General features: G+C 61.3%; 56 protein-coding genes (1 of these 56 cut by a window edge). 29 read left to right on the forward strand and 27 right to left on the reverse strand.

Annotated elements, in window-relative coordinates:
- From CTR53_RS09510 to CTR53_RS09520, 3 genes are all read right to left on the reverse strand, one after another.
- Window positions 1–221, reverse strand: a 221-nt coding sequence (locus CTR53_RS09510; protein ID WP_290811989.1) for a LysR family transcriptional regulator, incomplete at its 3' end; no start/stop codon positions are given.
- A 200-nt stretch (window positions 222–421) separates the two neighbouring features.
- A complete protein-coding gene (locus CTR53_RS09515; protein WP_290811992.1) occupies window positions 422–1,366 on the reverse strand; it encodes a glyoxylate/hydroxypyruvate reductase A in 945 nt (314 codons plus the stop codon).
- A 20-nt stretch (window positions 1,367–1,386) separates the two neighbouring features.
- On the reverse strand, window positions 1,387–1,806 hold the full coding sequence (locus CTR53_RS09520; protein WP_290811994.1) for a VOC family protein: 420 nt from the start codon (window positions 1,804–1,806) through the stop codon (window positions 1,387–1,389).
- 272 nt (window positions 1,807–2,078) lie between these two features.
- On the opposite strand from CTR53_RS09520, the gene CTR53_RS09525 reads away from it, so the two are divergent.
- The 14 genes from CTR53_RS09525 (at window position 2,079) to CTR53_RS09590 (ending at window position 16,494) form a co-directional block, all read left to right on the forward strand.
- Window positions 2,079–2,945 carry an aspartate dehydrogenase gene (locus tag CTR53_RS09525; protein WP_290811996.1) on the forward strand — a complete coding sequence of 289 codons (867 nt, stop codon included), beginning with the start codon at window positions 2,079–2,081 and terminating at the stop codon, window positions 2,943–2,945.
- Window positions 2,946–3,082: 137 nt separating this feature from the next.
- On the forward strand, window positions 3,083–3,883 hold the full coding sequence (locus CTR53_RS09530; RefSeq protein ID WP_290811998.1) for an ABC transporter ATP-binding protein: 801 nt from the start codon (window positions 3,083–3,085) through the stop codon (window positions 3,881–3,883).
- Window positions 3,883–4,713, forward strand: coding sequence for an ABC transporter permease (locus CTR53_RS09535; protein WP_290812000.1), 831 nt, complete (start codon window positions 3,883–3,885; stop codon window positions 4,711–4,713). The genes CTR53_RS09530 and CTR53_RS09535 overlap by 1 nt, the downstream gene beginning before the upstream one ends.
- Window positions 4,714–4,784: 71 nt before the next feature.
- Window positions 4,785–5,954, forward strand: a complete 1,170-nt coding sequence (locus CTR53_RS09540; RefSeq protein WP_290812003.1) for an ABC transporter substrate-binding protein — start codon at window positions 4,785–4,787, stop codon at window positions 5,952–5,954.
- Between the two features lie 184 nt (window positions 5,955–6,138).
- Window positions 6,139–7,347 carry a pyridoxal phosphate-dependent aminotransferase gene (locus CTR53_RS09545; RefSeq protein WP_290812005.1) on the forward strand — a complete coding sequence of 403 codons (1,209 nt, stop codon included), beginning with the start codon at window positions 6,139–6,141 and terminating at the stop codon, window positions 7,345–7,347.
- Between the two features lie 802 nt (window positions 7,348–8,149).
- Window positions 8,150–8,977: an IclR family transcriptional regulator gene (locus CTR53_RS09550; protein ID WP_290812007.1), complete on the forward strand. Its 828-nt coding sequence runs from the start codon at window positions 8,150–8,152 to the stop codon at window positions 8,975–8,977.
- A complete protein-coding gene (locus tag CTR53_RS09555; protein WP_290812009.1) occupies window positions 8,977–10,230 on the forward strand; it encodes a Xaa-Pro peptidase family protein in 1,254 nt (417 codons plus the stop codon). Before CTR53_RS09550 ends, CTR53_RS09555 begins: the two co-directional genes overlap by 1 nt.
- A gap of 6 nt (window positions 10,231–10,236) precedes the next feature.
- Window positions 10,237–11,082, forward strand: a complete 846-nt coding sequence (locus tag CTR53_RS09560; protein WP_290812011.1) for an ABC transporter permease — start codon at window positions 10,237–10,239, stop codon at window positions 11,080–11,082.
- Window positions 11,082–11,870 (forward strand): ABC transporter permease, encoded by a 789-nt coding sequence (locus CTR53_RS09565; protein WP_290812014.1) that lies wholly within the window; start codon window positions 11,082–11,084, stop codon window positions 11,868–11,870. The genes CTR53_RS09560 and CTR53_RS09565 overlap by 1 nt, the downstream gene beginning before the upstream one ends.
- A gap of 24 nt (window positions 11,871–11,894) precedes the next feature.
- Window positions 11,895–12,989: an extracellular solute-binding protein gene (locus CTR53_RS09570; RefSeq protein WP_290812016.1), complete on the forward strand. Its 1,095-nt coding sequence runs from the start codon at window positions 11,895–11,897 to the stop codon at window positions 12,987–12,989.
- Between the two features lie 29 nt (window positions 12,990–13,018).
- Complete coding sequence (locus tag CTR53_RS09575) at window positions 13,019–14,116, forward strand: ABC transporter ATP-binding protein (RefSeq protein WP_290812018.1); 1,098 nt, start codon at window positions 13,019–13,021, stop codon at window positions 14,114–14,116.
- Window positions 14,117–14,127: 11 nt separating this feature from the next.
- Window positions 14,128–15,030 carry an amidohydrolase family protein gene (locus CTR53_RS09580; protein WP_290812019.1) on the forward strand — a complete coding sequence of 301 codons (903 nt, stop codon included), beginning with the start codon at window positions 14,128–14,130 and terminating at the stop codon, window positions 15,028–15,030.
- Window positions 15,030–15,740, forward strand: coding sequence for a DUF1028 domain-containing protein (locus tag CTR53_RS09585; protein ID WP_290812021.1), 711 nt, complete (start codon window positions 15,030–15,032; stop codon window positions 15,738–15,740). The genes CTR53_RS09580 and CTR53_RS09585 overlap by 1 nt, the downstream gene beginning before the upstream one ends.
- A gap of 4 nt (window positions 15,741–15,744) precedes the next feature.
- Entirely contained in the window at window positions 15,745–16,494 is a 750-nt protein-coding gene (locus CTR53_RS09590) for a DUF1028 domain-containing protein (RefSeq protein WP_290812024.1), read from the forward strand.
- A 296-nt stretch (window positions 16,495–16,790) separates the two neighbouring features.
- On the opposite strand, the gene CTR53_RS09595 is transcribed toward CTR53_RS09590, so the two are convergent.
- A complete protein-coding gene (locus CTR53_RS09595) occupies window positions 16,791–18,287 on the reverse strand; it encodes a CoA-acylating methylmalonate-semialdehyde dehydrogenase (RefSeq protein ID WP_290812027.1) in 1,497 nt (498 codons plus the stop codon).
- 116 nt (window positions 18,288–18,403) lie between these two features.
- On the opposite strand from CTR53_RS09595, the gene CTR53_RS09600 reads away from it, so the two are divergent.
- Window positions 18,404–19,294 carry a LysR family transcriptional regulator gene (locus CTR53_RS09600; RefSeq protein ID WP_290812029.1) on the forward strand — a complete coding sequence of 297 codons (891 nt, stop codon included), beginning with the start codon at window positions 18,404–18,406 and terminating at the stop codon, window positions 19,292–19,294.
- Here CTR53_RS09600 and CTR53_RS09605 read toward each other — a convergent pair.
- The 11 genes from CTR53_RS09605 to CTR53_RS09655 form a co-directional block, all read right to left on the reverse strand.
- Complete coding sequence (locus CTR53_RS09605; RefSeq protein WP_290812031.1) at window positions 19,291–19,857, reverse strand: carbon monoxide dehydrogenase subunit G; 567 nt, start codon at window positions 19,855–19,857, stop codon at window positions 19,291–19,293. The two genes, CTR53_RS09600 and CTR53_RS09605, sit on opposite strands and share 4 nt — an antisense overlap.
- An 18-nt stretch (window positions 19,858–19,875) precedes the next feature.
- A complete protein-coding gene (locus CTR53_RS09610) occupies window positions 19,876–21,087 on the reverse strand; it encodes an FAD binding domain-containing protein (RefSeq protein WP_290812032.1) in 1,212 nt (403 codons plus the stop codon).
- Between the two features lie 4 nt (window positions 21,088–21,091).
- On the reverse strand, window positions 21,092–21,532 hold the full coding sequence (locus CTR53_RS09615; protein WP_290812035.1) for a VOC family protein: 441 nt from the start codon (window positions 21,530–21,532) through the stop codon (window positions 21,092–21,094).
- Window positions 21,533–21,550: 18 nt separating this feature from the next.
- Entirely contained in the window at window positions 21,551–22,255 is a 705-nt protein-coding gene (locus tag CTR53_RS09620) for an ABC transporter ATP-binding protein (protein WP_290812038.1), read from the reverse strand.
- Window positions 22,255–23,004 (reverse strand): ABC transporter ATP-binding protein, encoded by a 750-nt coding sequence (locus tag CTR53_RS09625; RefSeq protein WP_290812041.1) that lies wholly within the window; start codon window positions 23,002–23,004, stop codon window positions 22,255–22,257. Before CTR53_RS09625 ends, CTR53_RS09620 begins: the two co-directional genes overlap by 1 nt.
- Window positions 23,001–23,963, reverse strand: a complete 963-nt coding sequence (locus CTR53_RS09630; protein ID WP_290812044.1) for a branched-chain amino acid ABC transporter permease — start codon at window positions 23,961–23,963, stop codon at window positions 23,001–23,003. The genes CTR53_RS09625 and CTR53_RS09630 overlap by 4 nt, the downstream gene beginning before the upstream one ends.
- A gap of 3 nt (window positions 23,964–23,966) precedes the next feature.
- Window positions 23,967–24,851 carry a branched-chain amino acid ABC transporter permease gene (locus tag CTR53_RS09635; protein ID WP_290812046.1) on the reverse strand — a complete coding sequence of 295 codons (885 nt, stop codon included), beginning with the start codon at window positions 24,849–24,851 and terminating at the stop codon, window positions 23,967–23,969.
- A gap of 38 nt (window positions 24,852–24,889) precedes the next feature.
- The gene (locus CTR53_RS09640; RefSeq protein WP_290812049.1) at window positions 24,890–26,152 is read right to left on the reverse strand and encodes an ABC transporter substrate-binding protein; all 1,263 of its coding nucleotides are present in this window, start codon (window positions 26,150–26,152) and stop codon (window positions 24,890–24,892) included.
- A 64-nt stretch (window positions 26,153–26,216) separates the two neighbouring features.
- Window positions 26,217–28,613: a xanthine dehydrogenase family protein molybdopterin-binding subunit gene (locus CTR53_RS09645; RefSeq protein WP_290812052.1), complete on the reverse strand. Its 2,397-nt coding sequence runs from the start codon at window positions 28,611–28,613 to the stop codon at window positions 26,217–26,219.
- Window positions 28,610–29,098 carry a (2Fe-2S)-binding protein gene (locus tag CTR53_RS09650; RefSeq protein ID WP_290812055.1) on the reverse strand — a complete coding sequence of 163 codons (489 nt, stop codon included), beginning with the start codon at window positions 29,096–29,098 and terminating at the stop codon, window positions 28,610–28,612. The genes CTR53_RS09645 and CTR53_RS09650 overlap by 4 nt, the downstream gene beginning before the upstream one ends.
- An 8-nt stretch (window positions 29,099–29,106) precedes the next feature.
- Entirely contained in the window at window positions 29,107–29,949 is an 843-nt protein-coding gene (locus CTR53_RS09655; protein ID WP_290812057.1) for an FAD binding domain-containing protein, read from the reverse strand.
- Between the two features lie 146 nt (window positions 29,950–30,095).
- Between CTR53_RS09655 and CTR53_RS09660 the strand changes: the two genes are divergently transcribed.
- Complete coding sequence (locus tag CTR53_RS09660; RefSeq protein ID WP_290812059.1) at window positions 30,096–30,782, forward strand: TetR/AcrR family transcriptional regulator; 687 nt, start codon at window positions 30,096–30,098, stop codon at window positions 30,780–30,782.
- Between the two features lie 311 nt (window positions 30,783–31,093).
- On the opposite strand, the gene CTR53_RS09665 is transcribed toward CTR53_RS09660, so the two are convergent.
- The 3 genes from CTR53_RS09665 to CTR53_RS09675 all read right to left on the reverse strand — a co-directional run bounded on the left by CTR53_RS09665 (window position 31,094) and on the right by CTR53_RS09675 (window position 33,626).
- Window positions 31,094–31,558, reverse strand: coding sequence for a MaoC/PaaZ C-terminal domain-containing protein (locus tag CTR53_RS09665; RefSeq protein WP_290812062.1), 465 nt, complete (start codon window positions 31,556–31,558; stop codon window positions 31,094–31,096).
- A 150-nt stretch (window positions 31,559–31,708) separates the two neighbouring features.
- A complete protein-coding gene (locus CTR53_RS09670; protein ID WP_290812065.1) occupies window positions 31,709–32,827 on the reverse strand; it encodes a CaiB/BaiF CoA-transferase family protein in 1,119 nt (372 codons plus the stop codon).
- A 19-nt stretch (window positions 32,828–32,846) separates the two neighbouring features.
- The gene (locus CTR53_RS09675; RefSeq protein ID WP_290812068.1) at window positions 32,847–33,626 is read right to left on the reverse strand and encodes an SDR family NAD(P)-dependent oxidoreductase; all 780 of its coding nucleotides are present in this window, start codon (window positions 33,624–33,626) and stop codon (window positions 32,847–32,849) included.
- Window positions 33,627–33,771: 145 nt separating this feature from the next.
- Here CTR53_RS09675 and CTR53_RS09680 point away from each other — a divergent pair, with 145 nt between their 5' ends.
- The 13 genes from CTR53_RS09680 to CTR53_RS09740 are packed head-to-tail and all read left to right on the forward strand — an operon-like array spanning window position 33,772 to window position 48,607.
- Complete coding sequence (locus tag CTR53_RS09680; protein WP_290812071.1) at window positions 33,772–34,452, forward strand: TetR/AcrR family transcriptional regulator; 681 nt, start codon at window positions 33,772–33,774, stop codon at window positions 34,450–34,452.
- Entirely contained in the window at window positions 34,453–35,616 is a 1,164-nt protein-coding gene (locus CTR53_RS09685) for an acyl-CoA dehydrogenase family protein (RefSeq protein WP_290812074.1), read from the forward strand. It begins immediately after the preceding gene.
- On the forward strand, window positions 35,616–36,401 hold the full coding sequence (locus CTR53_RS09690; protein ID WP_290812077.1) for an ABC transporter ATP-binding protein: 786 nt from the start codon (window positions 35,616–35,618) through the stop codon (window positions 36,399–36,401). Before CTR53_RS09685 ends, CTR53_RS09690 begins: the two co-directional genes overlap by 1 nt.
- Before the next feature lie 2 nt (window positions 36,402–36,403).
- Entirely contained in the window at window positions 36,404–38,353 is a 1,950-nt protein-coding gene (locus CTR53_RS09695; RefSeq protein WP_290812080.1) for a long-chain fatty acid--CoA ligase, read from the forward strand.
- Window positions 38,350–39,249, forward strand: a complete 900-nt coding sequence (locus CTR53_RS09700; RefSeq protein ID WP_290812083.1) for a branched-chain amino acid ABC transporter permease — start codon at window positions 38,350–38,352, stop codon at window positions 39,247–39,249. The genes CTR53_RS09695 and CTR53_RS09700 overlap by 4 nt, the downstream gene beginning before the upstream one ends.
- Before the next feature lie 2 nt (window positions 39,250–39,251).
- Window positions 39,252–40,304, forward strand: coding sequence for a branched-chain amino acid ABC transporter permease (locus tag CTR53_RS09705; RefSeq protein ID WP_290812086.1), 1,053 nt, complete (start codon window positions 39,252–39,254; stop codon window positions 40,302–40,304).
- A gap of 55 nt (window positions 40,305–40,359) precedes the next feature.
- Window positions 40,360–41,556, forward strand: a complete 1,197-nt coding sequence (locus CTR53_RS09710; protein ID WP_290812089.1) for an ABC transporter substrate-binding protein — start codon at window positions 40,360–40,362, stop codon at window positions 41,554–41,556.
- 42 nt (window positions 41,557–41,598) lie between these two features.
- The gene (locus CTR53_RS09715) at window positions 41,599–42,396 is read left to right on the forward strand and encodes an ABC transporter ATP-binding protein (protein WP_290812093.1); all 798 of its coding nucleotides are present in this window, start codon (window positions 41,599–41,601) and stop codon (window positions 42,394–42,396) included.
- A 4-nt stretch (window positions 42,397–42,400) separates the two neighbouring features.
- Window positions 42,401–43,621 carry a hypothetical protein gene (locus CTR53_RS09720; protein WP_290812096.1) on the forward strand — a complete coding sequence of 407 codons (1,221 nt, stop codon included), beginning with the start codon at window positions 42,401–42,403 and terminating at the stop codon, window positions 43,619–43,621.
- A 24-nt stretch (window positions 43,622–43,645) separates the two neighbouring features.
- The gene (locus CTR53_RS09725) at window positions 43,646–45,247 is read left to right on the forward strand and encodes a carboxyl transferase domain-containing protein (protein ID WP_290812099.1); all 1,602 of its coding nucleotides are present in this window, start codon (window positions 43,646–43,648) and stop codon (window positions 45,245–45,247) included.
- Window positions 45,248–45,258: 11 nt separating this feature from the next.
- On the forward strand, window positions 45,259–47,292 hold the full coding sequence (locus CTR53_RS09730) for a biotin carboxylase N-terminal domain-containing protein (protein WP_290812102.1): 2,034 nt from the start codon (window positions 45,259–45,261) through the stop codon (window positions 47,290–47,292).
- Window positions 47,292–47,756 (forward strand): MaoC family dehydratase, encoded by a 465-nt coding sequence (locus CTR53_RS09735; RefSeq protein ID WP_290812105.1) that lies wholly within the window; start codon window positions 47,292–47,294, stop codon window positions 47,754–47,756. The genes CTR53_RS09730 and CTR53_RS09735 overlap by 1 nt, the downstream gene beginning before the upstream one ends.
- A complete protein-coding gene (locus tag CTR53_RS09740) occupies window positions 47,756–48,607 on the forward strand; it encodes a CoA ester lyase (RefSeq protein WP_290812108.1) in 852 nt (283 codons plus the stop codon). The genes CTR53_RS09735 and CTR53_RS09740 overlap by 1 nt, the downstream gene beginning before the upstream one ends.
- 387 nt (window positions 48,608–48,994) lie before the next feature.
- On the opposite strand, the gene CTR53_RS09745 is transcribed toward CTR53_RS09740, so the two are convergent.
- The 9 genes from CTR53_RS09745 to CTR53_RS09785 all read right to left on the reverse strand — a co-directional run.
- On the reverse strand, window positions 48,995–50,584 hold the full coding sequence (locus tag CTR53_RS09745; protein ID WP_290812111.1) for a gamma-glutamyltransferase family protein: 1,590 nt from the start codon (window positions 50,582–50,584) through the stop codon (window positions 48,995–48,997).
- Between the two features lie 44 nt (window positions 50,585–50,628).
- Window positions 50,629–51,954: a TRAP transporter large permease subunit gene (locus CTR53_RS09750; protein ID WP_290812114.1), complete on the reverse strand. Its 1,326-nt coding sequence runs from the start codon at window positions 51,952–51,954 to the stop codon at window positions 50,629–50,631.
- Window positions 51,941–52,501 (reverse strand): TRAP transporter small permease subunit, encoded by a 561-nt coding sequence (locus CTR53_RS09755; RefSeq protein ID WP_290812117.1) that lies wholly within the window; start codon window positions 52,499–52,501, stop codon window positions 51,941–51,943. The genes CTR53_RS09750 and CTR53_RS09755 overlap by 14 nt, the downstream gene beginning before the upstream one ends.
- Window positions 52,502–52,510: 9 nt before the next feature.
- On the reverse strand, window positions 52,511–53,617 hold the full coding sequence (locus tag CTR53_RS09760; RefSeq protein ID WP_290812120.1) for a TRAP transporter substrate-binding protein: 1,107 nt from the start codon (window positions 53,615–53,617) through the stop codon (window positions 52,511–52,513).
- A 328-nt stretch (window positions 53,618–53,945) separates the two neighbouring features.
- A complete protein-coding gene (locus CTR53_RS09765) occupies window positions 53,946–54,191 on the reverse strand; it encodes an AtzH-like domain-containing protein (protein WP_290812123.1) in 246 nt (81 codons plus the stop codon).
- 7 nt (window positions 54,192–54,198) lie between these two features.
- Window positions 54,199–55,587: an AtzE family amidohydrolase gene (locus CTR53_RS09770; RefSeq protein WP_290812126.1), complete on the reverse strand. Its 1,389-nt coding sequence runs from the start codon at window positions 55,585–55,587 to the stop codon at window positions 54,199–54,201.
- Between the two features lie 4 nt (window positions 55,588–55,591).
- Window positions 55,592–55,780 carry a DUF4089 domain-containing protein gene (locus CTR53_RS09775; protein ID WP_290812129.1) on the reverse strand — a complete coding sequence of 63 codons (189 nt, stop codon included), beginning with the start codon at window positions 55,778–55,780 and terminating at the stop codon, window positions 55,592–55,594.
- A complete protein-coding gene (locus CTR53_RS09780; protein ID WP_290812132.1) occupies window positions 55,777–56,847 on the reverse strand; it encodes an ABC transporter ATP-binding protein in 1,071 nt (356 codons plus the stop codon). Before CTR53_RS09780 ends, CTR53_RS09775 begins: the two co-directional genes overlap by 4 nt.
- Window positions 56,844–56,992, reverse strand: partial view of an ABC transporter ATP-binding protein gene (locus CTR53_RS09785; protein ID WP_290812135.1) — the final stretch only. 415 nt of this gene lie beyond the right edge of the window; the window shows 149 of its 564 coding nt (coding positions 416–564); its start codon lies beyond the right edge, outside the window; it ends in the stop codon at window positions 56,844–56,846. The genes CTR53_RS09780 and CTR53_RS09785 overlap by 4 nt, the downstream gene beginning before the upstream one ends.

Below are 56,992 nucleotides of genomic sequence, written 5' to 3' on the forward strand. Positions count from 1 at the left end.
CGAGCGACTGGGAGATATTCCTTGCCCTGCGGCGTCAATTCGATGGCACGGATCAGCCGATTGAAAAGCGGCACTCCCAGATAGACTTCGAGCGCCTTCACCTGCCGGCTTATGGCGCTCTGGGTCACGCATAACTCTTCCGCCGCCTTGCTGAAACTCAGGAGGCGTGCGGCGGATTCGAAAGCGCGCAATGCGTTTAAATTAGGCAAGCGACGAGACATTACGCTCCCGGACTCCTGCGAGTCCCTCATTGTGACCGCCCGATTTCGGCCCAACGAAATTGGAGCAAAATCTATGCCTAACTTTATGCTCAATATCGATGCCCGCAAAGGCAAATTACGGTTTAATGAAATGCGCCATGCCCGTGTAACCTAGAGGTAGTCGGAACGATTGCATGGGCAACCCTTGTGGAAGGGATGCACTAATAGCCTGTACTTTTATCGACGACATTCAGCATGAGTTGCCCTGAAAGATGGCGACGGATGTTGTCGGCGACCACCAAGGCAGCCGTTTTTGGCTGAGTCAGGGCCGAGGCATGCGGAACGACAGTTATCTTTTCATGCTTCCAGATCGGATTGGCGGCAGGCAGCGGCTCTTCCTTGAACACATCGAGCGTTGCGCCCGCCAGATGTCCGCTGTCGATGGCAGCAATGAGGTCGTCCTCAACCAGATGTCCTCCGCGCGCAACATTGATCACACTGCTGCCGGGCCGCATCATTCTGAAAGCTCTTGCGTTCAGGATGTCGCGTGTGTCGTCTGTGAGTGGAAGCAAGCAGACGACAATATCGCTGCTTTTGAGAAAATCATCGAACGCGGCAGTGCCGGAAAAGCAGCGAATTCCGGGTATATCCTTACTCGACCGGGCCCAGCCGTTGACGGGGAATTTCAGCGCCTGCAGGGCGCGCGCGCAGCTGCCGCCCAGCTGGCCAAGGCCCATGATGCCGACCGGGCGATCCTGGGCAAGCGGTGGAATGAGCGGCAGCCAGTCGCTGCGCTGTTGCTGCCGGCGATATTCGGGCATGCGCCGGTGGTGGCAGAGAACTTCCATGACCACGAACTCGACCATTCCGTCAACCAGGGACGGGTCGACCATGCGCACGAGCGGAATGTCGGGCGGCAGCGCTGAATCTTCCAGGAACCGATCGATGCCGGCGCCCATCGAGAAAATGGCGCGCAGCGCCGGAAACTGCGGGAAAAATCCGTGCGGGCAGCGCCAGGAAAGCACGTAGTCGATCTCTGAAAGATCGCCGGCGTCGGGCCACAGCCGGATTTCAAGTTCGGGAACCTGGCTCTGGATGCCCTGCTGCCAGGGTGTCGGATCGACGCCGAAGCAGGCAAATAGCAGGACGGGACGTCCGGATTTCATTGAATGGCCTCTAGATGGACTTAGGACAGGAAAATCGTTGATTCGTCCGAAAAGGCCTTCAATTCGAGTGCATTGCCAGAGGGATCGAGGAACAGGCAACTGGCCTGCTCGCCGATCTGACCTTTGAATCGAACCTGCGGCTCGATCACGAATTCAACATTGGCCGCTTTCAGCCTGACGGTCAGGGCTTCCCAGTCTTCCGGCGTCAGGATCACCCCGAAATGACGAAGCGGAATGCCTTCACCGTCGACTTCACTTTGCGTTTGGTCGGCCGGTGTCTCGCTCACATGGGCAACGATCTGGTGGCCGAAAAAGTCGAAGTCCACCCAGTGTTCACCGGAGCGGCCTTCGTTGCAGCCCATGATGTCGGCGTAGAACCGGCGCGCCTCGTCGATATCCCGGACGGGAAAAGCCAGATGAAACCGCGGGATATTCGGCATGCTCAGTCCTTGCGGGCGTGTTTCCGCCAGTCACTCGATGGGCCGGACTATCTCCCAGGCACCCGTTTGTAGACAAAGGACATTTTGGCCAGATGCATGCCATTAGGTCATGCTGATGAGTCCGCTGAATGCCAGGCATGAGCCACGCGCATGTACAGCAGACAAAAACTGTCTTGTTGGGCAGCTGCCCCTCAGCATAGCAATTCATGATCCGGCACTGGCGAATATCGCCACGCGGGATGGGGCAGAGATTTCCGCAAAGTGAGATTCGCGTGAACAAAATTGCGCTGGACATGACGACTTCCACGGCCCTCGAGGCGAATGCGACCCCACCTCTCCGGGTCGGGATCGCGGGCCTGGGCGCCATCGGTGCCACATTGGCCGAGAAACTCGCCGGCGGCGCAGTGCGCGGCGCGGTGCTGAGCGGCGTCGCGGTCCGGAATACGGAGAAGGCAGCCGAGATCCTCAAACAGATCAATAGCAAGGCTCAAATCTGCTTGTCCTTCTCGCAGTTGGCCGACTGCGCAGACATCGTCGTCGAATGCGCGCCGTCGGCGCTGCTCGCCGACATCACGCGGCCGGCATTAAAAGCCGGCAAGAAAGTACTCGTCTACAGCGTGGGCGCCCTGATCTCGAACTGGGATCTGGTCGAATTCGCCCGGCAGCATAAAGGCCAGATCATCGTTCCCTCGGGCGCGCTGCTCGGTCTCGATGCGGTTGCCGCCGCTGCCGAAGGCACAATCCACGAGGTGCGCATGATCACCAGAAAGCCGGTACGCGGCCTGCTTGGCGCCCCGTATCTGACGCAGAATAACATCGACATCAGTAATCTCAAGGAAGCGACCAAGATCTTCGACGGTACCGCCCGCGAGGCGGCCGTCGGCTTCCCCGCAAACCTAAATGTCGCTGTGGCGCTCTCCCTTGCAGGCGTCGGCCCCGACCTGACCAAGTTGGAAATCTGGGCGGACCCGAACCTGACCCGCAATACGCACCGGATTGTCGTCAACTCGGACTCAGCACTTCTCCAGATGGAGATCCAGAATATTCCGAGCGAAAACCCGAAGACCGGCAGGATTACGGCACTCAGTGGACTTTCGATGCTGCGCAAGCTCAGCGAGCCCCTGAGTGTCGGCGGCTGAACGGTTGGGAAACGCGACCAGAAAATATCCAGCAGCGGGAACAGGGACGACCGGTTATGGGACTAACGACAGCAAGACCCTTGCCCGACATGCAGTTCGGCGACAGTCGACGGGATGCACCGATGCAGCCTGATGCCATGCGCGCGCTTAGCATCCAGGGCCTGCAGAAATCCTTCGTGACTCAGCGACGCCAGGTCGTGCGGGCGATCTCGGACTTCAGTCTCGAAGTCAACGTGAGCGAAGTGATCGCCGTGCTGGGGCCCAGCGGCTGCGGTAAGAGCAGCCTGCTCCGTATTCTGGCCGGACTGGACAGTGTCTATTCCGGCACCATCGACTGGCCCCTGCGCAAAAGCAGCGATGCCAAGGCATCTGGCCTGCAGAGCGCGACGGTCTTCCAGTCCGACTCCACCTTCCCGTGGATGAATGTCCGCCAGAACGTCATCTTCGGCATGACAAGCCTGAAGATCGACCGCGACGCAGCGGCCCAGCGGGCGGACTATTACCTCAAGCTCGTCGGCCTGGAAAAATTCCACCTTTCCTATCCGCATGAGCTGTCCGGCGGCATGCGGCAGCGGGTATGCATCGCGCGCGCGCTGGCGACCGAGCCCAAGCTGCTCCTGATGGACGAGCCGCTGGCCGCGCTCGATGCCCAGACCCGCGTGGTGATCCAGCAGGAACTGCTGCGGATTTGGCTGCAGACGAAATCCACCGTGATCTACATCACCCACGACCTGGGCGAGGCGCTCACCCTGGCCGACCGCGTGGTGTTGATGACGGCCCGGCCCGGCCGGATCAAGACCATCCGGAATATTCCGTTCGGCCGTAACCGGGATGCCTATGAGCTGCGCGGCACGCCCGAATTCGGCGAACTCGAAGTCGACCTCTGGCGCCTGCTGGCCGAGGAAGTCGGGCAGTCCCTGGTGATGGAGTCACGCTGATGAGAGATGCAACGCAGGTCGAAAGCAGCGTCATCCTCGAATACGACGCGCGTGTGCGGCGCCGGCGCTTGTCCCAGATCACTCTTGGCCTGGGCTTTCCGCTGCTGTTGCTGCTGATGTGGGAGTTCGCGGCGCGGTTCGCCCTCATCGACTACCGCTTCTTCCCCGCACCCTCCACCGTCGTCACGACGATGGCGCACCTGCTGTCGACCGCTTCGGAGCGCAACCAGCTCCTGGTCGATACCTGGGCCACCTTCCGGCGCCTCGCGCTGGGTTATGTTATCGGCTCGACGCTCGGTATCGGCATCGGCATGGCCATGGGATTGTCGGCGCGCGTTCGCTATGCGCTGGGTCCGCTGATCAACATCACCTATCCGACGCCGAAGCTGGCGCTGTTCCCGCTTCTGATTGTGCTGCTGGGTCTCGACGATGCCAGCAAGGTGGCGCTCGTTCTACTGGGTGTCTTCTACACCACCTGCATCAGCACCCTGAACGGCATCGTCTACAGCCATCCGCTGCATCGCGACGTCGCCAAGGCTTATCAGATCCCCGAGGTGGCGTTCTGGTTCCGCGTCGCCATTCCGGCGGCGCTGCCCTCGGTGGTCAACGGCCTGAAGCTCGGTCTTGGCCAGGCGCTGATCCTTGTCGTGGCCGTCGAGATGGTTGGTGCCGAACAGGGCATCGGTTTCTTCATCTGGCATTCCTGGGAAATCTTCGACGTTTCGAGGATGTTCCTCGGCATCCTGGTTGCACTGATGCTTGGCGGCGGCGCGATGATGTTCGGCCAATTCCTGGAGCGCAAGCTGACACCATGGGTGCGATACGAGTAATGCGCCCAACCTGGGCACCCGGCCTGTGATGAGTTTTCGGTCGATGGGTTCCAGAAACCAGATTTGTTCGGTTGGAGCCGCCGAAGAATAGTAGTTCTCGAACATCCCAGACTTTGAGTCGGTTCGGAAATCTGATCCGGTTGCATCAAGGTTCGACGTTCTTATCCATACGAAAAACCAGCATGGAGGGGTTTATGATTGATCGGCGACAGTTTCTTGGCAGAAGTCTGACGGCAGCGAGTGCTCTGGCACTGGCCAATATTGGTAGCGTGACACTGCCGTCCATGGCGTCGGCGGCAGCCGCGCGGCCAGTTCGGTTTGGAACCGTGGGCGGCACATCGGATGCCGGCCTTTATCTCGCGAATGCGCTCGGCTTCTTCGAGGAAGTCGGCATCAAGCTCGAACTGTCGCGCCTCGGCACCTCGCCGGCGCTTGCCTCAGCAACGGCCACCGGCAATCTCGACGGCGCCGGCATTTCCGTCAATCCGGCGCTGTATGCCTCGATCGAGCAGGGCCTGCAGCTGAAAGCTGTCGGCGACAAGCAGAGCTTCTCGCCCGGCCTCTCGTCGGCCCATATCATCGTTAATAAGCGTCTGATCAAGGGCTCCAAGGCCGAAACCATTGCCGGTCTGAAGGGCAAGAAATTTGCCATCGCGTCAAAAAAGACCGGTTTCTATATGATCGTGCTTGACGTTCTCGCCAAGCACGGGCTGAAGGAAGGCGATGTCAGCTTCGTCGAGCTGGCCTACCCCAACATCACGCCGGCGCTCACCAGCGGTGCCGTCGATGCCGCGGCCCATCTCGAGCCGTACCTGTCGCAGGCCATAAAAATGGGTGTCGTCGATTCTGTGTCGGATCTCACAGAAGCGTTTCCTCCGGGCGCAACGCTGGTACCGATCGTCTTCGGCGAACGCATGGCCTCCGATACCGATCTGGGCAACGACTTCATGCTTGCCTATACCCGGGGCGTGCGCGTGTACAACGACGCCTACACCAAAGGCATCAACAAAGAAAAGACGATCACCATCATTGCGGAAGGCAGCAAGATCGACCGCGATGTCATTGAAAACAGCTTCCCGACAGCCCTGAATCCCAACCAGAACCTGGATGTCGCTTTCTTCGAGCGCATGCAGAAGTTCTTCATCGCGCAGGGCACTCTTCGCCAGCCCATCGATATGAAGCGGCTGATCGACACCAGCTTCGCGGCCAATGCGGTGAAAAAGCTCGGGCGTTACACCTGAGCGGCAGATCCTGGTTTCTGGATGGATGTAGCTAGACGCTGGCAGGTCAAGAAGCCTGATCGAATTGCTCCCAGGAACGGGTGTGCCAGCATGCCAGTCAAAAGCACGACCAGACATGTCATTGGCCGTACATGTGCCGTTTTATCTACCAGCATCCGAATGATGCCAACCCAGCGAGCAGGCTATGCTGACGATTGAGAAAAAGTTCGAGGCTCTGGCAACGGAGAACGCGCCGGGGCAGGAGGTGCGGCAGGCGGCCGGAAACATCGACAATCTCGTCAGGGGCAAGCCCCTTACCGGCACGCCGGTCGACTTTTCCCATGGCGATGTCGATGCCTTCACGCCGACCCCGGGTTCGTTCGAAGCTTTCTCCGATGCCGTCGATACTGGCGGTCGCCAGGCCTATACCGAATATCGCGGCGCGGCCGACATCCGCGCCGACCTGGCGCAGAAGCTGGCTGGCTTTACCGGTGCACCGGTCGCAGGCGACGGCATGATCCTGACCGCCGGCACGCAGGGTGCGCTGTTCCTGTCAGTGGCGGCGACTGTGACGACCGGCGACCGGGTGGCCATCGTTCAGCCGGATTATTTCGCCAACCGCAAGCTGGTGCAGTTCTTCGGCGGCGAGGTCGTTCCCGTCCAGATCGACTATATGAAGTCGGAAGATAATGCCGGGCTGAACCTCGATCAGCTTCGCGACGCCTTCGCGTCTGGCGTAAAAGTCTTTCTGTTCTCCAATCCGAATAACCCGACCGGTGCGGTCTACTCGGCGGCTGAAATTGCGGCCATTGCCAAACTGGCGGCCGAGTTCGATGTCATGGTGATTGCCGACCAGCTCTATTCCAGGCTGCGTTACAGCGGAGTGACTTATACCCATATTCGCGCCGCGGGCCTGCCGGACAATCGCGTCATCACCATTATGGGGCCTTCAAAGACCGAGTCGCTTTCGGGTTATCGCCTCGGCGTCGCCTTTGGCGCAAGTAGTGCCATCGATCGGATGGAGAAGTTGCAGGCGATCGTGACGCTACGCGCCGCCGGTTATAATCAGGCGGTCTTTAAAACGTGGTTCTCCGAACCGGTAGGCTGGATGGATCATCGCATACAGCAGCACCAAGACATTCGCGACGATCTCATCAAAGTCTTTCGTGGCGCGGGACTGCGGGTGCGCACGCCGCAAGCCGGCAGCTACCTGTTCCCCGAGCTGCGGCCGCTTGATGTCAGCTTGAACGACTTCGTCCGCCTGCTGCGGTTGCAGGCAGGCGTCACCGTGACGCCTGGTTCCGAGTTCGGGCCGCACTGGTCCAGCTTGCGGCTGAATTTTTCGCAGGATCATGCCGCCGCCGTGGCCGCCAGCAAGCGAATTGTGGAGATGGCGGGGAGATACCAGCGTTAAGGTCAACAAATTCCCATAATCAGGCTCGGGAATTGGCTTACAAAGGGATGGCAGAGAAAGATTAGAGATTGTTGGGATTATTCACTTTGGTTGATGCTTTGAGTTGAGGAGCATACTTTCCGCAGCTCTGCCGGGATTGAGCCAGTAAATTTTTTCGGATTGGCCTCCGGTGGAGGCAAAAATACCCAGCCAGTAGATTTTACGCTATCTACCGGCCAATAGAACCTCAATTCAGAGGATGACCTGTTTAGTAGGGCTGACTCAGTAGGGATTCTCAAGATGCTCCCGACCAGTAGATCTAGGTCCCTAGCCAGAAAACCTTCATGGCGATTGCCGTCTTTAACAAGATGGCTTGCTCCTAGCGGGCTAACCGGAGGCGGGAAGGACTGATAGCTGTTCTGGGCACGTAGATATGTACTGCTTTACGAACTCCGCGAGAGAGCGTCAGCGCCCACACGAACTTCCCCGCTTGTTCGGCCACTAGCTTGCCGCCATGGTTACCCACTGCCGCAAGTAAAAATGCCAGCACAAGATGTCATCGTGGGGCACTGATATTCCTACCTTAGTTCCCTGAGGCCAAGAGCGTGTAAAGGGCGTCCAATAATACAAGAGCGTCCATTTAGGCGTGCGTTACTCGCCGCAGGCGACATTGCGCCACCACTCTTAGGTTGTTCCGCATCCCCTGAGCGCACTGCACAATTTCTGAACATGAAAAAGATATTGCAGAGCGCGCTTTCTATGTTACCGTTTTTATAATCGAGACGGTGTCTCGTATATCGAGACAGCATAAATGGGGATTTGCGTGGCAAAAGGCAGTGCCAGCAATAAGAACTATGCGAAGATTCAGTCAGTCGCACGTGCGACCGAAATCCTGAAGGCGTTCATCAGTGCTGACAGCTGGGGCCCGACCGAGCTGGCGCAGCAGGTCGGTCTGCATAAAAGTGTCGTGCATCGCCTGTTGGTGACGCTGGCTGGCAGCGGCGTGCTGACGCGTAATGCCGAAAGCGGGCAATACAGTTTGGGGCCGGTGATCGCGCAGTTGCAGCCTCGCGGCGGCTTCAATGGTGCGCTTAAGCAGATGGCTCGGCCCTATCTGCAGCGCCTGGCCGCAGCCAGCGGCGAAACCGTCAGTCTTTGCGTACGGGAAGAGAGCCAAGGGCTTTGCATCGATTATGTCGATAGCCCGCAATCCATGCGCTTTACGGTCTCCACCGGGCAGACCTTCCCGCTGAATGCAGGCTGCGTCGGCAAGGTAATTCTAGCCTATCAGTCCGAAGACTTCATCGAAGAACTGATCGCGCGGAAAGCGCTCAAGCGCTACACGCCGAATACCATTACCGATCCAAAGAAGCTCCGCGCTGAATTGCTACGCATCCGAAAGCTTGGATATGCCTTCAGCGATTCGGAAATCACACCTGGTTCGCGCTCCGTCGGCGCGCCCATCCATGGCCCGGATGGTGCGGTCTTCGCAAGTCTTGCCATTTCGGCCCCGTCATTCCGCATGCCGGACAATGAACTGGACCGTTTTACCGACATGGTGCGCGGCGAGGCCGCCGGTTTGTCGCGTGAGCTGGGATATGTCCGCGAACGCGGAAAGAAAGTCAAAAAGATTGCCAAGGAGAAGGTCTGATGCTGTTCAATGAGAAGCGGGCAAACGAAATCATGGCCAAGGCCGGCATCGACGCCATCGTGGCGACGTCACCGGACAACGTGATGTATGCCACCGATTACGAATGCGTCACACACTGGATCAACAAGGGCTTCCAAGTCTATTCGATCTATACGCCAAACCATAAGCCGAAGGCCTCTCTGGTGGCGCCGAGCCTAGAACTTGAGGCGTTGGTCGACGGCACGGTTTGGGTCGAAGACATCTACATCTTCAGTCCGTTCAAGCGCGGCCCGGCGCAGGACAACGAGATGGATCGCGTCGGCAGAGAAGGCAAGGCGCTGCTGGAGCGTGCGCATACCGTCAAGCGCGCGCTGGACGGCCTCATTGCCGCCATCGAGTCGCGTGGCCTGCAGAATGGCCGTATCGCCGTCGATGAAACTGGTATGTCACCTTTTATCTTCTGGGAACTTAAGCAGCGTTTCCCCAATGCCGACATCATCGCCGGTAACGCGACCTGGTGGGAAGTCCGCATGATCAAGACGCAGGAGGAAATCCGCCGCCTGCGTGCGGCGTCGCGCATCACCGAAGAGGCGATGAACCATGCTTTCAAGTTGATCCGGCCGGGCGTCAAGGAAAGCGACGTTGTACATGCCTATCACTGCCGGCTAGCCGAACTGAAAGGCAAGCCGACCTTCATGATCTTGGGCAGCGGCAGCCGCACGTCCTATCCGCATATGCTGACATCGGACAAGGTAATCGAGAACGGCGATATCGTCCGCTACGACATCGGCTGTACCTACGACTACTACCATTCCGACACGGCGCGCGCCGTAATTCTGGGCAAGGCCACCAAGCAGCAGCAGGATCTTTGGGATGCGCTGGCCGGCGGTGTCGAGGATGCGATCGCCCTAGTCAAACCCGGAGCCGATGTGCGCGACATCTACCGCGCGGCGATGAAGCCGGGGCAGGGGTTGGGCCTGGAGAATTTCGACCGCTTCCACTGCGGCCATGGCATCGGCATCAGCGTCTACGACCCGCCGGTCGTGACCATCGCCGATCCCACCACCTCGGCCTTCTTGATGCCGTCGGTGGAAGGCGGCCTCAAACCTGGCATGTCGCTCAATATCGAGGTCGGCTACTACATGCAGGGCGTACAGGGCTTCCTGTGCGAAGACACCCTGATCGTGACCGAAACCGGCTGCGAACGGCTGACCAACAACAGTAAGTCTCTGGTCTATGACGAGTTCATGGCCAAAGCGGCGGCGATGGCCTGACCGACAATGCGCGCCAGGGTCTCCACATATCTGGCTTTCTTCGCCGCGCCAAAGCTGTGGCTGCTCGTCTTTTTCATCCTCCCGATGATGGCGATGCTGCTCTACAGCTTCTGGCGGGTGATCGACTATCAGATCGTGGCCGACTTCACGCTGCGCAACTATCAGAAGATCGGAGGTTCGCTTTATGTCGGAGTCTTCCTCTCCACCATCAAGCTATCGATCTATGTGACTGTGCTGTCGCTGCTGATCGGCTACCCGGTCGCCTACTTCCTGGCCCGCAAGGTGCGTCGCTTCAAGATGACGCTGCTGCTGCTGGTCATCCTGCCGCTTTGGACCAGCTATCTGGTCCGTACCTATGCCTGGATGCTGATCCTGGGCACGCAGGGCGTCGTCAACCAGGCGCTGATGGGGCTTGGATTGATCACTCAGCCGCAGACCTGGCTGCTGTATTCGGATTTCGCTGTCACCATCGCACTGGTCCACATCTACATGCCTTACCTAATCCTGCCGCTTTATGCCGTGCTGGAAAAGATCGATCCCAGCCTCCTCGAAGCGGCCTGGGATCTGGGCGGCGGCCGCATCCGCACCTTCCTGTCGGTGATCCTGCCGCTCAGCCTGCCAGGTATCGCGAGCGGTTGCCTGTTCGTGTTCATCCCGTCGATGGGTGCATTTGTCACGCCGGAACTGCTCGGCGGTACGCGCAGCATCATGATCGGCAGCATCATTGCCCAGCAGTTCGGCGTGGCATTTGAATATCCCTTCGGGTCTGCGCTGGCACTTGTCCTGATGGGTATCATCTTTGCTACGGCAGCGATCTGCCTGCGCTACGGGAAGCCGCGGGGGGCTGTCTGATGCGGCGGGACAACGTCAAGATCGTGCTCGGCATCTGGACTGGTCTGGTCTTGCTGTTCCTATTCGCGCCGCTGATCATCGTGGCGATCTTTTCGTTTAATACCTCGACGATCAGCCGTTTCCCGCTGAGCGGTTATACGCTGTCCTGGTACGCTAAACTGTTCGGCGATGGGATGTTGCGCGAGGCGCTGTGGAACAGCCTGATCATCGCTTTCGCCACTGTCGTGGTTTCCTGCAGTCTGGGAATCCTGGCCGCGGTGGGCATCCATCGTCATGGCGGCCGTTTTACCAGCGGCTTGCGCGCCTTCAGTCTGACGCCAATGATGGTGCCGCGCTTGGTGATCGGCATTGCTCTACTGACTTTCTACAATCTGATCCAGATTGACTTATCGCTGTTCACAGTAATTGCCGGGCATATCGTGATGACGATGCCCTATGTGATTCTGATCGCGTTGGCGCGGCTGGTGGGTTTCGAGAAAACCCTGGAAGAGGCGGCCTGGGACCTTGGCGCTAGCACCTTCACCATCTTCCGGGAGATTATGGTGCCGTTTCTGAAACCGGCAATCATCGCCGCCGGTCTTATGTCCTTCACGTTGTCTTTCGATGAGGTGGTGGTGACTTTCTTCACCACCGGCCGCGAGAACACGCTGCCGATGATGATCTGGTCGAAGCTGCGTTTCGGCATCACACCAGAAGTGAACGCCATTGCCACAATTACCGTACTCATTAGCGGCCTGTTTGCCGTGATAGCCGAACTGACCCTGCGTAGGGCCCAGGAGAAACCGTAACGATATTCAACAAGGAGGGGTGATATGGAACGCGAGTCAATCAATCTGCTTCTGCCGCGCGGTATTTCGCGGCGTAAAGTGATGCAACTCATGGGTGTTAGCGGTCTGGCGGCGGCAATGCCGGCCAGCCTGCGATCCGCCATGGCACAGGACAAGTCGTTGTCCTACTTCACCTGGTCATCTTGGGGTGAAGAACCCTTCGTGGTTAAGGCGAAGCAGAAGCTGAGCGTCGAACTTAAGCCTACCTTCTATAGCAGCTCCGACGAAATGATGGCTAAGCTGCGCGGTGGTGGCACCAAGATCTATGACATGATCGTACCGGTGCAGAATTATATCGGGCCGGCTGCCAAAGCCGGTCTGATCGAGCCCCTGAACCCGGCCTCACTGCCCAATACCAAAGATATATTCGAGCAGTTTGCGACCTCACCGCAGTGGCGCGTTGATGGCAAGCTCTATGGCATTCCCTTTGTCTGGGGCGCCAATGCCATGGCTTTCAACCGCAAGGAAACTGGCGAGCTAGACTCGCTCGGCGCACTGTTCGACCCGAAATACAAAGGCCGCATCGCCATGCGTGATGAGCCGGAAGACACTCTGGCAGTAGCCGCCCTGCAACTAGGCATCAAGAAACCCTACTCCATGGAGGAAAAGGAGCTTCAGGAAGTCAAGAAGCTGCTGATTTCGCAAAAGCCGCTAGTGCGTGCCTACTGGAAAAATGTCGCCGACGTCCAGAACATGCTGGCGTCGGGCGAAGTGGTCGTGGCCTGGGCCTTCCTGGCTATCATCGCGCCGTTGCTGAAGGCCGGTGTTGATGCCGGCTGGGTCTGGCCGAAGGAAGGCGCCGTCGGTTGGAGCGAAGCGATCACGCCGGTGAAGGGTACCGGCAAAATCAAGCTAGTCGAGGAATATGCCAATTTCACGTTGAGCCCAGAATACGGTGAGTTTATGGCGCGCACCACGCGCTATGCGCCGGCTTCGAAGGTGGCGATTTCCCGTCTTGAGTCGCAGCTTGTGAAGGATCTTGGCATCGACATCAATAATGTCGGACGCCTCGTGTTCAAGGACATTCCGAAGGACAAGTCCCGCTGGAATGAAATCTGGAACGAGGTCAAGGCAGCTTGATGCTGCACTACCGGGGATCGAGCAGAGTGATGAACCAGATCGACGTTGAACTTCAGTCCGTGGTCAAGCGATTTGGCTCGTTTACTGCAGTGGACGGGATTGACCTCGCTGTCCAGTGCGGCCAGTTCGTCACATTGCTCGGCCCTAGTGGGTGCGGCAAGACAACCACGCTCCGCATGATTGGCGGATTGGAGTTGCCAGATTCCGGACGCATCCTCGTCGGTGGCGAGCCGCTCGCCACCGATGGGGGCGCGAGCCGGCCGACCCGCATGGTGTTTCAGAATTACGCCCTGTTTCCGCATATGACCGTGGCGGAGAATGTCGCCTTCGGTCTACGCATGCAGAAGGTGCCGAAAGCCGAGATCGAGACGCGCGTGAAGGATATCGTCGCGTTGCTGGGCTTGACCGCGCATATCGAGAAATTCCCGCGCCAGATGTCGGGCGGCCAGCAGCAGCGTGTCGCTCTGGCGCGCGCCCTGGTGACCCGGCCTCGCGTGCTGCTTTTGGACGAGCCGTTGGGTGCGCTCGACCTCAAGATGCGCAAACATATGCAGCACGAGCTGAAGAAGTTGCAGCGCGAAGTCGGTATTACATTTGTCTATGTGACGCATGACCAGGAAGAGGCGATGAACCTCTCCGACACCATCGTGGTGATGGATCATGGCCTGATCGTGCAGCAGGGTTCGGCGGCCGAGATTTATCAAAATCCGGTCAATGCCTATGTGGCCGATTTCATCGGCGAAGCGAACCTACTGAGCGGCGTGTTCCGCGATGGCGCCGGTGACCGTGCGACAGCGATCTCGCCACTAGGCGTGCTGGGCGGCCGGCTGCCGGAAAGCTATCGGCCCTCTGCGGGCGACCATGTATTATTCTCGATCCGCCCCGAGCATGTCTTGATCGGCCAGAATACGGCATCGCTGGATTTCAACAAGCAGGGCACGCTCACCGAGGTCGCTTATCTCGGCGGCAGTTCGCGCCTGACCCTTGCTGTTGGCGACACCACGCTGCGCGCCGACGTGCCGGGGTTGTTCACCGCACCGGCGGGCGAGGTGGTGATGTTCGGCTGGCAGGCGGAGAATGTCCGCATCCTGCGGCACGATGCCCGTTTCACCACTCCGGTTGCCTGAGGAGGCCCATTGTGATTGTCGATATCGAAACCCATCCACTGCGGCTGGCGCGCCCTGTAGCGACCAATCCGCAGATGTCGATGACCAAGCATTATACCTGGTGCGAACAATCAGCCGATCTGTTGGTCGCCGAGATGAATTACGCCGGCGTCGACAAGGCCTTCCTGATCAGTTACGACGCCGAGGACATCCTGTTCGAATGCCGCGAGAAAGGCTTCGATCTTGAGGATTACAGCGGCGGACGGAAATACTCGCTGCAGGGATTCCGGAAGTATCCGGATCGCTTCTGGTGGTTCAATACGCTCAAGCATCCCAAACGGTACGATGCCGCTGCGCTGGCACAGAGGGATTTCGACGAGGGCGCCTCCGGCCTGAAGATCTTTCCGGCCTATATCGAAGCCAATCTGATCGACGACGACATGAAGCGGATTTTCCGCCTGACGCTCGATCAAGGCAAGCGGATCCTGCTGTCCTTTCAGACCCTGGTGCCGCCGAAAAGTTTCTCCTTAGAAGAATATCTCGAACAGCTGGATCAGCTGCTGACCGAATTACCCGGCCTGCCGATGGTGCTGATGCAGGCCGGCTGCGCCGACCCGATCGCGCCGCGCTGGGATCTAGTGCGGCGGATCGCCGACAAGCACAAGAGCCTGATCATGGGTTGCGGCTATGTCGGCGAAGTCTGGGATGACGACACCGAATATCCCTACCCGAATTATCTGCGCCGCATCGAGGTGTTGACCAAAGCGGTTGGTGCCGACCGCATGATGTGGGGCACTGACTGGCCGTGGTTCGAGGACAAGTTCAAATACAAGCAGGGTGTGGATTCGATCCGCAAGCATGCTCACTTTATGTCAGCGGATCAAAAAGCAGATTTCCTTGGCCGCACGGCGGGCCGTTTCATGGGGGTACTGTAATGACGTTCACGATCGTTGCGCGCGACAAGGACACAGGCCTGCTGGGCATCGCGCAGTCGACAAATCCGCTGTCTGTCGGCGCCCGCTGTCCCTTCATCCGCGCCAACGTTGGCGCCGTCAGCACTCAGGCTTATACCGATCCGGGCCTTGGCCCGTTGGCCATCGAGCTGTTGTCGCTGGGTCATTCGCCGGAGAAGGTGATTGCTGAACTCGGTGAAAGCGATCCCGGCTATGCCTGGCGCCAGATCGGCATCGTCGACCGGCATGGACGCGTGGCGGCACATACCGGTTCGGAAGCCAAGAATTACAAAGGTGCAGTGATCGGCGATGGCTATGTCGTAATGGGCAATCTTTTGCTGACCGATCAAGTGCTACCCGACATGGAAAAAGCCTGGCGTGACAGCGCCGGCGAGCTGTTCGAGGAGCGTCTGATGCGGGTGATTACCGCCGGCCGCGATGCCGGTGGCGATGCGGGTGGCCATCGTTCGGCTTGCCTCATGGTTTATGACACCGAGCCCTACGGCAGGACCGATTTGCGGGTAGATTTCGCGCCGAAGAAGAAAGGCGAGCCCGATGCAGTCGATCTGCTGCGTCGTGCCTTCGACACCTACCGGCCGATGATTCCCTATTACAAGGTGCGGCCGCATAACCCGTCGATGATCGGCTGGATCGACTGGCTGAAGTCGCAAGGCATCGAATACAAGGATTAGGATCATGACATTCACCGTCGTGGCACGCTGCCGCGAGAGCGGACAGGCCGGAATTGCCCTGGCGACGGTATCCATCGCCGCCGGTGGCCTGTGCCCGTTCTTCACCCAGCGTGGTGACATCGCAGTCTGCCAGGCTTATGCCTCGCCACGGATCGGCTATCGCATGGCCAGCGGCATGGAACGCGGCGAAACCGTAGACGCAGTATTCGCCGCCGCTCGGGCCATGGATGCGCACCCTAATTACCGGCAGCTGATCTTGCTCAGCCGTGGCGGTGAGACGCTGGCCTATTCGGGTCCGGACTGTCGGCCCTGGGCTGGGCATATTATCGATGGCGATGTCGTCGTGGCCGGCAATGTGCTGGCCGGACGACAGGTGATCGAAGCGATGCTGGTGACTTTCAAAGTTTCCGCCGGGCAGTCCCTGTCGGAGCGCTTGCTGCTGGCGTTGGAAGCCGGTCGCGATGCCGGTGGGCAGGTGACGGCGGATGGTCTGGGCCTGAGCGAACGTTCAGCCATGGTGCGCGTGCTGGGCAGCGGGGAGGTGGCCGGCTGGCCCGTGCTCGATCTGCGCGTCGACCTGCACAACTCAGCCATTCATGAGTTACGGCGCCTGTGTCAGGTCCATTGTGTTTATGCTGGCTATTCCGACCGTCGCGAGAACGATCCCCCAAACGCAGGCTCTATCGTCGGCTATGAGGCCGACGCCATCAAGTGCGGTGGTATTTTTAGCGGGCGACCATCTGTCTATCGATAAGCACGTTAGGGACAAGTGGTAATACCTAGCCGACAAAAATACGGCTTGGCCTACGAAGGGCGAAGGCTGACATGAGGCGGCTCGGATGACCTATTGCCTATCGGCGGTAACCCAGCGTAGGACATATTTTTTGCGGTAACCTTACGCCAGATTGGTCGTTGGGCGTCGCATGAAACTCAACTCAACTCAACTCAGGCAGTAGATTTTGCGCCTAGCTACCGGCGGGGAGTAAATGGCCTCGGCAGTAGATTTCCGACCCTGCTTTTGGCCAGTGAAGGTTTTTTGTAAGCTGACGATCATTTCATCGTCGGCATGACGAATTCGGCGCCAGCTCGAATCCCGGTTGGCCAACGGCTGGTGATTGTCTTGAGGCGTGAATAGAATCGAACGCCTTCCGGGCCATGCATGTGCAGGTCGCCGAATAAGGACGACTTCCAGCCGCCGAAGGAATGGAAGGCCATCGGCACCGGGATCGGCACGTTGATGCCCACCATGCCGACCTTGATCTGATGCGCGAATTCGCGCGCCGCATCGCCATCGCGCGTGAAGATCGCGGTGCCGTTGCCGTATTCATGCTCGTTGATCCACTTTGCCGCTGTGGCGTAGCTGTCGGCGCGGGCGACAGCGAGAACCGGGCCGAAGATCTCTTCCTTGTAGATCGTCATGTCGGGGGTGACGTGATCGAACAGCGAGCCGCCGATGAAGTTACCATTCTCGTAGCCCTGCAGCTTCAGGCCGCGGCCGTCGACGACGAGCCTGGCGCCTTCGGCCACGCCGGCATCGATATAGCCGCGCACCTTGTCGAGATGTTGGCGTGTGACGAGAGGGCCCATTTCAGCTTCCGGATCGATGCCGGGACCGACGCGGAGCGCACGCACCTTCGGTTCCAACTTGGCCATTAGCGCATCGGCGGTGGCTTCACCCACCGGCACGGCCACCGAGATCGCCATGCAGCGTTCGCCGGCCGAGCCATAGGCTGCGCCCATCAGCGCATCCACTGCCTGATCGAGATCGGCATCTGGCATGACGATCATGTGGTTCTTTGCGCCGCCGAGCGCTTGGCAGCGCTTGCCGGTGCGGGCTGCGGTTTCATAGATGTAGCGCGCGATCGGCGTCGAACCGACGAAGCTGACGGCCTGGATATCCGGGTCATGCAGCAGAGCGTCGACGGCTTCCTTGTCGCCCTGGATCACGCTGAACACGCCGTCGGGCAGGCCGGCTTCCTTCAGCCATTGTGCCAGCAACAGTGCGGCCGAGGGATCACGCTCGGACGGCTTGAGAATAAAACAATTGCCGCAGGCCAGCGCGACCGGGAACATCCACATCGGCACCATGGCGGGGAAGTTGAACGGTGTGATGCCGGCGACGACGCCGAGCGGCTGGCGCAGCGACATGCTGTCGACCTGGGTGCCGACATTCTCGGTGACTTCGCCTTTCAGCAACTGCGGCGCGGCAGTTGCGAATTCCACCACTTCCATGCCGCGCTGGATTTCGCCCTTAGCGTCTGACAGTACCTTGCCGTGTTCGGCGGTAATGACGGCGGCGAGTTCGTCGATCCGCTCGTCCAGGATACGCAGGAAGTTGTTCAGGATGCGGGCGCGCTTCAGCGGCGTGGTCGCAGCCCAGGCCGGGGCGACCGCTTCGGCAGCCTGAACGGCGGCGCGGACCTCGACAGCGGTGGCGAGACAGACTTCACCCGACTGTGCACCGGTGGCAGGGTTGAAAACGGGTGCCGTACGCCCCTGACCCTGTACCAGGCGGCCGTTGATGAAATGGGCAATGACCTTGGACATCTGATGGTTCCTGAGGGTTTGATCGAATGCCCGAGTGTTTCAGCTTTAAGAAATGCACATCAATACGAAATTATGCTAAATCATTGTGCATAAATTAAAGTAATGGCTCGGCGTCAATGGACTGGGATCATCTGAGGGTTTTTCTGGCAGTCGCCCGTGAGGGCCAGCTGCTGTCAGCAGGCAAAAAACTCGGGCTGAACCACGCCACGGTGTCGCGGCGGCTGGATGCCCTGGAGGAATCACTCGGCGCGCAGCTCTTCGTGCGCCGGCCGGCCGGTTCGCTGCCCACGGCGGCAGGCGAACGCCTGCTGGAGGTGGCAGAGCGGCTCGAGACAGCCGTGCTCGGCATTTCCGAAGAGCTGCGCGACGTGACGGCCGAAGTTGCGGGCACCGTGCGGATCGGCGCGCCGGACGGTCTGGGCAACTGCTTCCTCGCCGCCGAGCTTGGCGCGCTGGTGGCGCTGCATCCCGGACTAGTGGTCGAGCTGGTGCCGCTGCCGCGGATCTTCTCGCTGTCGCGCCGCGAGGCCGATCTGGCCATCGTGCTCGAACCGCCGGCCGATGGCCGCCTGGTGGTGTCACGCCTCGCCGAATACTCACTCGGGCTTTATGCCGCGCGCGATTATCTTGAGCGCGAAGGCGCTCCTGCAGATGAAGCCGGGCTGGCACAGCATGTGCTGGTCGCCGGCGTCGAGGATATGGCCTATTCCGCGGCACTGGATTACGGCGCGCTGCTGGAGAAAATGCCGGGCCGCAAATTTCGTTGCGCCAGCGTGGTCGGCCAGCTCGAAGCGGTGCGGGCTGGCACCGGTATCGGCATTCTGCATGACTTTGCGGTCAATGGTGAGGCCGGCCTGGTGCGTGTGCTGCCCGAGGTGTCGTTCCGCCGCAGTTACTATCTGCTGAGCCATCCGGAATCGGCCGGCGTGCGCCGGATTGTCACCTGCCGCGAATTCCTCACCCGTCGTTTTCGCGAGGAACGTGCACGTTTCTTGCCGGCGGACTAGAGCGAAAGGTAGAATGCTGCCGCAATGGCCAGCACCACTACAGCGGCGATAACGAGGAGGCGGCTGTTCTGTGCCGGTTTCGTGGGAGGTACAGCCACAGGCGTTTCGACTGTCGGCTTTGTCGGCGATGTGCTTTCGGCGATCTCGACAAATTTCCGGAAAAAGTCCTCGGCCATTTTTTTCGCCGTCGTATCGATCAGCCGCGCGCCGATCTGCGCCAGCTTGCCGCCGACGGCCGCCTCGACCTGATAGTTCAACTGGGTAGCATCGCCGACCGTGGTCAGTTTCACCGCCGCGCTTCCCTTGGCAAAGCCGGCCGCGCCGCCGCTGCCTTCGCCGGAGATGACGTAGGAATTCGGCGGGTCGAGATCCGACAGCGTCACCTTGCCGGAAAAGCCAGCCTTGATCGGGCCGATCTTGGCGGTGACTTTCGCGAGCAGCACATTGCCGGGCTCGCGCGTCACGCTCTCGCAGCCAGGAATGCATTGCCGCAGCACATCCGCGTCGTTGAGCGCATTCCATACATGCTGCCGGTCCGCGGCAATGCTGACGTCGCCTGCCATTTGCATCTGGTCGTGTCCTTAATGAAGGGCCGGGGAGACGGCGGTTTCGCGCATCACGGCTTCGACAGAGCGGTAGCGTTCCGCCATCTGGCGTTCCTCGGGTGTGAGGATCTGCGCCTGCATATAGGCGCCCAGGCTGCGGGCATGGCCGACGATAAACTGTCCGATCGGTTGCCGTTTGCTGTCGTAGGCTTTCAGTGCCTGCACCGGATCATCCGGCGACGCGGTGAGCGCCTCGGTCAGGGCACGCGCATCGGCCGCTGCCTTGGTCACGCCCATGCCGCAATGCGGCCGCGCCACAAAGGCGGCATCGCCGAGCAACGCGACGCGGCCAAAGGCCAGCTGCGGCGACTCAAGATCGTAGATCGGCTGCACCATCGGCTGTGTCGCCTTGTGCACGATCTCGGCAAACTGCGGCGCCAGCACCGCATCGGCCGCGCGCAGCATGGCCTGCTGCACATCGGCGCGGATCAGCTGCGGCGGGATACCGTCCTCATGCCGGCGGCCCTGTGCGTCGGTTAGCAGATCGGGCAGCTGAGTCTGTTCATCAGCTGGGCGATACCAGACGAAATTGAAACGGCGATGGCCCGGCGAAAGATTGTCGCCGATGCCGGCCACGGGATAGCCCAGCATCTGCTCGCCGGGCGGCAGGCAGAAGGCGAAGCGTTCGAAGAGCGCGCCATGCGTCGCCGGCGACAGCACGGCTTCATCGGTCAGCCCGCGCCAGGCGACATAGCCGGCATAGCTCGGTCGCACCTGCGGCAGAAGAGATTGTCGTACGGTCGAGCGGATGCCATCGGCGCCGATCAGGATGTCGCCACGCTGCTGCGACCCGTCGGCCAGTGTGATCGCCACACCGGCATTGTCCTGCTCGAAACTGCGCAAGCCCGCACCGAAGCGGTAGAGATCGGCCGGCAGCGCCGCCTTGAGCAAATGATACAGCCGGCCCCAGGCGGTGAGGATTTGCGGCAGCGTGCTTTCCTGCAGCACCGCGCCGTTGCGGCCCAGGGTGACGCGGCCGGGCACCGGCACGCCGATCTTGTCATCAATCGTCAGGCCTGCGACTTCAAGGCAGTCGAAGAGTTCGGGATGCGTGACGATACCGGCGCCACGGCCGGACAGAGAGGTATTCGCCCGTTCCAGCACCACCACGTCCCAACCGGCACGATGCAGCATGTTGGCCGCCAGCAGGCCACCCAGCGAGCCGCCGGCAATCAGCGCGCGGCGCACCGGATCACGCTCCGGCTTCGGCGGCCGGATAATTCAGTTCGATGGTTACGCCGGAGGGATCGGTCAGGAACAGTTGATGCAGGCCGAGCGAGGGCACCGTGCGTTCGAAGAAATCCAGCCCGCGGGCATTCAGGTTCTTGCGCATCGCCGCCAGACCGGTCGCGGTGAAGGCGATGTGGTCGACCGTGCCGGTACCCTGCAGGCTGTCGAGCGGCTTGTCGCCGAGATAGTCGATCAGGCCCTGGGGATCATTCGGGTCGATGCCGATGATATGGACGGTGCCGTACTCCTTGTCGTCATCGTCGCCCATATAGAGCCAGATGCCGGGGAATTTGAATTCCGGCCGGAAGCCGACGCGAAGACCCAGGATGTCGGTATAGAAAGCCCGCGAGGCTTCGAGGTCGGTCGTACGGATCGAATAATGCGCCAGCCGGTTGATGCCCATTGTCGTATCCTCCCGTGCTTAGACAGCGCAGTAACGTTCCTGCATGGCCTTGTCGGCCAGCAGGGCGGCGGCGGTGTCGTGATACACAATCTCGCCCTGGTCCATGATATAGGCACGGTCGGAAATCCCGAGCGCCAGTTCGACATTCTGTTCCACCAGCATGATCGTGGTGCCGGCCGCCTTCATGGTCCGGAACAGCTCGAACATCTCATCCACCAGGATCGGCATGATGCCTTCCGAAGGCTCGTCCAGCAGGATCATCTGTGGCTCGGCCATCATGGCGCGGGCAATCGCCAGCATCTGCTGCTCGCCGCCCGACATGGTGATGGCTTCCTGCGTCAGACGCTGCTTCAGGCGCGGAAAGGTCTCGGCGATCACGTCGATGCGTTCATTTTCCTTCGACCGGCTGGCGCTGCCAATGATGCCAAGGCGCAGGTTCTCCAGCACGCTCAGGCCGGGAACGATGCGGCGCTCCTCGGGCACATAGGCCAGACCGCGGTGAAAGCGTTTGTGCGCGGGTTCGGACAGGATTTCTGCGCCGTCGAAGACCACGCTGCCCTGCCGCTTAGGCACCAGGCCCATGATGCTGCGCAAGGTAGTGGTCTTGCCGGCACCGTTGCGGCCGATCAGGGTGACGATCTCGCCGCGTTTCACCTCCAGCGAGATGCCCTGAAGGATGTGGCTGTGGCCGTACCAGGCCGACAGGTTGGCGATCTTCAGCATCAGTGGCGCCCCTGTCCGAGATAGACCCGCTTGACCTCGGCATTGGTTCGCACCTCATCCGGCGTGCCATCGGCCAGCAGCTCGCCATGATGCAGCACGATGATACGTTCGCAGATACCCATCACCAATTTCATCTTGTGTTCGACCAGGATGATGGTGCGGTCGCGGCTCAGGCGCTGGATCAGGTCCATCATCACCCGGGTTTCCTCGGGCGACATGCCGGCGGTCGGTTCATCGAGCAGCAGCAGCACCGGTTCGGCGGCCAGCGCCATGGCGATTTCCAGCGCGCGCTGCTCGCCATGCGCCATGTCTTGCGCCGTGCGATCGGCGCGCGCTTCCAGGCCGACAAGGGCCAGCAGTTCATGCGCCCGGCGGTTCACCTCGGCATAGCCGTCACGATTGCGCCACGGATTGAGACCGACTTTGCGAGCCTGCACGGCGACGCGCACATTCTCGAAGGCTGACAGCTTCGGGAAGACGTTGGTGATCTGGAATGACTTGGCTATGCCGTAGTTGGCGAATTTATGCTGCGGCAGGGCCGAGATGTCGCGACCCTGGAACAGCAGCTGGCCGGTGGTGGGTGGGAAGGCGCCGGACAGAATGTTGAAATAGGTGCTCTTGCCTGCGCCATTGGGCCCGATGATCGCGGTCAGTTTGCCGCGTTCGAATTCGATGGAAATGTCCTTGAGCGCAACGAAGCCGCCAAAGGTTTTGCCGACATTGCGGGTCGCCAGAATGATCTCGCTCATTTCCGCACCATCCAGGCCAGTGCCGAGCCCCAGATGCCTTTAGGGAAGAACAGCACGAAGATCACGAAGACCGCACCGAGCACGAGCTGCCAATGACTGGTCATCGTGGTCAGCACGTCTTCCAGCAGTAGGAAGGCGGCGGCGCCGACGAAGGGCCCGAAGAAGGTGTTCATACCACCGAGCAGCGCCATCATCACCACCTGGCCCGAGGTCAGGTAATGCAGGGTCTCGATCGGCACAATGGAGAGATGCAGCGCTTTCAGCGCGCCGGCCAGGCCGCAGAAGGCACCCGAGATGACGAAGGCAATGAACTTGACCCGTGCCACGTCATAGCCGCAGGCGCGTGCACGGCTTTCATTCTCGCGGATCGCCTCCAGCACTGCACCGAACGGCGAAGCTAGGAGTCGGGAGAACAGCCAGAGCGCAAAGGCGACGAAGGCCAGGATGACGTAATACTTCGTGGTCGGGTTCAGGAAGTTGACGCTGAAGCCGAGGATGCCGATTTCCGAGAGGTTGATGCCGCGCAGGCCGTTCTCGCCGCCGGTCAGGTTCACCGCCTGATAGAAGAGGTAGTAGACGCATTGCGACAGCGCCAGTGTCACCATGGCGAAGTAGATGCCGCGCGTGCGGATCGCTAGGAAGCCCATGATCGCCGCGAAGAACACCGACACCAGCACGCCGATCAGGATCGAGGCGAACCATGGCACACCGAAATGCACCAGCGCGATACCGCAGCCATAGGCGCCCGAACCAAGGAAGGCGGCATGGCCGAAGGAGAGCAGCCCAGTATAGCCGAACAGCAGGTTGAACCCGACCGCGTATAGGCCGAGCACGAGGATGTTCACCGCCAGCGCTTCATAAGGCATCAGCCAAGGGAAGATCAGCAGGAAGCCGATGGCTAATGCGGCGCGATGGCGTTTGCCGAAGGCAATGAGAGAGGCGGCCGTATTCGTGGTCATGGTTCAGCCCATCAGCCCGGCGCGGCCGAACAGGCCTTGCGGACGAACCAGCAGCACCAGTGCCATCAGCAGGAAGATCGAGACCTTGGCCATTTCCGGCATGAACAGGGACGTCATGGCGACGACGATGCCGACCATCAGCCCGGCGGTGACGGCGCCAATCAGCGAGCCCATGCCGCCGACCACGGTAACGACGAAGGCCTCGGCCAGCACCGGGATGCCCATTTCAGGGGTCACGGCCTGCAGCGGTGCGGCCAGGATGCCGGACAGGCCGGCGATGCCGGTGCCGATGCCGAAGACTAGCAGCCAGATTTTCGACACATCGATGCCGAGCACTTTCAGGATTTCGGGGTCGCGCGCACCGGCGCGGATGATCAGGCCGAACTTGGTCTTCTCGATGAACAGCCAAAGGCCCAGCACCAGCATGCCCGTCGCGCCGATCAGGAACAGGCGGTAAAGCGGAAAATAGCCGATACCGATATCGACTGCGCCACGCAGACCGGCCGGTGTGCTGAAGGGAATGCCGTTCAGACCGAAGAGAATACGGATGCTTTCAATAAAGACGTAGCCTAGGCCGAAGGTCAGCAGCAGGGGATCGTCGATATTGCGGCCATAGAGCGGCCGGACCAGGAAGCGTTCAACCACTAGGCCGATGGTGCCCACGGCCAGCGGGACGAGGACGAGGCAGATCCAGAAGTTTTTGGTCAGGCCATAGAGGAAGACGCCCATATAGGCGCCGACCATGTAAAAGGCGCCATGGGCAAAGTTGACGATAGTCAGCATGCCAAAGATCAGCGACAGGCCGATGGCCAGAAGAACAAAGACTGAGCCGAGCGCCACGCCAGTGACGATTTGTAACAATAGTAATTCAAGAGTGAGACCAGACATTACCAGTCCTTCGTTATGGCGTGACGCTCGGCAATCACTCAGGCTTTGTGGCCAAGATCGGCACAGGAGCGCAGATTCTTCTCATCGGGATTCTCGACCCCAACGATACTGAACACGTCGTTCTTGTCCTTCATGTCCTTGCTCTTCGATTCGATTACGAGAACCGACTGGACCGACTGATGGTCGCAGCCACGGTAATACTGCGGGCCCTTGTAGAAGTCGTATTTCAGGCTCCGCATGGCATCCACGACCTTGGCGGTATCGGTGGTGCCAGCATTCTTGACGGCGGTGAGTACGCTGCGAACGCCGGCATAGCCCAGCGCACCGTAATCGGACGGAACTGCCCCGCCATTGGCGGCGCGGAACTTGTCGTTGAACGCCTTGGCAGTCGGAACAGTGTCTTCCAGGCGCCAGTAATACGAAGTACCGCCGACCACGCCTTCGAAAATCTCCGGACCGCCGGCTACGCGGGCAGTATAGAGCAGGACGGGTGCGACGATCTTGATCTTTTCCTTCAGGCCGAATTCGGTGGCCTGCTTCACGGCATTCACCTGGTCGCGGCCGAAGTTGCAGATGCAGAGCACATCGGGGCGCAGCGACTGGATGCGCGGCAGGAAGGCGGAATAGTCGTTGGCGCCGATTGGGTGGCGGATATCTGCCAGCGTCTGCGCACCGAGCAGCTTACCTGCCGATTCAAAGCCACGCACCATCTCATGGCCATAGGCATAATCGGCGGTCAGATAAACCACCTTTTTGCCAAACTTGCTGAAGGCATAGCGGCCGACAGCCCCGGCAGTCATGTGCGGATTGAGCGCCTCGTGGAAGGTGAACTTGCTCCAGTCCTTCACCTCGTTGATCGCATCCGACTGGCTGATCGAATTGAAGATCACGCCGCGCTCTTTGGTCACGTTGTTGATCGAGAGCTGCACAGCGGCCGACAGCGAGCCGACAACGTAGTTGACCTTGTCCTTCTCGATTAGCTCCAGCGTGCGGGTCGCCGCTTCGCCGGGATTGAGCTTATCGTCGCGCACCAGCAACTCGGCCAGCCGGCCCTGGAAGCCACCAGCGTCGTTGAATTCCTTGACGGCGATTTCGGCCGCCTTGACCTGATCATTCGCCTCGGCGCCGAACGGGCCTGTCAGCGGCACCGGGAAGCCGATCTTGATCGCGCCGGCCTGGGCTCTGGCGATCGAGAACAGCGACGGGGTAAAGCCGGCAAGGGCAACGCCGCCAGCACCGGCGGCGAGAATTTCGCGCCGGCTCATGCCGGAGCGACGCTTGGAATTACGCGTGTTCGTCATGGTTTCCTCCACCAGGTTTATGTTGCGACAGTTCATCTGCCGTTTAAGCCGTACTCTTCAGACATCATCCGACCTTGGCGCTAACCCTGCCGAGCGCCATGAGGATGGATTCAGGTGTAAAGGGCTGTGCTGCCAGGCTAACATTCAACGGCTGCAGCGCGTCGTTGATCGCATTCATCACGGCACCCGGTGCACCGGCCGTACCGGCTTCGCCGGCGCCCTTGGCGCCAAGCTCGGAGCTGGCTGTGGGCGAGACGACATGGCCAACCACGATATCCGGCATCTCGCCGGCCATCGGTACCAGGTAGTCGATCATCGAACCGTTCACGAGCTGGCCGCGGTCGTCATAGATGCACTGCTCGTACAGCGCGCCACCCAGGCCTTGCACGACGCCACCGCGAATCTGCTCGTCGACCAGCTGCGGATTGATGATGGTGCCGCAATCCTCGACGCACCAATGTTTGAGTAGCGTGACGAAGCCAGTCTCGGTATCGACTTCCAGATAGGATCCCTGGATGCCGTTGGTAAAGACGAAGGGATAGTCCTTTTGCACGTAATGCCGCGTCACCACGAATTCAGGCTGCAGGCCTTTCGGCAAGGCATCCGGCCGGAAGTAGACGACGCGGCCGATCTCTTCCAACGGCAGGCGCTCCACGCCGGTATCGGTGTCCACCACGGTCCCGTTGCGGATATCCAGGCTTTCCGGCGCGGCCTGCAGCATGGCGGCGGCAACGGTGAGAATATTCTGCCGCAGTGCCTTGCCGGCCTGCAAAGCCGCTTCGCCGCCGATGCCGGCGCCGCGCGAAGCCCAGGTGCCGCCGCCATAGGGCGTGGCATCGGTATCGCCGGTGATGACGCGGACCCTTTCCATGGTGACGCCGACGGCGGTGGCCGCGATCTGCGCGATCATCGCTTCGGTGCCCTGGCCCTGTTCGGTGACGCCGGTGGCGCAGATGATGGTTCCGGTCGGATCGAGCCGGATGGTGCAGCCATCCTGCGACGAGATACGCGCGCCGCCGACGCCATAGAAGGCTGCTGAGGGATTGGTGACCTCGATGAAGCTGGCAAGGCCAATGCCACGATAGATTCCGCGCTTGCGCAGCTCGGCCTGTTCGGTGCGTAAGCCGTCGTAGTCCATCAGCTTCAGCAGTTTCTCGAGCGAGGCGTGATGCGACAAGCTTTCATAGGGCAGGCCGGCCAGGCCCGTGTAGGGATAGGCGTCATCGGGGATCAGGTTGCGCCGGCGGATTTCGGCCGGATCGATGCCCAGTTTACGCGCGGCCAGATCGACCAGGCCTTCGGTGACCGCGCAGGCGATGGGATGCCCGACTGCGCGATACTGGCATGTCACGTTCTTGTTCTGGAACACCACTTCGGTGGCGGCGCGATAGGCCTTGTGCTTGTAGGGTCCGCCAACCAAGTTGACGACCTGGTTGGCCTCGACCGCACTGGTGCGCGGATAGACCGAGTAAGGCCCGATGCCGGTGCGGTCGTCGATCTCGAAGGCGAGGATTTCGCCGTCATTCTTCACCGCAATTCTGCCCTTGATACGGTGATCGCGGGCGTGAATGTCAGTCACGAAAGATTCGAGGCGGTCGGCGATGAATTTCACCGGGCGCTTCAGCAGCACAGAGAGTGCGGCGGTCGCCATCTCGTCGGGATAGATATGTACCTTGATGCCAAACGAGCCGCCGACATCCTTGCACACCACACGCACATCGGACTCGGTGAGATTCAGATGCTTGGCTAGCAGGTTCTGGATCATGTGCGGCGCTTGCGTCGCCTGATAGGCGACCAGCTTGCCCTCGGCCGGCTGGTAATCGGCCAATACGGCGCGCGGCTCCAGGCAGACGCCGGTATGACGACCAGTATGGAAGATTTCCTCGAAAACATGATCGGCGGCAGCGAAGGCGCCATCTACATCGCCAGTTACCAGTTCGCGCCGGAAAGCCAGGTTGTCGCCCAGGTCGGGATGGATGACCGGTGTGCCGGCGTCGAGTGCTGCTTCCATGTCGACAACGGCCGGCAGTTCCTCCCACTCCACCACGACCATTTCGGCGGCATCTTCCGCTTCGGCCCGGGTTTCGGCGACCACGGCGGCGACGGCCTCCCCCTGCCAGCAGGCGCGGTCGATGGCGATGGCATGTTGCGGCGCGGATTTCAGCCCCTTCATATGGGTCAGCACGCCAACCCAGGGGGTGATCACCTTGGCCAGCTCCGGCCCGGTGACGACCGCAATCACGCCTGGCATCTCCTGCGCGGCTGCGCGGTCGATACTGACAATTTTGGCATGAGCGTGCGGGCTGCGCACGAAGACCACATGCAGCATGCGGGGCAGCGTGATGTCGTCCACATAGGTGCCGCGACCCTGCAGTAGCTTCTTCACATTCGGGCGTGGGACGGTGCGGCCGATGTAGCTGTTGGGACGGTCGAAGAAAGAAACCGGCGGTGCGCTGCTCATGCGGCACCGCCTTTATTCCGGCGAGTTTCCAGCACGAAGGCGATGGCATCGACGATCGCGTGATAGCCGGTACAGCGGCAGTAGTTGCCGGAGATATGCGCGCGGATTTCCTCTCGATCGGCATGGGGATGCAGCTCGACCAGTTCGGCGGCGGTCGCCAGCATGCCCGGCGTGCAGAAGCCGCATTGCAGCGCGTTGTACTGGTGGAAGGCCTCCTGCAGGTCAGCGATGGCGCCGCTGTCGCTCAGGCCTTCGATGGTCTCCACTTTGGCGCCGTCAGCCTGCACCGCCAGCATCAGGCAGCCGCGCACGGCGGTACCGTTCACCTGAATCGTGCAGGCACCGCAGACACCGTGTTCGCAGCCGAGATGCGAGCCGGTCAGGCTCAGTTCGTTACGCAGGAAATCGATCAGATGCTGGCGCGCGGACACGCGGCGCCGCAGCTTCTGTCCGTTCACAATGACGCTGATCTCGTGCTGCTCCATGGGACTCTCTAGGCTGAAGGTAGCAGTGCGGGCAGGGCACGGCGCAGCAACACCGCGGCCAGATGCAGCTTGGTCTGCGGGCCGGCATTGAGGTCGCCGCTGGACTCAAGGTCGTCGGCCAGGCTGGCGCAGGCGGCTTCGACACCGGCTGCACCATCGCGGATGAGGTGGGTGGCAGCGCGTTCAGCGGAGACGGGCCGGTCCGCCACACCGAAATAAGCCAGCCGAAGCATGCCGAGCTGCGGCGAGGCTGCGGCCAGGCCGATCATCGCGTAGTCGCCATGGCGCCGCGCCAGTTCTGAGAACGCAAAGCGATGGCTGGTAGTTGCTTTGGGAAATTCGATGGCGGCGAGGATTTCGCCCGGCTTGAGATCAGTCTCGAACAGACCATGAAAGAACTCAGAGGCTTTGACGCGACGCTCCTGATCGCGGTTTCTCAGGATGAAAGTCGCGTCCAGCGCCGTCGCGCAGGCCGGCAGCTCGGCCGCGGGATCGGCGAAAGCCAGGCTGCCGCCAATGGTGCCGCGGTTGCGGATGGCGGGATGCGCGATATGTGGCATCGCGGCTGCTAACAGCTGTACGTGTCTGGAAATAATGGGAGATTTCTCCAGCGCCACATGCGTCGTGAGCGCTCCGACCACGACGGTATCAGCGGTTTCCCGGATGCCCTGCAGATCGGCGATGGCGTTGATGTCGATTAGCAGCGTTGGGCGGGAGAGGCGCAGATTGAGCGACGGGATCAGGCTCTGGCCGCCAGCCAGGATTTTTGCCTCATCGCCATGCTGCTCCAGCAGGTCAAAGACCTGGCCGAGTTCGCGCGCCTTCACATAACCGAACGGCGGTGCCTTCACCGGTTTCCCCCCTCAGCCCGCATTGTGTATGAAGTCCGGGCTGTCACGGCTCTGCGGCCGGTGAGAGGAACGTTAGGCGAGCGTATAAAGACGAGTCAACACTATTTATCATATGATAAACAAGAATTCAGAAGGTGCGCTGCAAAATGACGAAGGTAGACAAACGAAAAAAGCCGAAGGCAGAAACGTCCCCGAAGCGCTCGCGCCTGCTGCCTGACGAGCGGGAAAAGCAGATTGTGGCGGAAGCGATCAGGTTTTTCGCGGAAGTCGGCTTCGACGGGCAGACGCGCGAACTCGCCAAGCGGCTGAATATCACGCAGCCGCTGCTCTACCGGTATTTCCCGACTAAGCAAGGTCTGGTCGATCGGGTTTACAAGGAAATCTACCTCAATCGCTGGAATCCGGAGTGGCAGGACTGGATTGAGGATCGCAGTACGCCCGTGGCGGCGCGGTTGAAGCGGTTTTATACCGAATACTATCCGACCATCGTGAACCATGACTGGATGCGCATCTTCTTCCAGGCCGGCATGCGTAATGTCGGCTTTAATCAGCGGTATCTCAAGTTGGTGCGCGAACGCATCCTGCTGGTGTTGTGCGCCGAAGTGCGGCACGAGCTTGACCTGCCATCAGTTGCAACAGTGCCAGTCAGTCCCGCTGAGCTCGAGCTATACTGGGGTCTGCACGGTTCGATCGTCTATGACGGCATTCGCCAGTATATCTACGGTACCACCGTGCCGCCCGAGCCAGTTGCGGTGACCAATGCCAAAATCGACATCTTCATGGCTGGGATAAAAATAGAAGTCGCAAAGCTTGTGGGCAAAGGTCAAAAGTAAATATGCGTGTTGTCCACTGCCGCGCAGTCAGTCTTGGCCAGGCCTCTCGGTGCCGGCAAATTCTCTGTATTAGTGGCTAGATAAACGCCGCTGATCTCAGCCTGTCCACTCGCCAGTAGATTTTGCGCCTTTGATCGCGGCCGAGATCTTAGTCGCTCTTGATAAGACCAATAGTGGGCAGGTTGGCCGATAGGCCGATGATGAGCAGGATATCTTGTGCATTGAGAGTATGAGGCTTAGTTATCGCATATAACCTGATCCGTGGCCGCCGAGTATGTTCGCAGCAGCTGGCAGGTTTGTGCGCGAACCGATTAGCATGGCCGGCAGGCAACAAGTACAATGAGCGTGAACGTGAATATATTCTGATGGCTGCTGTCATATGTGTTGAACTTGACGCGGAGCTTTCCGCGATCTGACTTGGATGTGAGCGACTTCTCCAGAACCGACAGTTCTACATGTATATCTTCGTCCGGGAGGAACGGCGCTTTAAATCGCAGGTCATCGAACCCGACACCCGCTACAGCCGTGTTTCGCAATATCCCTGTACGGTCGAAGAGTTTCCAGCTCAACATAAGAACGTGAAGGCCGCTCCCGACGAGCATCCCAAATGTACTCTTTTTCGCCGCTTCTTCGTCGAGATGAAAATACTGCTGGTCCCATTCCTTTGCGAACTGAATGACCTCATCTTTTGTGGCCCTTGCTGTGTTCGTCGAGAACTGTTGGCCAACTTCAAAGTCTTCGAAGTACATCCCGTGATGCAGGATATGAGTGCTCATTGACACTGAAAGTTCTCCTCCATTTTCATGCTGTCTGAATGGGCAATATGAAGACCATTCAATTGTGCCATCCAGAAACCGAACAAAGCTAATTCAGGGGTCCGTCCTACCATGTTTGGCATAAGAAGCGACGGATAGGTGCCCGAAGGGCTAATTACCATCAGCCGGTTTGTAGCCCCAGTCGATGAGGGCCTGTTCACCGCCTTCGCCGCGGCTTGGGGGGCTGCGACGGATCGCGCCCGGAGTACGCGAGAAACGTGGCGCCGGCGCGGGCTGTGTGATGCCGTCAGGTGACACGAAGGTTTCACGCGCCTTCATATGGGAATGCTGCGGCGCTTCCTCGAGTCCAAGTACCGGAGCGAAACAGACATTACTTCCTTCCATGATGTCGCACCATTCAGTACGCGTCTTCGATTTAAAGGCGGTCGCAATGGCGTCGCGCAGAGAAGGCCAGGATTTCCCGTCATACTGCTTAGGTAGCACAGTGACATCGAGGCCTAGTTTCTGCACTAGTTCGGCATAGAACTTGCCCTCAACCGAGCCGACAGCCACAAAGCCGCCGTCACGGCATTCATACGTGTCGTACCAGGGCGCAGCACCATCCAGTATATTGTCGCCCCGCACGTCGCTCCACAGCCCGATGCCCTTCATGCCGTAGAACATGGTCATCAGAGAGGCAGCACCATCCACCATGGCGGCGTCGACCACCTGCCCGCTTCCTGATTTCTGCCGCTCGAACAGGGCTGCTAACACGCCCATGGCGAGATAGAGCGACCCGCCGCCAAAATCGCCGACGAGGTTTAACGGCGGCACGGGTTTGCCGCCCCTGTGGCCGATGGCATGTAATGCTCCGGTCAGCGCGATGTAGTTAATGTCATGCCCTGCCGCCATGGCGAGCGGGCCGTTCTGACCCCAGCCGGTCATGCGGCCGTAGATCAGCTGCGGATTGCGCTGATGCGCTGCATCCGGTCCGAGCCCGAGACGTTCCATCACGCCCGGACGGAAGCCTTCGATGACGATATCGGCGCGGGCGATCAGGTCGAGCACCAGCGCGATGGCCTTGGCATCCTTCAGGTTGAGTGCCAGCGACCGTTTACCGCGCCCCAGCAATTCGTATTCCGGTTTGATCGGCAGTCCAAGATCGACATCACCGGTGCGATCAATGCGCAGTACGTCTGCACCCAGATCGGCCAGCAGCATGCCGCAGAATGGCACAGGGCCGATCGATGGCATCTCGATGATCTTCAGGCCGGAAAGCGGTCCGCTCATCTCTGTCTCCTCTTCTGGACTACGCGGCGGAAATGCCGCCGTTGACGCTGATGGTCTGGCCCGTGAGCCGCGCCGCTGCTGGGCTTGACAGAAACACGACGAGTGCCGCCAGATCGTCGGGACTGACCACGCCGAGGCGTGCCAGGCTTTCGGCCTTGGCGAACAGTTTGCCGGCAAACGGATCGGCCATCAGCGTGTGATACAACGGCGTGTCGCGCACGATGCTGGGTGTCAGGCAGTTCACGCGGATGCCATTGCGCTTGGCTTCGATGGCCAGTGCGCGGCAAAACATCGCAATTGCAGCCATGGCGGCGCCGATGCAGACCTCACCTGGCGTTGCCACCTTTCCCGCATCCGAGGCGATGCACAGGATGGTGCCGGATTTCCGCGCGATCATGTGCGGCAGGGCGGCGCGCACCGGCAACAGGACGCTGGAAGTGAGGCTGCCGATGATCTGCTGCACATCTTCGAGCGGGGTGTCATGCAGCAGGCGTGGCAGCGGATCGCCGCCGGCGCCGCTCAGCAGCGTATCGATCCTGCCAAAGGCGGCGATACTCGCCTCTATGGCTCCCGCCGCCTGCGCGGGCTGCGCCAGATCGGCAGGGGTGAATCGAATATCTGCGCCGGGTGCTACCCGCTGCAGGCTGTCGCAGGCAGTCGCGCCGCGCACCGGGTTTCGCCCGACCAGCATGACATGGCCAACCCCGTCGGTCAGCAGGGCTCTGGCGGTGGCCAGGCCAATTCCGGCTGTTCCTCCGCAGATTACCGCCACTTCTTTGCTTCGGGCTTGGTCGCTCATCTCTGATTTCCTTCGAATAGATTTATTTAGTGAATATTGAGTAACAATAGTTTCTCATGTTGCATTTATAGTTCCAACATGTAACTTGAGTGAAGGATCAGGCAAAATGGCGATCTCAAGAGCCACCCCCTGATTCGGAGGAACGATGAGCAAGTGGGCAAACGCGGTGCCAAGCCGCGCCGAGCAGACTGATAACAAGCGGAAAGCCATCATCCGTGAGGCAGCGCGCGTCTTTAACCGGCGCGGCAGCCACGGCACCACGCTGGACGATGTCGCCGAGCGTCTCGGTGTCACCAAGACCGCGCTCTATCGCTATGTGAACAACAAGAACGACCTGCTCTTCGCCTGCCACGAGGAAGCGATGGAAATCGCCAACGAGCATCTCGGCATCGGCGAGCGCGACGGCAGCAATGGCCTGGAAAAAATCCGCATCGGCATGACCGGCTACCTGCGCACCATGATCAGTGACATGGGCGTGCCGGTGCTGATCCTGGAGGAAAACGCGCTGGCCGACGGTACCGCGGGCCCGATCATCGCGCTGCGCGATGCCTTCGAAAAGCGGCTTCGCCGCCTGGTCGAGGAAGGCATCCGCGACGGCAGCATTGTGCCGGTCAATCCCAAGCTCGCGGTCTTCATGCTGTTGGGCGCCGTCCACTGGGTCACCAAGTGGTACTCGCCCGAGGGTCCCTGGACGGCCGAGCAGGCCTCGGAAGCCCTGATCGAACTTGCAACACGCGGCTTCAGTGCGCAGCCCGGCGCTGCACTGACCAGCGATCTGCACCAATCCATCATGTCATTCACAGCCGCAAGACCAAACGAGGGATAGATGAATTTCGAACTCACGCAGGATCAGCTGAATCTGCAGGCCAAGGTCAGGGAGTTTGCCCAGGCGGAAATCGCGCCACGGGCTGAAGAGCTGGATCGCACCGGCGAATTTCCCGCCGACCTGTTCAAGAAGCTCGGCGATCTCGGCGTGATGTCGATTCCCTTCCCGGAGAGCCTGGGCGGCATGGGCCTGGGCGTGTTTGACGCCGTGCTGGCGCTGGAAGAAGTGGCGCGTGCCGATCAGTCGCTGGCCGTTTCGGCGATGGTGAGCATGGCGACCGGCCTGACGCTTGCACGCTTCGGCACGCAGGAGCAGGCCGAACAGTGGCTGCCCGACATCGTGAGCGGCCAGAAGATGTGCGCCATCGCCGGCACCGAGCCGGATGCCGGCAGCGACACGGCGGGTTTCAAGACCCGCGCCCGTGAAGTCGGTGGCAATCGCTGGGTGATCAACGGCGAAAAGGCCTATATCACCAATGCCGGCACCGACCTGTCGACCTTCACGCTACTGCTGACCGTCAGCAGTCCGCCGGATGCACCAAACAAGTCCTACACGCTGTTCCTGGTGCCGAACGATTCGCCCGGCTACACGCGTGGCAACAAGTATCGCAAGATGGGCTGGCGTTCGTCGGATACCCGTCCGCTGTATTTCAGCGACTGCGAATTGAGTGGCGACAACATCATCGGCCAGCCGCACAAGGGCCGCTTCGTGCTGCATAAGGGCTATCAGGCTGCCCGACTCTTCCTCGCCACTTGCTCGCTGGGTCTGGCGCAGGCCTGTCTTGACCACTCGATCCGCTATGCGCAGACGCGCCAGGCTTTCGGCGGCTCGATCGGCCGGCTGCAGATGGTGCAGGAAATGATTGCGGAGATGGCCCTGCTGGTCGACTCCGCGCGCCTGATCACCTATCGCGCCGCCTGGGGCGTCGATAACGGCCATCACAACCTGATGGACCTGTCGATGGCGAAATACCACGCCACTGAAGCCGGGTCGAAATGCGCCAACCTGGCGGTGCAGATCCATGGCGGTTGGGGCTTCATGGACGATTGCCCGGTGTCGCGTTACATGCGCGACAACCGCGTATGCACCATCGGTGACGGCAGCTCGCAGATTCAGAAGCTGCTCATCGCCCGTGAATGCGGTCTGGACGTCAGCTTCTCCTGATGTCGGCGATTGCTGTGGATAGCGACCTCGTCCTCGAGGCGAGGGACCTGCATCTGCGTTTCGGCAATGTCGAAGCGCTGAAGCAGGTCTCCATCCGCGTCCGGCCGGGCGAAATCCACGCCATCATCGGCCCGAACGGTGCCGGCAAGTCGAGCTTGCTGAACTGCCTGTCGGGCTTCTACCGTCCGCAGACCGGATCGGTGCGCTTCATGGGCGGGGATATCACCCGCCTGGCGCCGAACCGTCGTGCCGCAGTGGGAATGGGCCGCACCTTCCAGGGTATCCAGACCTATCCGAGCATGACGGCGCGCGAGAACATTCTCACTGGCTTCCATAACTGCATGCGCACCGGCATGCTCGATGCGCTGCTCTACTGGGGGCGTGTCCGCCGCGAGGAAGAAGCTTTCGCCGCCAAGGCCGAGGAGATCATCGAATTCCTCGAACTGGAAGAACTGCGCCATACCGTGGTCGGCGACCTCAGCTATGGCCTGCGCAAGCGGGTCGATCTGGGACGCGCCATCGCGCTCGACCCCAAGGTCCTGATCATGGACGAGCCGATGGCCGGCATGAATCCGGAAGAGAAGGGCGACCTGGCCCGCTACATCCTCGACATCCGCGATGCGCGCGGCATTCCGGTGGTTTTGGTCGAGCATGACATGGAAGTGGTGATGGATATCTCCGACACCGTGACCGTGATCGATTTCGGTCGCGTCATCGCGGTCGGCACGCCGGCCGAGGTGCGCCGCGATCCGGCGGTGATCGCCGCCTATCTGGGCAAGGAATAGCCATGACGACTCTGCGCGCCACTCCGGTCAAAGACACGCGCATGGCGGCGGGGCGAACCCTGCCGCAGCTGTTGCGAGACCGCGTGCGAGAATTCGGCGGTCGACCGGCCATTCGCAGCAAGCGCGCCGGCATCTGGCGCAACCGCGACTGGAGTGACGTAAACCGTCTGGTGCGTTTGTGCGCGCGTGGCCTGGCTGCCAGCGGCCTGAAGCGCGGCGAAGTGCTGGCGCTGGTGTCGGAAAATCTGGAAGAACAGTTCCTCCTCGAACTCGGTGCGCTGTGCCTGGGTGCCCGTACGGTCTCGGCCTATCCCGACGCCTCGGTCGATGAACTCGGCTATCTGCTGGAGCATTCCGAAGCCGCCATGGTGGTGGGCGAGGACCAGGAGCAGATCGACAAGATCCTGACGATCATGTCGCGCGCCCCGGCGATCCGCGCCGTCTTCCACATCGATGGGCGTGGGCTGTGGGACTACAAGGTTGCGGCGCTGGTGTCGCTGGAAACCCTGCTGGAGCGCGGCGCGACCCATCGGGATGATGCTTGGCTGGATGCCGAGATCGATCTGGGGCGGCAGGAAGATGTGGCTGTCTATTGCTACACCTCCGGCACCACGGGGCGTCCGAAAGGCGCGATGCTGTCGCATGCCTTCATCCTCGACAATGCTTATCGTCTGATGGGCTCGCTCGGCGTCGAGCCGGCCGCACGTTACCTGTCATATATCTCGCCGGCCTGGGCTGCCGAGCAGTATTTTGGTATCGGTCTCGCACTGCTGGCGCCGATGATTCTCTATTATGCGGAAAAGCCAGAGACCGTGCAGCACGACCTGCGCGAAGTGGGTCCAGAATACCTGATGTTCACCCCGCGCCAGTGGGAGATGCTCGCCTCCGGTGTTGAGGCCCGCATGATGGATGCCGGCGTGCTGCGTCGCGCGCTGTTCGCCTGGGGTTTGCGCGTCGGCCGCGCACGGTTGTCAGACAAGGCCGGGTTCTTTACGCGCCATATGCTGGCGCCACTGGCAGATATGCTGATCCTGCGTGGCGTGCGTGATCTGCTCGGCCTGTCGAAGGTGCGTGGCGTGCTCAGCGGCGGTTCGGGCCTGTCGGCCGAGTTGTTCATGCGCTTCCATGCTTTCGGGGTGCCGCTGGGCAATCTCTACGGCTCGACTGAACTCGGTCTGGTCTCTTCGCATCGGCGCGGCACAGTTTATCGTCCTGAAACGATGGGCGAACTGATGCCCTGCGATCCGAGCATCGCCGGGTCGACCGAGGCCTGGGTGGATGGCAGCAGCCAGTTGCGCCTGCGGCTGCCGGCCTTCTCGGGGTATCTGAAAAATGAGGAAGCCTCGAAGGAGCTGGGCAATGCCGAAGACGGCTATGCCACCGGCGATGCGGTGCGTATCGACGAAAACGGCCAGTTGATCTTCCTCGACCGCCTGAAGGACATGCGCCGCCTGCGTACCGGTCAGGCCTATCCGCCGCAGTTCTTTGAAAACCATCTGCGTGCGGCCTCAATGGTCCGTGACGCCATCGTGATCGGCGACGCCTCGCATGACTTCGTGACGGCGCTGGTGAATATCGACAGCGAGATCGCCGGCCGCTTCGCCGAACTGCATGGCCTGGCCTATGGCACCTTCACCGAACTGAGCCAGCTCCCGGCGATCCGTTCCGAGATCGCCGCCGTGATTGCCGCCGTCAACCGTCTGGTCGATCCAGGCGCGCGCGTGCTGCGTTTCGCGACGCTGCCCAAGGAACTCGACGCCGATGAATCCGAATTGACCCGCTCGCGCAAGCTGCGACGGGAAGCGATCCATGAGCGCTATGAGAATCTCATCGACTCGCTCTATCGCGGCGCTTCGCATTGCGACAGCGAAATCCAGGTCAAATACCAGGACGGCAGCGTCAGCCGTCTGCGTGCCCGCGTGGCCGTAAACGTCGTGGAGGCGGCATCGTGATCAAGCTCCTGCAAGTGCTGATCGATGGCACCCTGGTTGGTCTGGTCTATGGCCTGGTGGCGATCTCCTTCGTAGTGATCTACCGCGCCTCCAAGATCGTCAACCTGTCACAGGGTGAGGTGCTGGTCTTCGGTGCACTTTTCCTGTGGACCTTTACCTTCGGTGTCAAGGCGCTGGGCTACGACATGCCACTCTGGCTCGGCCTGCTGGTGACGATGGTGGCCTGCGTCGGTTTCGGGCTGCTACTGGAGCGCTTCGTGTTCCGTCCGCTGATCGGCCAGCCGGCCTTTGCCATTTTCATGGCCAGCATCGCGCTGCTGGTGATGCTGCGTGGCACGGCGCAGTTGGTCTGGACCGCTGAAACGCGGCCGTTCCCGGCTTTCCTGCCGGGCGGTGCGTTGCAGCTGGGACCGTTCATGGTCTCCACCAAGTTGCTGATTGGCGCACTTTTCACGATCGCGCTGACTGCCGGCCTGCATCTTTTCTTCACGCGTTCGCGGCGCGGCCTGCGTCTGGCGGCGGTGGCGGAAGACCACAACACGGCGCTGTCGCTCGGTGTGTCGGTGCGCGGCGCCATCGCGGTGGCCTGGATCCTCGGCACCGTGGTGGCCACTTTCGGCGCCATTGTTTTCCTGTCGGGACGCATTGTCTCGCTGGAAGTCGCCAGCATCGGCTTCAAGGCACTTCCCGTTGCGCTGCTCGGTGGCCTGGAATCGATCCGCGGCGCACCGCTGGCCGGCATCCTGATTGGCGTCGGCGAGGCTGTCGCTATGGCTTATCTCGACCCGGTCACCAACGGCGTCGCCTCCAACGTCCTGCCCTTTGCCGTGATGATCGGCGTCCTGCTGTTGCGCCCGCAGGGGCTGTTCGGCTGGAAGAAGATTGAAAGGCTGTAATCATGCTGCCGACCGGCATCCAGTTCAGCACCTATACCGGCGAAGCTGGTATCCTGAAGACCAACCGGGCGCGGATCGGCGTTCTGCTGATCGTCATCCTGCTGCTTGTGGCGCCGTTGATGTCTGGCCCGTATCTGCTCGGCATCGGCACGCAGATGTTCATCACATTGATCGCCGTCTACGGGCTGCATGTCACCGTGGGTATGGCAGGACAGATCAATATTGCGCAGTCCGCCTTTGTCGGTGTCGGTGCCTTCGCGGCGGCCAAGCTGAGTTCCTACGGCCTGCCCTTCTGGGTGGTGCTGCCGCTGGCTGCCGTGATCACCGGGCTGGTCAGCGTGTTGTTCGCATTGCCGGCCGCGCGGGTAAAGGGCTTCTACCTGGCGCTTACCACGCTGGCGGCCCAGGTGCTGTTCCCCATTGTCATTCTTGGGCTGCCGCAGGACTGGCTCGGCGGTCTGGTCGGCCTGCCGGTCGAGCCGCTGAAAATCGCCGGATACAGCATGGGCTCGCCGAAACACTTCTATTATTTCACCCTCGCGCTGGTGCTGCTGGCCACTTATGCGGCCTACAACCTGCATCGCAGCCGGCTTGGCCGCGCGCTGAAGGCGGTGCGCGACAACGACGTGGCAGCCGAAGTGATGGGCGTTCCGGTGCTGCGCTACAAGATCACCGCCTTCTTCACCGGTTCATTATTTGCTGGCGTCGCCGGTGCCTGCACAGCCTGGTTCCTGCAGTTCGTCACCATCGAAAGTTTCACGCTGTTTGCCTCGGTCTGGTATCTCGGCATGCTGATCGTCGGCGGCCTGCACAGCCCGGTCGGCGCTATCCTCGGCGTGCTGTTCATCACCTTCCTTCAGGAAGGCCTGCATGAAGTGGCCACCCTCGTCATGCGCAGCCAGTCGCATGCGGTCGGCGGCGCTGTCTTCGCCACAACAAATATCGTGCTCGGAGCCTGCATCCTGCTGGCGCTGATCTTCGAGCCGCGCGGCCTCGCGCACCGCTGGTCGGTGCTGCGGACTGCATACCAGCTCTGGCCGTTCCCGCGTCAGTGAGAGCGGCGATAGAGAGAAGAGAAGGGCCTGTGAGCCCAAAAATGGGAGGGTAACGATGACGTTCAAGACAGTCTTTGCCGCGGCAGCCATGCTGGCCGCAGTGTCGGCCCCGGCCTGGTCGGCGGAGTATACGATGTCGGCGTCTGCTGATTTCAGCGGTCCTTTTGCTGACGTCATGCCCAATGCGATGTCGGGTATCGAGACGATCACCGCATGGTGGAACAAGGACGTTGGCGCCAAGCTGGGCGTCAAGGTCAACATCAAGATCTACGACATGCGGTATGACGCTGCCGTGATCGCCCGCACCTGGCCCAGCATCCTGTCGCGCGACCAGCCGATCATGCATCTGGGCTTTGGATCCCCCGACCTGACCACCCTGATGACCCGCCTGCCGAACGACAAGGTGCCGATGCTGATCGGTACCGCGATGGTCAGTATGGTGTGGAAGCCGGAAGGCTGGCATTTCTCGATCCGGCCGACCTACAGCCATGAATTCGCCGGCCTGCTGGATGAGCTACAGAAAAAGCAGGGCCGCAAGCTGCGCATCGGTGCGGTTAGCACGCAGACTGCGGCAGGCTTCGTCGACCAGGTGAAGGGCGTGGAGAAGCTGGCAGCGACCTATGCCGATCGCTTCGAAGTGGTCGATACTCAGTGGGTCGCCACCAGCCCGGTGTCGATGACCAGCAATATCCGCGCGATGCTGGAGAAGAAGCCGGATGTGATCTTGGTCGGCGGCACCACCGCGCAGGTCACGGCTACGGCGGCGGCTCTGGAAGAGCTGAACGTCAAGCTGCCGATCATCAACTCGACTCACAACGGTCTGACCGAAGTGGCGAAGGGCTTCGATCTGAAGAAGATGAATGGCTCTTATTCGGCCTTCTCCTTCGCGCCGGACAATCAGGCGAAGCTGCCGCTGCGCGACATCTATGAGGCCAACAAGACCGGCAACGGTCAGTGGGGCATCATCACCACGCAGTCGGCTGCACAGGCCTTACTGGCGCTGCGCGTGCTGGAAAAGGCTGTCGCCAAGGTCGGCAAGGACAAGGTGAACGGCCAGGCGATGTATGACGCCCTGCTGGCCAACAAGTTCACCGAGCAGGAGTTGCTCGGCGTGCTGCCGGATCTCGACTTCGATGCATCGGCTCCGTTCCCGGTCGGCGCGATCAAGACCAAGGCCCAGGTGGTGGTTGATGGCAAGATCCAGCCGCTGGGCGATACCTGGCTGCCGGTGCCGGCCTTCGACAAGTGGTGAGTTGGTGACAATGGCGATGCGCAGCTCTTGGAGGATGCAGGCATGGGATTGACCCTGACCAACGTCGATGTCGTCTATGGCGGCGTCATCCAGGTGCTGCGCAGCGCCAATATTGAAGTGCCCGATGGCAAGATGGTGGTTTTGCTCGGCTCCAACGGAGCCGGCAAGACCACCACCCTGCGGGCGATTTCCGGCTTGCTGCATGCCGATCTGGGCGAGGTAACGGCCGGCGAGATTCAGTTCAACGGCAAGAATATTGCGAATGGCGACCCGATCGGCATCTTCGATCTCGGCATCGTGCAGGTGTTGGAGGGCCGAAAGGTTCTTGAACACCTGACGGTGGAGCAGAACCTGCGCATCGGCGCACACCGGCGCAGCGATCTGCGCGCGGTAAAGCACGATCTTGAGAAGGTTTATAACTACTTCCCGCGTCTGCCCGATCTTCTGCCGCGCACCGCCGGCTATCTGTCGGGCGGCGAGATGCAGATGCTGCTGATCGGTCGCGCCTTGATGGCGGCGCCGAAACTGCTGATTCTTGATGAACCGTCGATGGGTCTGGCGCCGATGCTGGTGGAGCAGCTGTTCGAGGTGATTGGCCGGATCAATCGCGAGGAGGGCATGACGGTTTTGCTGGTCGAGCAGAATGCCCGCGCTGCAATTCGCCAGTGCGATTACGGCTATGTCATGGATGGCGGGCGTATCGTGCTGCATGGCACGCGCGAGCAGCTTGAGCAGAACCAGGACGTGCAGGAATTCTATCTTGGGCTTTCGATTGGCGAAGAGCGCCGCAATTTCCGCGACGTGAAACATTACCGCCGTCGCAAGCGCTGGCTCGGCTAATCACATGAGTGTTGATCGATTTCAGCGTATGCGTGAGCTTTATGCCGAGGCCTGCCTGCTGGCGCCGGCCCTGCGGCAACGGTTCGTCGCGGCCGATCTGGTGCCGGGAGAGATTGGCAGCGCTGCCGACCTCAATCGCCTGCCGGTGCTGAAGAAAGAGACCCTGCTGGCACAGCAACAGGCCGCGCCGCCGTTTGGCGGCTATCTCGCCTGTCATCCAGGTGAGATGAGCCACATCTATGTCTCGCCGGGCCCGATCTTCGAGCCATCGCTCGCCGAAGACGCCACTGGTCATGGCATGGACATGATGTTCGCTGCTGCAGGGCTGGGCCCGGGCGATCTGGCGTTGAACACGTGGTCTTATCATCTGGTGCCGGCTGGCTTGCTGTTTGAACAGGGCCTGCGCGCCGTGGGCGCCACCGTGATTCCGTCCGGCACCGGCAATACCGACCTGCAGGCCGATCTGCTGCTCAAGCTGCCGGTGACAGCTTTCCTCGGCAGCACGGCTTTCTTCCAGACCGTGATCGAGCGGCTGGAGGCGCAGGGGCATGCACTGCCGGCCGCCTGGCAATTGCGCCACGCTTTCCTGGGTGGCGAATTCGGCGACTGGTCGGCCAAACGCCGGCGGCTCGAACAGACTTACAACATCAAGACCTGGTCGCTCTACGGTACGGCCGATTTCGGCCTAATTGGCTACGAGCGCGCCGATGTCGAAGGCTATCTGATCCACCCCGAGCGCTATGTGCAGATCTGCGATCCCGTCACAGGTGTCCCCCTGCCCGAGGGCGTTGCCGGCGAAATCGTAGTGACGACGCTGACGCGTGGCTGGCCGATGATTCGCTTCGGCACCGGGGATGTCTCGACCGCGCTGGAAACCGGGGTAGATCAGGGCGTGGCACGAATTGCGCTGCTGCAGGGGCGGGTGGGCCAGGCCGTGAAAGCGCGCGAGATTTTCATTTATCCCAGCCATGTCGAGACGCTGTCGCGTCGCGTCGAGGGCCTGTTGCGTGCTGTCGTCACAGTGCGGCGCAGCGGCAATCGTGATGAGGTCGCGGCCTGCGGTGTATTGTCGGAGGGAGCGGATGCGCTCCGTGCCGACGCGCAAATACGTCAGGTTTTTGCCGGCCTGACCCGGTTGCAGCTTGACCATGTCGAATTCGTTTCCTCCGCCGCTCTACCGGAAGAATCCGCGCTGTTGAGCGACGCCAGGCATCTCTCCCCATGACGTATGCAATGAGTGAATCCTAACATGGCAACCCTTGCGAGTAACATTGACCCCCGGTCTGAAGGCTTCAGGGCCAATGCCGCCGTCTATGACGGTCTGCTGCAGACCCTGCGCGAACGCTATGCCTGGGCGCTGGCCGGCGGCGGCGACGCGATGGTGCAGCGGCATCATGCGCGCGGCAAGATCACGGCGCGCGACCGCATCGACCTGCTGGTCGATCCGCTCAGCCCGTTCCTGGAACTGTCGCCGCTGGCGGCCTGGGGCCTGTACGACAACAAGGTGCCCGGCGCGGGTCTGGTGACCGGCATCGGCACGGTTCGTGGCACGATCTGCATGATCATTGCGAACGATGCCACCACCAAGGGTGGCTCCTTCTACAAGGAGACCATCAAGAAGCATATTCGCGCGCAGGATATCGCCTTCGAGAATCGCCTGCCGGTGGTCTATCTGGTCGATTGCGGTGGCGCCAACCTGTCGCAGGGCGACGAGGTGTTCCCCGACCAGGATCATTTCGGCGGGGCCTTCTATCGGCAGTGTCGCATGTCGGCGGCCGGCATTCCGCAGGTCGCGGCGGTGTTCGGCGAATGCACGGCGGGTGGCGCCTATATCCCGGCGCTGTCCGATGAAGTGGTGATGACGGCGGGTAATTCGAGTGTCCATCTCGGCGGTCCGCAGATCGTCAAGGCGGCGATCAAGGAGATCATCGACCGCGACAGCCTCGGCGGTCCGGAAATGCACTGCTCGATCTCTGGCGTCTCGGATCACTTCGCGCGTGATGAGGTCGAGGCGATCACCAAGACCCGCGACATCGTTGGCGCGCTGCAGCGCGTGCAGCAGATGCATGGCGCGATCCGGCCTAGCCGACCGCCGCTATTCGATGCTGCCGAAATTCCCGGCATTGTCGGTGCCGATCTGACGCGGCCGTTCGACCAGCGCGAGATCATTGCACGTCTGGTGGATGGCAGCGAGTTCCATGAATTCAAGCCATTGTTCGGCAGCACGCTGGTCTGCGGCTTTGCCCATATCCATGGCTTGCCGGTCGGCATCATCGCCAATAACGGTGTGCTGTTCTCGGACTCGGCTGTGAAGGGTGCGCATTTCATTGAATTGTGCGATCAGCGCCAGACCCCGATCCTGTTCCTGCAGAACATCACCGGCTTCATGGTGGGTTCGGAGGCCGAGCGCGGCGGTATCGCCAAGCATTCGGCCAAGCTGGTCTATGCCGTCGCCAATGCGCGCGTGCCGCGCTACACGCTGGTCACGGGCGGTTCCTATGGCGCTGGAAACTACGGCATGAGTGGTCGCGGATTCCGCCCGCGCTTCATGTTTATGTGGCCCAATGCCCGGCTTGGCACCATGAGTCCCGATGTCGGCAGCTCGGTGCTGATGGACCTGCGCCGTTCCAGCATCTCGAGCAATCCGGCGACCGAGGCGGAGCTGGCGACCTATGAGGCGAAGCTGCGCAAGATGTTCGACGAGCAGTCGAATCCCTATTACTGCACGGCACGCCTGTGGGACGACGGCCTGATCGAGCCGCAGGATACCCGCGATGTCCTGGGGCTTTGCCTTGCCATCGGTGCCCTGCAACCGCCCGAGACCGGCACGCGCCCGGTCTACCGGATGTAAGGGAGCAGGACATGTTTACCCAGTCTCCCCGTCCTATCCGTTCCGTCCTGGTGGCCAATCGTGGCGAGATCGCCATGCGCGTGCTGCGCACCTGCAAACATTTGGGATTGCGCGGCATTGCGGTGTATTCCGACGCCGATGCCAATGCCCTGCATGTTCGCACAGCCGATGCAGCAACCCGCATCGGTCCCGCGCCGGCGCGGGAAAGCTATCTCGATATCGGCGCGATCATCGCGGCAGCCCAGCGTATGGAAGCGGACGCGATCCACCCTGGCTATGGCTTCCTGTCGGAGAATGCCGAGTTTGCCCGTGCCTGCGATGCAGCCGGGCTGATCTTCATCGGGCCGTCCGCCGAAGCCGTTGCTTCGATGGGCTCGAAGATCAGTTCCAAGCGTATTGCCGAAGCAACCGGCGTGCCGACCGTGCCGGGCTATCATGGCAATGCCCAGGATGAAGCCACCCTGCTGTCCGAGGCGAAGCGCATTGGCTTCCCGGTCTTGATCAAAGCGTCTGCCGGTGGCGGTGGTCGCGGTATGCGCCTGGTGGAGCATGCTGCCGACTTCGCAGCAGCACTGGATGCTGCCCGCAAGGAAGCGCAGTCGGCCTTTGGCGACGCCAGCATCCTACTGGAGAAATTCATCCGCAATCCGCGTCATCTGGAAGTGCAACTGGCTGGCGACCGCCAGGGCAATCTGGTGCATCTGTTTGAGCGTGATTGCAGCGTTCAGCGCAACAACCAGAAGGTTCTGGAGGAAGCGCCGGCGCCCAACCTGCCTGAAATCGTGCGGCAGCGCCTGTTCGATGCCGCGCTGAAGCTGGGACGGAAGATCGGCTACGATTCTGCCGGCACCGTCGAATTCATTATGGAAGCCGGCGACGACCAGCCGTATTTCCTCGAGATGAATACCCGCCTGCAGGTGGAACATCCTGTCACCGAGGCGATCACGGGTATCGATCTGGTGGAATGGCAGATCCGCGCCGCTGCCGGCGAAGCTCTGCCACTACAACAGGCACAGATCCGGCAGAGTGGTCATGCCATCGAGGCGCGTATCACGGCAGAGCGGGTCGATATGGGCTTCCAGCCGGTGACCGGTCGGCTGGAGTGCGTTGTCGCGCCACGCGATCTGCGTTTCGACACCGGTGTAGCCGACGGAGCAGAGATTAGCCCGTATTATGATTCGATGATTGCCAAGCTGGTGGCAGCGGGTCGTAACCGGGGCAGCTGCCTTGCCAGACTCGAGGCCGGACTGAATGAACTGACCCTGCTGGGCCTGTCGAGCAATCAGCTGTTCCTGCGGGACGCCGTGCGTCATCCCCTATTTGTCGAAGGACGTGCCACGACGCGTTTCATCGAAACTGCATTCCCTGGCGGCTGGAAAATTGATGCCGGTGAACTTCGCCTGCTGCGGGCTGCTGCGACGGCTGCTTGGCTTGTCAAGGAGCCAAGTGCGACGGAACTCGAGAATTGGACGAATCCCTGGCTGCGGCAGCGCCCGGTACGCGTGACGGCTTCGGCCCGTGCGGCCCGCGCGACGGTCATGCTGAATGACGAATATGGCACCGCCGAAATCGAGCTTCGCTACGGTCGTGACGGCGTCGAAGCGATGATGGATGGCGAGATCATCCGGCTTGGTCCTGTCGCCCGTTCGGGCGGCAGTCTGGCCATTACTCCTGAAAGCGTGGCCGAAACGCTGCCTGTCTCCAGTGATGGCGGCAGGATCTGCATCACGCGCCATGGCCTGGCAATCAGTGCCGATCTGGTTCTGAAAAGTGAAGCACAGCGAGCTAGCGATGCGGATGCGCGTAGCGGCAATCGTGTGGATGCGCCGCTGCATGGCTTGATCACGCAGATCCATGTCGTTGTCGGTGACCGTGTCGAGGCCGGCATGGCCGTGGTGCAGATGGAAGCAATGAAGCTGGTGCACACCCTGCCTGCGCCACGAGCCGGCCACGTGACGGGCATCCGCCAGGCCGTGGGTGACATCGTGCCGGCCGGTACGACACTGATTGAGATCGACGTGATCGAGGAAAAGGAGATATCCTGATGGCTGGTCTGTGGTTCGAGGAATTCAAGGATGGCATGGTGTTCAACCATGAATGGACGCGCACCATCACCGAGGCCGACAATATGTGGTTCTCGCTTTTGACCATGAATACGCAACCCCTGCATATCGATGCGCATTACTCGGCGAAATCCGAATGGGGTAAGCCACTGGTCAACAGCCTGTTTACGTTGGGCCTGATGGTCGGCATGTCGGTCAACGACACCACCTTTGGCACCACGTTGGCCAATCTGGGCATGAGTGATGTGCGTTTCCCCAAGCCGTTGTTCCAGGGCGATACCGTGCATGTCCGCACCACGGTGCGCGCCAAGCGTGAAAGCAAGTCGCGGCCACGTGAAGGTATCGTCGTCTTCTTCCACGAGACCATCAACCAGCATGGTGACGTCGTCGCGACCTGCGAGCGGCAGGCGTTGATGCGCAAGCGTCCGGTCGACAAGGCAGCCTAATGCGCTCGCTGCTGTTCACTCCCGGAGTTTCGGCCAAAATGATGGCCAAGGCAGTCGATGGCGCCGCCGATGTGGTGATCCTTGATCTGGAAGATTCGGTGTCTCCGGATGGCAAGGCCGCGGCGCGCGAAGCCGTGGTCGCCATCCTCGCCAGACCGCGACGCGCGGGCAGCAGCCTTTATGTACGCATCAACCCGCTCGACAGCGCCTGGTGCGGTGACGATCTGCGAGCAGTCCTGCCGGGACGTCCGGATGGCATCATGCTGCCCAAGCCGGATGGGCCGGAAGATGTCGTCCGCCTGTCGCAGCATCTGGCCGAGCTGGAACAGCCTGATATGGCAGAGCGGACCAGGATCATCGCCATCTGCACCGAAACGGCGGCCGGCACATTGTCGCTGGCCGCACAGTCGTGGCGTCACCCGCGGTTATCGGGTCTGGTCTGGGGTGGCGAGGATCTGGCAGCTGTACTGGGCGCGACCAGCAACCGCGATGCCGCAGGTCAGTATACCGGGCCTTTCGCGTTGGCGCGCAATCTCTGCCTGCTGGCGGCACGGGCCGCCGGTGTCACGCCGATCGATGCCGTCTATACCGATTTCCGCAATCCGGAGGGCCTGGCAGCAGAAGTCGCCGCCGCGCGGCGCGATGGTTTCGACGCCAAGGCGGCTATCCATCCGTCGCAGATCGACATCATCAACCGGGCCTTCAGCTATACCGATGCCGAACGCGACTGGGCGCGACGCGTGGTGGCCGCACTGAAAGACGGTGCCATTGGCGCGGCCCAGATGGACGGTTCGATGGTCGATGTACCGCATCTGGTGCAGGCGCGGCGTATTCTATCTCGTTCTAGATAAGAGGATTTGGTGTTGCTTGGCATCTGATGGAGAGCGGAACGCGGGCGTTTATTCTTCGAGTTTTCTCTCCATAAGGAGATCTTGCCGGGCGAGTAGATAATGCCACTTTGATCGTGATCGAGATAAAATTGGGCATTCACGAGATAGGGGGCCGCACAATCGGCTAGCCGAATAGTGTCGCCGCTGGGGGCGGGCGGGGGAAGCGAACACCCGTCGTAAGCTTGCGGGGGGGAAGCCTACTTTCCTGCCCCGGCCAGTTGGAAAAATACCGGAAAACTGCAGATGGGTAAACTGCTCAAGTAGCTATCGCTACCATGCTTTAGCAGCGGTGTGTCCCAAATTGTCCCACGAATTTGTAGTGCCGGGATTTTCCAGGACGGCCAGAATTCAAAAACCCGACGCCGCGCCGTCGCTACGCGGATCGGTGGCGCCTTCCAGCACGCCATCGGCATGCCGGACAATCGCGCCGGCATGGCCCATGGTGCCGGTGAAGGCACCGAGCATTTCCACATCGTGACCAGCCGATTTCAGAGCCGCGACCAGCGCCGGATCGAAACGGCTTTCCAGCTTCAGCGTGACGCTGTTTTCGCCCCAGGTCTTGCCCAGCAGCCAGCGCGGCGCGGTAACGGATTCCTGCAGCCCCTGACCGAACAGGCCATAGCGCGTGAAGATGGCCGACTGGGTCTGCGGCTGGCCCTCGCCGCCCATGGTGCCGTAGACTATGGTGCGGCCATCGGCGAAGCGTGCCATGGCCGGATTGAGCGTATGGAACGGCATGCGGCCGGGTTTCAGTAGGCGCGGACCGGTGCCTTCCAGCAGGAAGCTGGCGCCTCGGTTCTGCCAGTTGATGCCGGTCTCCTCCAGCACGCAGCCAGAGCCGAATTCGAAATAGATCGACTGGATGAAGCTGACCGCCAGGCCATTGCCGTCGATGGCGCCCATCCAGGTGGTGTCGCCGCCAGATGCCGGCTGCGGCCAGGGCAGCGCGGTCGTGCGGTCGATCTTCGCGGTCAGCGCATCCAGTACTGCTGCCTCCAGATATTTTTCCGGCGGCTCCGGCATCGCCTCGGGATCGCCGACGATGCGGTCGCGCACGAGGAAGGCCTGCTTGGTCGCCTCGACCAGACCGTGGATATGATCGAAGCCTTCGGCCTGCGTCACCCCCAGCCGCTCGAACAGCGCCAGAATCATCAACGACGACAACCCCTGCGTCGGCGGCGGGAAATTGAACAGCCGCGCGGTTTCCAGCCCGACGCTGAGCGGCGCGACACGGCGCGCCTGATGCCGTGCCAGGTCTTCGGCCGTCACCGGGCTGCTGGCCCTGGCCAGATCGGCGGCGATCCGTTTCGCCAGCTGGCCGCGATAGAAATCCTCCGTGCCCGCCGCGCCGATGGCTTTCAGCGTGGCGGCGAGCGCGGGCAGTTTCATCAGGCTGCGTGCGGCCGGCGGTTTGCCATCGGGCAGGAAACGCGCGGCGAAACCCGGCGCATCTTTCAGCTCCGGCATCTTTTCCGTCGTCAGGTCATGCTGGCTCTGCGTGACGGCGAAACCATGTTCGGCATGCCAGACGGCATCCTGCACCAGACGCGACAGCGGCAATTTTCCACCAAATTCGGCGCTGAGCCTGAGGGCTTCACCCCAGCCGCTCACCGTGGCGGCCACGGTATTGGCCGCCAGTGGCCCGCGCCACGGAATGCTCGACAGACCCTTCGATCTGTACAGTTCCGGCGTGGCAACCGCAGCGGCACGACCGCAGGCTTCGACCGCCACCGGATCCTGCCCCGGCGCGGCAATCAGCCAGAAGCCGTCGCCACCGATACCGGTCATATGCGGATAGATCGCCGTCAGCGTCGCCGCCATTGCCACCGTCGCCTCAATGGCATTGCCGCCCTCGCGCAGCACGGCCAGACCGGCTTCGGAGGCCAGATGATGGGGGGCGGTGACCATGCCCCGGCGGGCGCGCGGTGTGTTCAGCATGGCAGTTTCTTACGACAAGCTCATTTGCTTTACCAGCCGCGCTCTTACCAGCCGATGGCGCGCGGCAGCCAGGTGGCGATACCCGGCATGTAGAACAGGATCACCACCGACAGCACCTGCAGCGCGATGAACGGCAGCACACCTTTATAGATATCGAGTGTGGTGACCTGCGGCGGCGCCACGCCGCGCAGGTAGAACAGCGCCCAGCCGAATGGCGGCGTGAGGAAGGAGGTCTGCATGTTCATGGCGATCAGCGTGGCGACCCAGACCATGTCGACATTGGCGGCCTGCAGCACCGGCAGGAACAGCGGCACCACGATGTAGCTGATCTCAATCCATTCGATGAAGAAGCCGAGGATGAAGATCAGGAACATCATGAACCACAGCACGCCTTCGATGCCACCGGGCACCATCTTGAAGAAGTCATGCACCAGCTGCTCGCCCTGCAGGCCGCGGAAGGCCAGCGCAAAGACCTGCGCGCAGATCAGGATGAACATCATGGAGGCGGTGATGCGACCGGTGGCGTAGACGGTTTCCTTCAGCATGGTCCAGTTGAAGCGGCCGGCAATGGCGGCGACCAGAATACTGCCCAGCGCGCCCATCGAGGCGGCCTCGGTGGGGGCCGCCACGCCGCCGATGATCGAACCCAGCACCGCCAGCACCAGCGCGATCGGCGGCAGGCCGACCTTGAAGGTCTTGCGCAGCAACTCCTGCCGGCTCATGGCGAAGCGTTCCTCGGCCGGGATGGGCGGCACCATCTCGGGCTTCACCATGCCCACGACCAGCAGGAAGATGCAGAAGATACCAGCCAGCATCATGCCGGGAACGAGTGCCGCAGCGAACAGCGTACCGACGGATTCGCCGAGGATATCGGCCAGCAGGATGATCAGCGTGCTGGGCGGAATGATCTGGCCCAGCGTGCCCGAAGCGCAGATCGTGCCGCAGGCGATACTCTTGTTGTAGCCGCGCCGGAGCAGGGTCGGCAGAGTGAGCAGGCCGAGCGTCACGATGGTGGCGCCGACGATACCGGTGGTGGCGCCCATCAGAACGCCGACCAGCACGATGCCGATGCCCATGCCGCCGCGCAGGCCGCCCGAAAGATGCCCGATCACTTCCATCAGCTCATCGGCGATGCGGGATTTCTCCAGCATCATGCCCATGAAGACAAAGAGCGGGATGGCGATCAGCGTGTAGTTGGCGGTCACGCCATAGATACGCGCCGGCAACAGGTTGAACAGCAGCGAGCCGAAGCCGAGCCAGCCGAAGAAGAAGCCGCTGATCGCCAGGGTCAGCGCAACCGGGATGCCGAGCGCGAGCAGGACAAAGAAGGAGGCGATGCAGGACAGCGCCAGGATTTCATTCAGCGGCATGTTCGAATGGCTTGTCGGGTTGTGCGGCAGGCGGAAGTTCGCCGCCGAGGAAGGGAATCAGCGACCGCAGCGTGGCGGCCAGGCTCTGCACCAGCAGCAGCAGGAAGCCGAGCGGGATCATGGCTTTCAGGATGAAGCGGTAGGGCAGCCCGCCGGGATCAGGCGATTTCTCGCCGATCATGTAGGACTGCAGCACATAGCCGATGCTGAGCTTGATGATGATGGCCGCGAAGGCTACGGCGACCAGACAGGAGGCGACTTCCAGCCCCTGCTGTGCGCGCACCGGCAGCCGGCCATAGAGAATGTCGACCCGCACATGTCCTTCGTGCTTGATCGCATAGGCGATACAGAGCAGCGAGACCGGCGCCATCAGATGCCATTCCAGCTCCTGCATCGCCACCGATCCGGTATGGAACAGGTAGCGCAGCAGTACATTGAAGGCCATGACGCAGACCAGCGCGAAGCCAGTCCAGGATGCGAGGCGGCCCGAATGCTCGACAACGAAATCGAGAAAACGGGCCGCCGACTCCAGACGCGAAGCAAACATGAAACGCGATCAGGCCTTGGTGAGCTGGCCGCGGATCTGGCTCTGGTAGACCGATTCCGACACGCCGGCCCATTTGTCGTGATTGGCCTTGAAGGCGAGGAAGGCATCGTGAACCTTCTTCATCGCCGGATCCTTGGCGGCGCCATCGTTCAGCACGGCCTCGGTGGCTTCTTTCAGCCTGGCGACCACCTGCGGCGGCAGCGGCTGGGCCGTGACGCCGTGGTTCTTGACCAGGTCGTCGAGCGCCTCGGCATTGGTGGCTTCGCACCAGGTATGACTGATCGTGTTGCAGGCCGCCGCCGCCGCACGCACGATTTCCTGCAGGTCGGGCGGCAGCGACTCCCAGGCCTTCTTGTTGACGATCAGCTCGGTGACGTTGGACGGCTCGTGCCAGCCGGTGGTGTAGTAGAACTTCGCCGCCTTCTGCAGGCCGAGGCGGCGATCTTGGTAGGGACCGACGAATTCGGCCGCATCGATCACGCCGCGTTCCAGCGCCGGGAAGATTTCGCCGCCGGGTAGCAGCTTCACATCGACGCCGAGCGTGGCATAGACCTTGCCGGCCAGGCCCGGGATGCGCATTTTCAGACCCTTGTAGTCGTCCAGTCCGGTGATCGGCTTGCGATACCAGCCGGTCATCTGCACGCCGGTATTGCCCATCACCATCGGCACGAGGTCGAAGGGCGCGTAGAGCTCGTCCCACAGCTTCTGGCCGCCGCCATGATAGATCCAGGCCGTCATACCCTGGAAATTCAGGCCAAAGGGCACGGTGGTGAAATACTGCGCCGCCGGAATCTTGCCCGCCCAGAAATAGCTGTTGGCGGCATTCATCTCGACGATGCCTTTCGACACCGCATCGAAGCCTTCGAGTGCCGGGATCAGTTCGCCGGCAGCGAAATGCTGGATGGTCAGGCGACCGCCCGACATCTTCTTCACCATCTCGCAGAAATCAGTCGGGCTGCCAGGACCGGCCACGTAGAACGGCGAACCGGGGCCATAGGCATTGGTCATCTTCCACTGGAAAGACTTGGTCTGCGCCGTGGCGATATTCGGTTTGGCGAAGGTGGCGGCGGCAGCGCCGCCGAGCAGACCGGCCTTGACGAAGAAACGACGTTTCATGGCATCCCCCTGAAGATCCGAGCAATGCCGCGCGCGCGGATGCACATCGCGGCTGACAACCTGTTCAGGTATGCAATCGATATGCCACTACGTATGCATTGTGCAGAAATGGGTACGCCGTTGTTTTTGCGCCCGGCGGCTGCCGGTGCAGAACCAATCGCTCAGACCGCCGCAATAGGTTCCGGCAACGCGTTGCCGTTTATCTCGGCAGATGCACGGAATACTGCGCCGGCGATCAGGACGCCGGCAGGGATTGGCGCCGATTGTCGATGCGCTGCGCGAGATGCGATTGGTACAGATGGCGCATGACGGTGCTGCGGGCGGAACTCTAGCCTTCCAGCAGACTCACATGGGCGGAGACGACGCGCCAGCCATCCGGGGTGCGGATCCAGGTCTGGCTCTGCCGGCCGGTCTTGGTGCTGTTCTTGCGTTTGAATTCGGTATTCGCGGTGGCGAAGTCGCGGCCATACGTCGTGATCCGCGTATTGTAGATGTCGCGTTCAAGGCCGGCTGACGGCCGGCCGGCACGGAAGGCCNNCACTTCGGCGACGATCTCAGGGATATTCACATCCATCTTGCTCTCACACAGCTTTCGATGCGGCAATGCCGATGTTTTCCAGATGCCGTGCCACCCGCAGCGCCAGTTCTTCTTTCCACGGCGCGGCAATGATCTGCACCCCGATCGGCAGCTTGCCATCCCGCTCGGCCCAGGGGGCGGTCACCACGGGCAGGCCGATGGCCGAGATTGGTTGCGTGAACAGGCCGAGATTGGCCCGTACCGGCATCTCCACGCCATTCAACGTCATCAGCACCTGACCGAGCTTCGGCGCCACGCGCGGCGTCGCGGGCGCCAAAATGATGTCAACATCGCGGAACACCTCCGCCACGCGGGCGCGATACCAGGCACGGAAACGATGCGCCTGCGCCAGCCAGTCGCTTGGTAGCATCAGGCCGGCAAGGAAACGGTCGCGCACGGCGGGGTCGAAGTCGTTGGGGCGAGTCTTCAGCCGCTCCCGATGGAGATTGGCGCCTTCAACAGTAGTGATCACATAGGCCGCCGCGCGACCGCGTCCAGCCTCGGGGATGGTGATGCGTCGGTCGGTGTTTAATGCCCTGGCGAAGGCAGCCACGGCCTCATGCACTTCCGGATCACCCTGTTTGGCGAAATAGTCGTCAGCGACGGCGATACGCAGGTCTCCAATGCCGTCGTTCAGCTTCGCGATCACCGGCTCGGCCGGCTTCTGTGCGCACCAGAGATCATTTTCATCCGGTCCCTGCATGGCGTCGTAGCTTAGCGCGAGATCGGTAACCGACCGCGTCATGGGGCCGAGATGATCGAGATCGGCCACAAAGGGGAAGCTGCCATGCCGGCTGAGTCGGCCGAAGGTGGGCTTCAGTCCGAACAGGCCGCAGAGCGACGCCGGCACGCGGATGGAGCCGTTGGTGTCGGAACCAAGCGCCAGCGGCACCATGCCGGAGGCTACCGACGTGCCCGATCCGCCGGACGACCCGCCCGACATGCAGGTGGGATCGTGCGGGTTACGCGACGGGCCGTAATGAATGTTCTCGCCGGTGAAGTCATAGGCGTATTCGCCCATGTTGAGCGCGCCGACCAGAATGGCGCCGGCGGCTTCCAGCCGTCGCACCAGCGTCGCATCGCCCTGCGCCGGCGGGTCGTCGCGGTTGATCTTCGAGCCGGCCAATGTGGACAGACCGGCTACGTCGAACAGGTTCTTGACGGCAAAGCATACGCCAGCCAGCGGTCCGGCATCCCTGCCTTCGTCAATCGCCTGGTCAATGGCGGCTGCCTTGGCGCGGGCGCGTTCGGAGGTGATGGCCGTGAAGGCGTTCAGTGACGGATTGGCGGTGTCGATACGGGCGAGCGCAACCTGCAGCGCCTCGGTAGCGGAGATCTTGCCGCCGCGCACGGCGGCGGCGATCTGATATCCCTTGCTCTGGAAATCGATCATGCTTTTACGGCTTGAACACCGAGGCGGGCTCGACCGTGTCCGGCAATGGGAAGTTCAGCACGGCCTGCGCGATCTGGCGTGAGCGGATCAGGTTGTCGAGCACGGCCGGTTTCCAGTCCGGGGCGATGATGATGTCCATCGCGGCTGCTGTGGCTTCCAGATAGGTTTCGGCGTCGAACGCGTCCTGGCTCATGCAACATCCTCGATCAGCGGGTCGGGTTTGACGATATCGGCAGAGGCAGTATCGGCAAGCGGGAAATGGCAGGCAACCGAATGGCTGGGACCGACACCTTGCAGCAGCGGCATCATCTGAGTGCAGGCCTCTGTACCCTGTGGACACCTGCCGTAGAAGCGGCAGACTTTCGGGTCTGGATCGATCGGGCTGCGCGGCTCGCCTGAAATACGCAGGCGCGGTGTATTGAGATCCTGCCCGAAATGCGGGATCGCCGACAGCAGCGCCCTGGTATAGGGATGCGCCGGATAGCGGAAGACGTGTTCCGCCGGGCCGGTTTCGACGATCTTACCCAGATACATCACCATCACGCGGTCGCAGAGCAGGCGCACCACGTTGAGATCGTGACTGACGAAAAGATAGCTCATGCCAAGCCGCTGCTTGAGGTCTTCCAGCAGTTGCAGGATCACCACCTGCACCGAGACATCCAGCGCCGCGGTTGGTTCGTCGAGGATGAGCAGATCTGGCTCCACGGCGATGGCGCGAGCGATGCCGACACGCGCCTTCTGCCCGCCGGACAGCTGATGCGGAAAGCGTTCCAGCAGTTCCAGCGGCAGGCCACACATGGTGGCAAGTTCCTCGACGCGGGCTTTCAGCACCGCTGCGGGCATGGGCTTCAGGCGGCGGATCGGATCGGCGATGGCGGCAAAACCGGTGAAGCGCGGGTTGAGGCTGTCGCCGGCATCCTGGAACACCATCTGGATGCGCGGGCGATAAGCGCTGCGGCCAAAGCCTTTGGCCGGCTGATGGCCGATCTCCTCGCCGTCGAGATGGATGCTGCCATCGGTAATATCCAGCAGCCTGGTCAGCAGGCGAACCAGCGTGGACTTGCCACAGCCGCTTTCGCCTACCAGGCCAAGTGTCTCGCCCCTGCCGATGGTGAAGGTAACATCATCCACGGCATGGAGCATAGCGACGGGTTTTGCGGCGCCACGTGCGCGTTCAAGCAGGCCGGGCTTCTTGCCGACGGCGAAATGCTTGTGCAGCGACTGCGCATCCAGCAATGGCTTGTTGAAAATATCCTTCATAGCGGATTCCAGCAGGCGACGACGCTGTGCTTCAGTTCGCCCAGCACCTGGGGCAGGGCCTGGTCGCAACGCGCCTGCTTGCGCTCGCAACGCGTGTTGTAGCGGCAGGGGGCAATGCTGGCGGCGCGCAGGTCGGGCAGGTTGC

The sequence above is a fragment of the Ferrovibrio sp. genome (genome assembly GCF_002796975.1).
Lineage (GTDB): Bacteria > Pseudomonadota > Alphaproteobacteria > Ferrovibrionales > Ferrovibrionaceae > Ferrovibrio.

Bases quoted from the DNA above. Each gene is read 5' to 3' on its own strand.
- CTR53_RS09515 (WP_290811992.1), bottom strand. From the start codon at position 1,366: ATGAAATCCGGACGTCCCGTCCTGCTATTTGCCTGCTTCGGCGTCGAT.
- CTR53_RS09520 (WP_290811994.1), bottom strand. From the start codon at position 1,806: ATGCCGAATATCCCGCGGTTTCATCTGGCTTTTCCCGTCCGGGATATC.
- CTR53_RS09530 (WP_290811998.1), top strand. From the start codon at position 3,083: ATGCGCGCGCTTAGCATCCAGGGCCTGCAGAAATCCTTCGTGACTCAG.
- CTR53_RS09535 (WP_290812000.1), top strand. From the start codon at position 3,883: ATGAGAGATGCAACGCAGGTCGAAAGCAGCGTCATCCTCGAATACGAC.
- CTR53_RS09545 (WP_290812005.1), top strand. From the start codon at position 6,139: ATGCTGACGATTGAGAAAAAGTTCGAGGCTCTGGCAACGGAGAACGCG.
- CTR53_RS09555 (WP_290812009.1), top strand. From the start codon at position 8,977: ATGCTGTTCAATGAGAAGCGGGCAAACGAAATCATGGCCAAGGCCGGC.
- CTR53_RS09560 (WP_290812011.1), top strand. From the start codon at position 10,237: ATGCGCGCCAGGGTCTCCACATATCTGGCTTTCTTCGCCGCGCCAAAG.
- CTR53_RS09565 (WP_290812014.1), top strand. From the start codon at position 11,082: ATGCGGCGGGACAACGTCAAGATCGTGCTCGGCATCTGGACTGGTCTG.
- CTR53_RS09570 (WP_290812016.1), top strand. From the start codon at position 11,895: ATGGAACGCGAGTCAATCAATCTGCTTCTGCCGCGCGGTATTTCGCGG.
- CTR53_RS09575 (WP_290812018.1), top strand. From the start codon at position 13,019: ATGAACCAGATCGACGTTGAACTTCAGTCCGTGGTCAAGCGATTTGGC.
- CTR53_RS09585 (WP_290812021.1), top strand. From the start codon at position 15,030: ATGACGTTCACGATCGTTGCGCGCGACAAGGACACAGGCCTGCTGGGC.
- CTR53_RS09590 (WP_290812024.1), top strand. From the start codon at position 15,745: ATGACATTCACCGTCGTGGCACGCTGCCGCGAGAGCGGACAGGCCGGA.
- CTR53_RS09595 (WP_290812027.1), bottom strand. From the start codon at position 18,287: ATGTCCAAGGTCATTGCCCATTTCATCAACGGCCGCCTGGTACAGGGT.
- CTR53_RS09600 (WP_290812029.1), top strand. From the start codon at position 18,404: ATGGACTGGGATCATCTGAGGGTTTTTCTGGCAGTCGCCCGTGAGGGC.
- CTR53_RS09605 (WP_290812031.1), bottom strand. From the start codon at position 19,857: ATGGCAGGCGACGTCAGCATTGCCGCGGACCGGCAGCATGTATGGAAT.
- CTR53_RS09615 (WP_290812035.1), bottom strand. From the start codon at position 21,532: ATGGGCATCAACCGGCTGGCGCATTATTCGATCCGTACGACCGACCTC.
- CTR53_RS09620 (WP_290812038.1), bottom strand. From the start codon at position 22,255: ATGCTGAAGATCGCCAACCTGTCGGCCTGGTACGGCCACAGCCACATC.
- CTR53_RS09625 (WP_290812041.1), bottom strand. From the start codon at position 23,004: ATGAGCGAGATCATTCTGGCGACCCGCAATGTCGGCAAAACCTTTGGC.
- CTR53_RS09630 (WP_290812044.1), bottom strand. From the start codon at position 23,963: ATGACCACGAATACGGCCGCCTCTCTCATTGCCTTCGGCAAACGCCAT.
- CTR53_RS09635 (WP_290812046.1), bottom strand. From the start codon at position 24,851: ATGTCTGGTCTCACTCTTGAATTACTATTGTTACAAATCGTCACTGGC.
- CTR53_RS09640 (WP_290812049.1), bottom strand. From the start codon at position 26,152: ATGACGAACACGCGTAATTCCAAGCGTCGCTCCGGCATGAGCCGGCGC.
- CTR53_RS09645 (WP_290812052.1), bottom strand. From the start codon at position 28,613: ATGAGCAGCGCACCGCCGGTTTCTTTCTTCGACCGTCCCAACAGCTAC.
- CTR53_RS09650 (WP_290812055.1), bottom strand. From the start codon at position 29,098: ATGGAGCAGCACGAGATCAGCGTCATTGTGAACGGACAGAAGCTGCGG.
- CTR53_RS09660 (WP_290812059.1), top strand. From the start codon at position 30,096: ATGACGAAGGTAGACAAACGAAAAAAGCCGAAGGCAGAAACGTCCCCG.
- CTR53_RS09665 (WP_290812062.1), bottom strand. From the start codon at position 31,558: ATGAGCACTCATATCCTGCATCACGGGATGTACTTCGAAGACTTTGAA.
- CTR53_RS09670 (WP_290812065.1), bottom strand. From the start codon at position 32,827: ATGAGCGGACCGCTTTCCGGCCTGAAGATCATCGAGATGCCATCGATC.
- CTR53_RS09675 (WP_290812068.1), bottom strand. From the start codon at position 33,626: ATGAGCGACCAAGCCCGAAGCAAAGAAGTGGCGGTAATCTGCGGAGGA.
- CTR53_RS09680 (WP_290812071.1), top strand. From the start codon at position 33,772: ATGAGCAAGTGGGCAAACGCGGTGCCAAGCCGCGCCGAGCAGACTGAT.
- CTR53_RS09685 (WP_290812074.1), top strand. From the start codon at position 34,453: ATGAATTTCGAACTCACGCAGGATCAGCTGAATCTGCAGGCCAAGGTC.
- CTR53_RS09690 (WP_290812077.1), top strand. From the start codon at position 35,616: ATGTCGGCGATTGCTGTGGATAGCGACCTCGTCCTCGAGGCGAGGGAC.
- CTR53_RS09695 (WP_290812080.1), top strand. From the start codon at position 36,404: ATGACGACTCTGCGCGCCACTCCGGTCAAAGACACGCGCATGGCGGCG.
- CTR53_RS09705 (WP_290812086.1), top strand. From the start codon at position 39,252: ATGCTGCCGACCGGCATCCAGTTCAGCACCTATACCGGCGAAGCTGGT.
- CTR53_RS09710 (WP_290812089.1), top strand. From the start codon at position 40,360: ATGACGTTCAAGACAGTCTTTGCCGCGGCAGCCATGCTGGCCGCAGTG.
- CTR53_RS09715 (WP_290812093.1), top strand. From the start codon at position 41,599: ATGGGATTGACCCTGACCAACGTCGATGTCGTCTATGGCGGCGTCATC.
- CTR53_RS09720 (WP_290812096.1), top strand. From the start codon at position 42,401: ATGAGTGTTGATCGATTTCAGCGTATGCGTGAGCTTTATGCCGAGGCC.
- CTR53_RS09725 (WP_290812099.1), top strand. From the start codon at position 43,646: ATGGCAACCCTTGCGAGTAACATTGACCCCCGGTCTGAAGGCTTCAGG.
- CTR53_RS09730 (WP_290812102.1), top strand. From the start codon at position 45,259: ATGTTTACCCAGTCTCCCCGTCCTATCCGTTCCGTCCTGGTGGCCAAT.
- CTR53_RS09735 (WP_290812105.1), top strand. From the start codon at position 47,292: ATGGCTGGTCTGTGGTTCGAGGAATTCAAGGATGGCATGGTGTTCAAC.
- CTR53_RS09740 (WP_290812108.1), top strand. From the start codon at position 47,756: ATGCGCTCGCTGCTGTTCACTCCCGGAGTTTCGGCCAAAATGATGGCC.
- CTR53_RS09745 (WP_290812111.1), bottom strand. From the start codon at position 50,584: ATGCTGAACACACCGCGCGCCCGCCGGGGCATGGTCACCGCCCCCCAT.
- CTR53_RS09750 (WP_290812114.1), bottom strand. From the start codon at position 51,954: ATGCCGCTGAATGAAATCCTGGCGCTGTCCTGCATCGCCTCCTTCTTT.
- CTR53_RS09755 (WP_290812117.1), bottom strand. From the start codon at position 52,501: ATGTTTGCTTCGCGTCTGGAGTCGGCGGCCCGTTTTCTCGATTTCGTT.
- CTR53_RS09760 (WP_290812120.1), bottom strand. From the start codon at position 53,617: ATGAAACGTCGTTTCTTCGTCAAGGCCGGTCTGCTCGGCGGCGCTGCC.
- CTR53_RS09770 (WP_290812126.1), bottom strand. From the start codon at position 55,587: ATGATCGATTTCCAGAGCAAGGGATATCAGATCGCCGCCGCCGTGCGC.
- CTR53_RS09775 (WP_290812129.1), bottom strand. From the start codon at position 55,780: ATGAGCCAGGACGCGTTCGACGCCGAAACCTATCTGGAAGCCACAGCA.
- CTR53_RS09780 (WP_290812132.1), bottom strand. From the start codon at position 56,847: ATGAAGGATATTTTCAACAAGCCATTGCTGGATGCGCAGTCGCTGCAC.